Below are 56,005 nucleotides of genomic sequence, written 5' to 3'. Positions count from 1 at the left end.
ACGCTCACGTCGGCCGTGGACGGGGTCGAGGTCTGCGTGGAGAAGGCCGTCGACGACAAGCAGTCGAAGCTGAAACTGCCCGCCGGCGAGTCGAAGGTGGAGGGCGAGCGGGCCCTCGCCTTCGTGCGCACCCGGCACGCCTTCGGCAACTCCGGCGACCTGGACCGGATCAAGGTGCAGCAGCAGTTCCTCGGCTCGCTGATGCGGAAGATGACCTCCGGCGACACCCTCACCAGCCCGGCCAAGCTGCTGAAGCTGGCGGAGGCCGCGACGGAGGCGCTCACCGTCGACAAGGCGATCGGCAGCGTCGGCACGCTCAAGGACATCGCCCTGGAGCTGAAGAAGGTGCCGACGAAGAACATCAGCTTCATGACAGTCCCGGTGAAGGACAACCCCGCCGAGACGGTCAAGGCGACGGTCGTCGTCGACGAGGCACAGGCCCCCGCGATCTTCGATGCGATCAAGAACGACGTCTCGTTCACCGAGGTCAAGACGGAGCAGAAGAAGGAGAAGGCGGAGATCGCCGCCCGGCTCAAGGGCACCAGGTCGGCCGCCTCCGACGTCCGGGTCAGCATCCTCAACGGCGGCGCGCCGGCCGGAAGCGCGCAGCAGCAGCTCGCCTACCTCCAGACCGAGGCGGGTGTGACCAAGTCCGACAACGCGGGCAACGCCGAGGCGCCGCTGGCGAAAACGACCCTGGAGTACGACCCCGGCCAGGCCGACCAGGCCCGCCGGCTCGCGGACATCATGGGTCTGTCCGGCTCGGCGCTGAAGCCCGGCAAGAGCGTCACCAACGCCCAGGGTCTGCCGGCCATGACCCTCACCCTGGGCAAGGACTTCAAGGGCGCCGGGGTGAAGCTGAACGCGGCCACGACCGCCCCGGTGAACGTGGCGGGCAAGTCCACCGCCGACAAGGTGCAGTGCGCGAGTTGAGGGTTCCGGGGTCTCGCACAGCTCCGTAACAGGTTCGTAGGGCAACCTCACGGGCCCGTCGTATGTCTAAGGACGTGCGGCGGGCCCGCGGTGTGATGTGCGGGTCCGGTGGGGTGGGTGGGAGGACAGGAACGTTGACAACGCAATACAGCGTGCAGGAAGCGGTGCCGGCGACCGAGGCGGAGGGCGGGGCGGGCAGCCGTCGGGCGCCGCGCAAGCACCGGCTGCTCAGATGGTCCGCGACCACGCTCTCGGTGCTGATACTCGCGGTGGCCGGGACCGGCTACGTGTACTACCGGCACCTGAACTCCCAGATCCAGCACGACGATCTGAACCTCGGGGACAACAAGGTCGCCGGCCCGACGCCGAACGCCGCCGGCCAGACCCCGCTGAACATCCTGGTCATCGGCTCCGACGCGCGGGACAGCGAGGAGAACCAGAAGCTCGGCGGCGCCCGGGAGACCTTCGGCTCCACTCCCCTCGCCGATGTGCAGATGCTGCTGCACGTGTCCGCCGACCGCAGCAACATGTCGGTCGTCAGCATGCCGCGCGACACCCTCGTGAAGATCCCCAAGTGCACGGATCCCGACGACGGCAAGGTCTACGCGGCGAGCGAGGGCCGGGTGATGACCAACCAGAGCCTCGGCCACGGCGGCCCCGGCTGCACGGTGGCCACCTGGCAGGAGCTCACCGGCATCCACATCGACCACTTCATGATGGTCGACTTCTCCGGTGTGGTGTCCATGGCGGACGCCATCGGCGGCGTCCCGGTCTGCGTGGACGCCAACATCCTCTCCCGGGACAGCCAGGGCCACGGCTCCGGACTGAAGCTGGAGAAGGGCACCCACCCCGTCAAGGGCGTGCAGGCCCTCCAGTGGCTGCGCACCCGCTACGGCTTCGAGGACGGCAGCGACCTCGCCCGCGCCAAGGCCCAGCACATGTACATGAACTCGATGGTCCGCCAACTGCGTGAGAACGCGACCCTGAGCAGCCCCAACAAGCTGCGCAAGCTCGCCGAGAAGGCCACCGAGGCGATCACCGTCGACCCGGACCTCGGCAGCGTCAAGGAGCTCTACGACCTCAGCAACGAGCTGCGCAAGGTCGAGCCCGCGCGGATCACCATGACCACCATGCCGAACCGGTACGTCGGCGCCCGCGTGGAGCCCACCGAGGACGCCGAGCAGCTGTTCCGGCTGGTGCGCGAGGACATCGCGCTGGACGGCAAGGACGCGAAGAAGGCGACCGCGGAGAAGTCCGAGGAGACCTCGGCCGACCCGGCCGCCGCGAAGGACGAGATCGGGATCCTCGTCCAGAACGGCACCCGTACCGACACCCTGGCCGCGGCGAGCGGACGCGCGAGCACGGTGGCCGCACTGCTGACCGGGAAGGGCTACACCAAGGCGTCCTCCGACCGGACCGCCTCTCTCAGCGAGGCGAGGACACTGGTGCGCTACCCGAGCGCCGAACTGGAGGGCGACGCCCGGGCGGTCGCCAAGTCCCTGGGAATCCCGATGAGTTCGGTGAAGAAGTCCACCGACGTCTCCGGGGTCACGCTCGTCGTCGGCGCGGACTGGCGCGAGGGCACGACGTACAAGGCACCCAAGCAGGACGACACCACCCCGAAGACGGCGGAAGCCCTCAACGGGGCGGACGAGTCGGCCTGCATGCACGTGAACCCGGGGTTCACCTGGTGAGAGGACTCACCCCTGTCGAACCCCGGGGTCATCCGGTGAGGTGACTCAGACCTCGTTCAGCACGGCGGGCCGTCGGGAGGCGATGACCCGCCGCGCGAGCGACCGCGGGCTCGTCAGGAAGCCGTACCCCCAGCACATGTGCATGGTGGCGAGGGCCACGGGGATCTGGAGCCGCGCCTTCAGCGGCAGCCCCTTGCCCGCGGGCAGCGAGCCCAGGACGATCGCCGCGAGGTAGCCGCCCGGGATCACGAAACCGAGCGGGGTCAGCGCGGCGCCGACCACGATCCCGGCCGCGATCGCGCACACCGCGGTCGGCGGGGCGAGGTAGCGCAGGTTGATGGAGCCCTCGTGGTAGCGGGCGACGACGTGCCGCCAGCGGCCGTAGTCCTTGTACTGCTTGGCGAGGGCCTTCACGCTCGGCCTCGGGCGGTACGACACCCTCAGCTCGGGCGAGAACCAGATCAGCCCGCCCGCCTCACGGATCCGGAAGTTGAGCTCCCAGTCCTGCGCGCGGATGAACTCCTCGTTGTAGCCGCCCTGTTGCTCCAGCGCCTCGCGCCGGAACACCCCCAGGTACACGGTCTCGGCGGACTGTGCCTCGCCGCCCGTGTGGAAGGCCGCGTTGCCGACGCCGATCTTCGAGGTCATCGCGGCGGCGACCGCGCGCTCCCAGTCGTTCTCGCCCTCGGCGTGCATGATGCCGCCGACGTTCTGCGCGCCGGTCTCCTCCAGGAGCCGTACCGCGGTCGCGATGTAGTTCGGCGAGAGCATGCCGTGCCCGTCGACGCGGACGACGATCGGGTGCCGGGAGGCCTTGATCGCGGCGTTGAGGGCGGCCGGCGTGCGGCCGGTCGGGTTCGGGACGGTGTGCACGCGCGGGTCGTCCGCCACGAGCTGGGCCGCGATCTCGTCCGTGCGGTCCGTGGACGGACCCAGGGCGATCACGACCTCCATCTCGCCGGCGTACTCCTGCGCGAGGATCGCTTGGACGGCTCCGCGCAGATGCCGCTCCTCGTTGAGGACGGGCATGATCACAGAAACGGCGGGGAGTCGCACGTCGGGCTTGGCGTTCATAGGGGGCTCACGTTACCGCGAACGGGGGACACCGATGCGCCCCGCCCGGGGCGGTGCCCCTCGTCGCAGATCGTATCGGCCTACGGTGCTCACGATCCCTCGTTCGGCTGCCCTCGCGGAGGTGTTCCCGCATGCCCACCACGCCGCCCCGCCCCTCCGCCGCCCGCCCACGCCCCCCGCAGCGCCGCCCCGCCCGGCCCCCGGTACGCCGCAAGCGGCCGCGCTGGGCACTGCGGGCGGCGACCACGCTCTCCGTCGTCGTGCTCGCCTCCGCCGGGATCGGGCACGCGGTGATGACCAGTCTCGACGCGGACATCGCGCGCGTGGACCCCTTCAAGGACATGAAGAACCGGCCGCGCGCCGGACACGGCATGAACGTGCTCCTGGTCGGCACCGACGGCCGCGACAAGATCACCGAGGAGGAGCGGCAGAAGTACCGGCTGGGCGGCGCGCCCTGCCACTGCACCGACACGATCATGATCGTGCACATCTCGGAGGACCGGGAGCGGGCGAGCGTGGTGAGCCTGCCGCGCGACTCCTACGCGATGACGCCCTCGCACGTCGACGCCACCACCGGGGAACGCCACCAGGGGCACCCCATCAAGATCAACGCGGCGTACGCGGAGGGCGGGCCCCAGCTGACGGTCCGGACCGTGGAGTCCATGACGCACGTGAAGATCGACCACTACCTGGAGGTCGACTTCACCAGCTTCATGAAGACGGTGGACGTCCTCGGCGGCGTCGAGATCTGCAACGCCGACCCGCTGAAGGACGCGTACACCGGCCTCGACCTGGCGCCCGGCCGGCACCGGCTGATGGGCGGCGAGGCACTCCAGTACGTCCGCTCACGGCACGCCGACGGCTCCTCCGACCTCGGCCGGATGAAACGCCAGCAACGCTTCCTCGCGGCGCTGATCGACCGGGCGACGTCCTCCGGGATCCTGCTGAACCCGATGAGGTTCCGTGACGTGACCCGGGCCGTCCTCGGCTCCGTGCGCGCCGACAAGGGCTTCGGCACGGACGAACTGCTCGACCTGGGACGGGCGATGCGGAACTTCTCCCCCTCCTCCTCGGAGTTCACGACCGTGCCGATCGGCCAGATGGGATACCTCGTCAAGGGCGTCGGCTCGACCCTGAAGTGGGACCCCGCGAAGTCGGCGCAGCTCTTCAAGGCCCTGCGCGAGGACCAGCCGCTCGCCGCGCACAAGCCGCGCAGCAAGGCGCTGCTGGTCCCGGTCTCCCCGCAGCAGATCCGCGTCCAGGTCGAGAACGGCACGGCAGAGGCGGGCCTCGGCAAACGCGTCGACGCGGCGCTGGCGACCACGGGCTTCCGCACGACGGGCACCCCGACGAACTCGGCCGTCCCCGCCACCAAGCGCACCCTCATCACCTACGACCCCCGCTGGGACCGCTCGGCCCGCTCCCTGGCCGCGGCCCTGCCCGGCAGCGAACTGCGCGCGGTGCCCGGGCAGGGTGCCGTCCTGAAGGTGGTCGCGGGGACGGACTTCGAGCGCGTACGGAAGGTACGGGCCGAGGACGAGCTGCAGGGGGAGTTCGGCGTGGTCACGGGGGACGAGGTGGGGTGTGTGTAGTGAGGTGGGACCCCCGGAGGGTGTTCTAGTGGCTTTTGTCATGTCGTGGATGGTGCGTTTCGGGGCGGATTGATGCCGTCCGCCCGATGGCGCCCGGCGTGGCAGGGGCGTAGGACGGAAGGGCACGGGGCCCGCCCCGGGCTCCCGCGTCCCGAGGAGGAGCCATGACCCAGGCCGAGAGCATGTCCGCGATGAGCAAGGAGATGCAGGACTGCGTGGCGGCGTGCATGGAGTGCCACAGCGTCTGCGAGGAGACCATGAGCGCCTGCATGCAGCGGGGTGGCCAGGCCCAGATGCAGATCATGCGCGCGCTCATGGACTGCGCCGACATGACCCGCATGTGCGCGGACATGATGATGCGCCGCTCGTCCATGTCGGCGGAGATGTGCGCGATGTGCGCCACGGCGTGCGAGACGTGCGCGGAGGCGTGTATGTCCATGCCGGACGATCCCCAGCTGATGCGGTGCGCGCAGGCGTGTCGCCGCTGTGCGGAGACCTGTCGGGCGATGGCGGGCATGGCGATGTGACGTCGTCGGCCGCTCAGGGCCGGAGGCCCCCGCCGGGTGCCTCCGGCCCCGTCTGCGGCAGGCTGGCGCCATGACGAGTGCGACAGAGGCCTTCGACGCGGCCGAGCGGACGATGTGGTCGGGGCGGACGGAGGCGTACGCGGGCAGCTTCGCGCGGCTGTGCGCGCACCCGGTTCCCGCGCTGCTGGACGCGGCCGGGATCGGGGCGGGCACGCGTGTGCTGGACGTCGGCACCGGCACCGGTACGGCGGCGCTGGCCGCGGTGGCGCGCGGGGCGCGGGTGAGCGCGGTGGACGCCGACGCCGGGATGGTCGCGGCGGCCCGGACCGCCGGAGTCGACGCACAGATCGGCGTACTGCCCGAACTCCCTTACCCGGATGCGGAGTTCGACGCCGTCGTCGGGAACTTCGTCCTCAACCACGTCGGCCGCCCCCGCACCGCGCTGGCGGAGCTGCGGAGAGTGTTGCGTCCGGGTGGCAGCGCGGCCCTGACCATCTGGGCCGGCGGCCGCCAGAGCGGGATGGAGCTGCTCGGGCGGGCCTGCGAGGCGGCGGGGGCGGTACCGCCGGACCAGCTGCCCCGCCTCGACCCGGACGAGGACTTCGGCCGTACGGCGGAGGGGTTCGCGGCTCTGCTCGCGGAGGCCGGCCTCGTCGACGCGCGGTGCGCGGAGGTGGTGTGGGAGCACCGCCCCACCGCCGAGGAGTGGTGGAGCGGGGCCGCCGCCGGCATCGGCACCATCGGGCTGGTCGTCACCTCGCAGAGCCCCGGGACCGTCGTACGGATCAGGCGGGAGTTCGACCGTCTCGCGGCCGAATTCGCCGACGGGGAGGGCCGGTTGGTGCTGCCGTACACCGCGCTGCTGGGCTGGGCCCGGCGGGCGTAGGGCTCAGTTGCCCGTGACCGTGACCTTCTCGTCGTTGTTCAGCTCCTGGACCAGCTGCTTCACCTTCGCCTTGTCCCAGACGAGGTTGCCGCCGGTGGAACCGGAGATCGGCATGTTCAGCGAGGTGCCGTCGCCGCCGTTGACGCCCTTCATCGCGAAGAACATCGAGCCCAGGTCGTACAGGCCCATGTCCTTGTCGACGATGAGCGAGTCCAGGCCCGCGCCGAGCGTCGGGTAGAGCTTGAACGGGTTCAGGACCGTGCCGGGGGTCGCCACCTGGTGGGCGAGGGCCGCGAGGAACTTCTGCTGGTTCTTGGTGCGTTGCAGGTCGGACGCGGCGAACGCGTGCCGGGTGCGGACGAAGGCGAGCGCCTGGTCGCCGTTCAGCGTCTGCTTGCCCGCCTTGAAGTCGGCGCCGGAGTACTTGTCCTTGAAGCCCTTGTCGATGTCGATCTCGACACCGCCGACCGCGTCCACGATGCTCGCGAAGCCGGCGAAGCCGATCTCGACGTAGTGGTCGATGCGCAGCCCGGTGTTGAACTCGACCGTACGCACCAGCAGTTCGGGGCCGTCCTCGGCGTACGCGGCGTTCAGCTTCACGTGCCGGCCGGTGCCCTTGTACGTCTTGCCGGACTCGGAGCCGACGAAGGTCGGGATCTCCACGTCCGAGTCACGCGGCAGCGAGATCAGCGTGTCGCCGCTGCTGCCGGTGTGCAGGATCATCATCGAGTCGGTGCGCTTGCCCTCGGCGGAGCCGGTGTGCAGCTGCTTCTTCTGCTCGGAGGAGAGCCCGGCGCGGCTGTCGGAGCCGACGATCAGGTAGTTGGTGCCGTCGCCCTGCTCCGGCCGGTCGATGACCTTGGACAGGTCGACCTCGCGGTTGAGCTTGGAGTCGGCCCAGAAGTAGGTGCCGACGGTCGTAACGACCAGCCCGGTGATCACCACGATCGCGGTCCACTTGATCCGCTTGCGCCAGTTCGGCGCGGGACGCGGACCCCGGCCGCCGCTCGTGTCGCCGGGGCCGTCGTAGCCACCGCCGCCGGGGCTGCCGTACACCTGGCCGGTGTTGTAGCCGCTGTCGTACCCGTCGTAGTCACCGCCATGGCCCTGGCCGTTGACGTACCCCTGCTGCGGGGGCACGCCGGCGTTGTACGGCGGCGCCTGGCCGCGGCGCACCTGCCGCATCACGCGGGCGCTCTCGGGCTGTGCGCTCGCGCTGCCGCGTCCGTACCGGTCTCCGCGGTTGTCGCCGGACCATCCCTCGGGCCAATCGTTCATGGGGCCCAGTGTGCCGGTACTCGCCCGGCCCTATACAAGGGCCGTCGGAAAATCAGGTCACCGCTGTAGCCAAGCTGACACAAATTCCCGAATTGTCATCACGGCATAGGGTGGGGGCCATGACAGACCAGGCCACCACCGCCGCCGGGCCGGAGGCTCCGGAGAGCCAGGAGACCCCGGAGGCTCCGGAGATCCCGGGCAAGCCCACCTCGGCGTCCCGCACCACGCTGAGCCACATCATGACCCAGGCCGACACCAACCTCCTCGGTACGGTGCACGGCGGCGTGATCATGAAACTGGTGGACGACGCGGCGGGCGCGGTGGCCGGCCGGCACAGCGGCGGCCCCGCGGTCACCGCCTCCATGGACGAGATGGCGTTCCTGGAGCCGGTCCGGGTCGGCGACCTCGTCCATGTGAAGGCCCAGGTCAACTGGACCGGCCGGACCTCGATGGAGGTCGGTGTACGGGTCCTCGCCGAGCGCTGGAACGAGTCGACCCCGGCCACCCAGGTCGGCTCGGCCTATCTGGTCTTCGCGGCCGTGGACGCCGACGGCAGGCCCCGCCGGGTCCCTCCGGTGCTCCCGGAGACGGAGCGCGACGAGCGCCGCTACCAGGAGGCCCAGATCCGCCGCACGCACCGCCTGGCGAGGCGCCGGGCGATCAAGGAACTGCGGGAGAAGCGGGCGGCGGAGGGCTTCGACGACTGACCACACGGACCTCCGACGATCCGTTGGACCTGGTTGGCACCATCGTGGATTTCCCGTTCCGTCAACAGTGATAGCTCGCCCCTCGGGGAACCCCGACCATGAAGGTCACCAAGCTGGTCAGCACGTGCGACATCAAGAACAGCCCGACGATCTACGCGACGGATCGCGGCACGTTCATGTTTCAGGGGGAGACTCCGACCGACCCCGGGCTTCAGATTCCCGCTTACGAAAGTCCTGGACCTCATCCGGATCAACGAAGGCGGCAAGCATCTCCGTGGCTTTGTCAGTCAGTTCACCACCCGCCTTACCTGCGACGGTGGTCAAGTAACCCTCTCGCCGGGCTCGCTTGAGATGATCCTTCACCGTCTCGGGCCGGCGATCGATGAGGCGGGCCAGCCAAGGAACGGGGGCCGGAGCGCCCATGTCGGCCATGGTCTTGTAGGTCGCGGCCAGCATGGCCAAGTACGGCTCTGACACACCTTCGTCGGCCAGCAGCACGCCGGCCGCCTCCCCCGCCTTCTCCACCTTCGCCGTGACCTCCTCCCTGCCCTGCTGAAGTTCGGGTGCCTTCTCCGCCACCTTCATGGCCGCCGCCATGTCGAGTCGCCGCAGCACGGTCGTGGAGACCCCACGCGCCACGTCACGGGCGGTGGCACCTTCCGCTGCCTCGACAGTGATCCGCTGCGGCCCTCCGGTGATCGGTCCGGTCGGCCACCACATGCGGATCACCCAGGCCCCTTGCGCCTGGGTGACCTCGAACCCGCCCTCATTCGCCACCACGGTCGCGAACGTATCACACGGTGCAGTCCACCCTGTGTTGACAACCCAGGGTGGACCATGCGCAGACTGGGGCACGCCGGACTACCGGCACGACGCCGGGCCGTCCGTGCCGTGCGGCATCGACGGGAGGGGGGCTGCCTCAGTGGCAAGGGCATGGGTCGCACGGTCCAAGAACGACCCGGAGAAGTGGACGACGTTTTGGTATGACCCGGATGGCAAGCGACGACAGAAGACGTTTGAGACCAGGAAGCGGGCAGACGACCAGCGCAAGGAGCAGGAACTCGACGCCGGGACCTACCTGGACGATCGCTTGGGCAAACAGCCCGTGACGGCCGTGTGGGAGCAGTGGACGAATCAAAGGAAGCTGGAGAACAGCACCAAGAAGCAGTACCGGTCCATCCTCAACACGACCATTGAGCCGTTCTTCAAGGCCCGTTCCATCACATCCTTGAAGGTCGCTGACGTTGAGCAGTGGCTCTTGTGGATGGAGCAGGATCGGAAGCTGTCCGCCCGCACTCGGCGTCAGCGGTTCTCGTTCTTCTCCGGGATGATGGACTGGGCTGTCGTCAACGAGATCGTCGGCCAGAACCCATGCAAGAAGGTCAAGGGCGCCGGCAGCCGCGCCAAGGAGTTGCGGGAGCAGAAGAGCACCGCTAGGCGGCTCACGACGCGAGAAGTTCTGGCGATGCTGGATGCCGCTCCTCCGCGCTACCGCGCGATGCTGTGGCTCATGGCCGGGTGCGGCCTGCGGCTGGGTGAGGCCATGGCGATGTCCCGCGATCAGATCGACTTCAAGGCCGAGACGGTACGCGTCGACTTCCAGATTGCGGAGGACGGAGACACCAAGTCGGGAAAGAACAGCGCGATCCAGCGTCGGCACGTCAAGGCACGCGACAAGGGCGAGCCAGGGCGTACCGTCCCCCTCCCTCCGAACGTCGCCTTCGAGCTTCGACGGCACATCAAGAACCACGGCGTATGGGGGCCGGAACGACTTCTCTTCCCCAACGCGACGCGGACCGGCTACCTCTACGCGTCGTACTTCTACCCGAAGATCTGGATGGAGGCTCTGGGCAAGGGACAGGTGAAGTACTGCAAGGCTCACTCGCTCCGGCACTACTACGGATCGCGACTGCTGTACGCCGGAGTCCCCGAGAACGACGTGGCCGACTGGATGGGCCACAGCAGTACGGACGTACTGAGGGAGCACTACCACTACGTCTTCGAAGGGGCCGAGCAGCGCGGCCGGGCCGCCATCGCGACCATGCTGACGCCCGGCGCCGACGACCCCACAGAGGCGTCCGTGGTCGCCTGATCCACTTACGACAACAGCCCCCGGCATGACACCGGGGGCTGCTTGTTGATGCAGGTCCATTTCTGCCCGGCATCCGCTCAGGAATCCCCCAGCATGACGCCCAGGAACCCTTGAAACAGCCTGTGACCTGCAAAAACCCTGCTAGGGAAGGTTCCTTGCCATCACGATCCGCTGGACCTGGTTGGTTCCTTCGTATATTTGTGTGATCTTGGCGTCGCGCATCATCCGCTCCACCGGGTAGTCCCGCGTGTACCCGTACCCGCCGAGCAGCTGGACCGCGTCCGTGGTGACCTCCATGGCCACGTCGGAGGCGAAGCACTTCGCCGCCGCGCCCTGGAAGGTGAGGTTCTTGTCGCCGCGCTCCGAGGCGGCCGCGGCCTGGTAGGTCAGGGCGCGGGCGGCCTCGATCTTCATGGCCATGTCGGCGAGCATGAACTGGATGCCCTGGAAGTCGGCGATGGCCTTGCCGAACTGCTTGCGCTCCTGGACGTAGCCCTTGGCGTAGTCGAGGGCGCCCTGGGCGACGCCGAGGGCCTGGGCGGCGATGGTGATGCGGGTGTGGTCCAGGGTCTTCATCGCGGTGGCGAAGCCGGTGCCCTCCTCGCCGATCATGCGGTCGGCGGGGATGCGGACGTTGTCCAGGTAGACCTCGCGGGTGGGCGAGCCCTTGATGCCGAGCTTCTTCTCCGGGGCGCCGAAGGAGACGCCCTCGTCGGACTTCTCGACGACGAAGGCCGAGATGCCCTTGGAGCGCTTGGTGGGGTCGGTGACGGCCATCACCGTGTAGTACTCGGACTCGCCGGCGTTGGTGATCCAGCGCTTGACGCCGTTGAGGATCCAGTGGTCGCCGTCGCGGACGGCCTTGGTCTTCATGCCGGCCGCGTCGGAGCCGGCGTCGGGCTCGGAGAGGGCGTAGGAGAACATCGCCTCGCCCTTGGCGAGCGGGGCCATGTACTTCTTCTTCAGCTCCTCCGAGCCGGAGAGGATCACCGGGAGCGAGCCCAGCTTGTTCACCGCGGGGATCAGGGAGGAGCTCACGCAGACGCGGGCCACCTCCTCGATCACGATGACGGTGGCCAGCGCGTCGGCGCCGGCGCCGCCGTACTCCTCGGGGACGTGCACGGCGTGCAGGTCGTTGGCGACCAGTGCTTCCAGGGCCTCGCGCGGGAAGCGGGCCTCCTCGTCGACCGCGGCGGCGTGGGGTGCGATCTTCGCCTCCGCCAGCGAGCGGATGGCGTCCCGGAGCATGTCGTGCTCCTCGGACGGGCGGTACAGGTCGAAGTCAGCCGATCCGGCCAAGGTCTCTCACGCTCCAAGGACGCTGCGATGCCTGTGCTAATTACCGTTAAGTAACTCAAATTTTAGGGGCCCGCCCACGGGAGTGATACGTGAGCTTGGCGACAGGGTGGTGGGGCAGGGGGAAAAATGCCCGGTGCAGGCCCCGACTATGCTCGGGCACCGCACGACCGCAGCCCTCCCTGGAGACCCCATGAGCCTCAAGATCACCGTGATCGGCACCGGCTACCTCGGCGCGACGCACGCCGCGGCCATGGCCGAACTCGGCTTCGAGGTGTTGGGGCTCGATGTGGTGCCCGAGAAGATCGAGATGCTCCAGCGGGGCGAGGTCCCGATGTTCGAGCCCGGTCTCGAGGATCTGCTGCGCAAGCATGTCGCCGGGATCGAGGGCTCCACGGGCCGGCTCCGCTTCACCATGTCCTGGGAAGAGGTCGGCGCCTTCGGTGATGTGCACTTCGTCTGTGTGAACACGCCTCAGCGGCACGGCGAGTACGCCTGTGACATGTCGTACGTCGACTCCGCGATCGCCTCCCTCGCCCCGCACCTGACCCGCCCGGCCCTCGTGGTCGGCAAGTCGACGGTGCCGGTCGGTTCGGCCGACCGGCTGGCCCGCTATCTGGCCGACCACTCCCCCGCGGGCGCGGACGCCGAGCTGGCCTGGAACCCGGAGTTCCTGCGCGAGGGCTTCGCGGTGAACGACACGCTGCACCCGGACCGGATCGTGGTCGGGGTGCGCAGCGAGCGTGCGGAGCAGCTGCTGCGCGAGGTGTACGCCACGCCGCTGGCCGAGAGCACGCCGTTCGTGGTGACGGACTTCCCGACCGCGGAGCTGGTGAAGACGTCGGCGAACTCCTTCCTGGCGACGAAGATCTCCTTCATCAACGCGATGGCGGAGGTCTGCGAGGCCGCCGACGGCGATGTCGCCAAGCTGGCCGAGGCGATCGGGTACGACGACCGGATCGGGAAGAAGTTCCTGCGGGCCGGGATCGGCTTCGGGGGCGGCTGTCTGCCCAAGGACATCCGTGCCTTCATGGCCCGCGCGGGTGAGCTCGGGGCCGACCAGGCGCTGACCTTCCTGCGCGAGATCGACTCGATCAACATGCGCCAGCGGGGGCAGATGGTGGAGCTGGCCCGGCAGATACTGGGCGGCGGGCCGTTCCTCGGCAAGCGGGTCGCGGTGCTCGGGGCCACCTTCAAGCCCGACTCGGACGACGTGCGCGACTCCCCCGCGCTGAACGTGGCCGGCCAGATCCACCTCCAGGGCGGCCAGGTCACGGTGTACGACCCGAAGGGCATGGACAACGCCCGCCGTCTCTTCCCGACCCTCGGTTACGCCGACACGGCCGTGGACGCGGTCCGGGGCGCCGACGTGGTGCTCCACCTCACGGAGTGGCGGGAGTTCCGCGAGCTGGACCCGGCGGCCCTCGGCGAGGTCGCGGCATCGAAGACCGTCCTGGACGGCCGCAACGCCCTGGACCCGGCCCTGTGGCGCAAGGCGGGCTGGACGTACCGGGCGATGGGGCGACCTACCGCCTGAGCGGGGGCGTCGCGGTCAACGCGTACGCGCGTGAGCGGCGGTTGCTGACAGCGGCCGACCTCGGTCTGAGCGCGGACCGGATCGGCGCGGTCCGGATCGGCGCGGTCCGGATCGGGGTGGGCCTGACGGCGGTCGTGTCGGTCAAGCTGGACCGGCCCGAGTATCTCGGCGCCTGCATCGCGGAACAGCCGGAGCAGGCCGGTGCTCTCGTCGGCCGGTTGCTCTGAGGCGTCCCGCCGGGGTGCCGCGACGGGATACGCCGTCGTCCCCGACCGGGTGGCCTTCGGCGGCGGTACGACGCCCACGCATGGGTGAACGCCGCTCCGGCCGAGGCTCAGTCGGCCGGAGCGGCGCTCGCGCCTATTCTCCACATCCCTGCCACCTTTCGGGAACCGCTTTCCATGGAGTTCGGGGATGACAACCGTCACTCTGCCCCCTGTTCCCCCACCGCGCCGCCTTTCCGTGTCCCCCGGGCCGCCCGCTCGCCGAACTCACCGCCTGGCAGGGCCCGTTGGCCGTACGGCGAGTTCGAGGACCGCGAGCTACGGGCGGTCCTCATTTCCCTGAGGGCCCACTCGGCACCGGCTCCTGGCGAACCTGGTGGCCGGAACGGCCCCTGCACGCACTCATCCCTTCGCCCGGTACCGCCGCATCTTCGCCCGGGCCCCGCACACCTGCATCGAGCACCACCGCCCTCGCCCCGCCGGACTGCGGTCGTAGTACGCCCAGTGGCAGTCCACGGCCTCGCAGGCCTTCAGCCGGGTCCACGTGCCCGCGACCAGCGACTCGGCGACGGCGGCGGCGACGCGGGAGAGCAGGGGCCCGGTGTCGGCGGGGGCGAGGGCGGCCGAGCCGTCGGACGGGGACACCGTCACCAGCAGGGGCGCGGCCCCGAGCAGCTCCCCCAACGGCGTCACGGAGCGGTGTGCCGGATGCCCCGCGTGGGCCAGCAGGGCGACCCGCAGCGACTCCCGCAGCTCGCGGGCCCCGGCCGCCTCGCCCTCGGCGATCCCGAACCGCTCCCGCCCCTCCGCCGTGTCCAGCGCATCCGCCCCCGACTCCAGGTCGAGCGTGTTGACCAGGGACTGGACCAGGGTCAGGCCCCCGGGCGCGGGCGATCGCTCACTCATGGCTGCACGCTACCTATCTCGCGAATCCCCTTGCGACGTTACCGCCATTACGAGAGCATGCGGTAACCGTTACTGGTTACCCGCTTCTATAGGTAACCGCGCCCCAAGGAGGAAGCCATGGCCGTCGCCGAACTCGGAGCCGTCGTACTGGACTGTCCCGACCCCCGCGCGCTCGCCGGTTTCTACGCCGGTGTCCTCGGCGGCACCGTCGAGGGCGAGGACGACTGGGTGGACCTGAAGGCCCCCGGCGGACAGACGCTGTCCTTCCAGGCAGCGCCCGGGTTCGTACCGCCCAAGTGGCCCGCACCCGACGCCTCGCAGCAGTTCCACCTCGACCTGAGCGTCCCGGACCTGGACGCGGCCGAGAAGGAGGTGCTGGCGCTCGGGGCCACGCCGCTGGACACCGAGGACCGCTCCCGGAGCTTCCGGGTGTACGCGGACCCGGCTGGGCACCCGTTCTGCCTCTGTGCCTGCTGAGACGACCGCCGACCAGGAGGAACCCTCGTGACCGTCGCCCGCTTCCGTTCCGTCGTGCTCGACTGCCCCGATCCCCGCGCGCTGGCCCGCTTCTACGCGGGCATCGTGGGCGGCACCCCGGAGGACGACGACCCCGACTGGGTGGTCCTGCGGGTCCCCGCCGGGCCCCGCCTCGCCTTCCAGAGCGCCCCGGGGTTCACCCCGCCGGAATGGCCGCGCACCGACCGCAACTCCCAGCAGTTCCACCTCGACCTGGACGCCGGCAGCACCTGGGAGGAGATCGAGGCGGCGCAGGCGAGGGTGCTGGAGCTGGGGGCGCGGCTGCTGCACGCGGAGGACAAGGAGGACTTCCGGGTGTACGCGGATCCGGCCGGGCATCCGTTCTGCCTGTGCCGGATCGACCCTGTGTGAGGCCTGCCGGTCCTCTGTGCGAGGCGGCGGCCGGTCAGCCGTCCAGGTCGGCGATCTTCGCCGTGGACGGCTCCCGGCGCTGCTGGGCCGCCCGCGCGGTGAAGTCGGACTCGCGCAGCACCCGCTGGACGTTCCCCCAGGTCAGCAGGGCGAGGTCGGCCTCCGCCCAGCCGCGGCGCAGCAGCTCGGCAACGAGGTGCGGGTAGCAGGAGGCGTCGCCGAGTTCCTGCGGGTGCGCGGTCCCGGCGTCATAGGTGCCGGACAGGCCCACACAGTCGACGCCGGCGACCTCGCGCACATGGTCGAGGTGGTCGGCGACGTCCCGGACCGTGGGCCCGGTCTGCTCGGCGGTCAGCGGCACCATGCACAGCCCCTTGGCGGCGCCCAGCTCGGTGAGCAGGTCGTCGGGGAGGTTGACGGGGTGCGGGCGCAGGGCGCGGGCGGCGGAGCGGGTGAACAGCACGGGCGCCTTGGAGACCGCGAGGACCCGCCGGATGGTGTCCCCGGAGGCCCCGGAGAGATCGGCGAGGACACCGAGCCGGTTCATCTCGCGCAGCACCTCCTCGCCGAACCGGGTCAGCCCCGCCTCGCTCGCCCAGGACACCCCGGACAGGGTGAGGGCGCGCAGGCCGAGGGCGTGCAGGGAGCGCAGGATGCCGAGCGAGTCGCCGAGGGCGGCGGCACCGGCGGGGCCGAGCAGGACGGCGACGCGGCCGCAGTGGTGGGCGTCGGTGGTCTGTCCCGCCGTACGGGCCAGCCGCAGGCCCTCGGGGTGGTTCCGTACGACCGTCTTGACCAGGTCGAGCTGCTCCAGCGTGGCCCCCACCGCACGGTCCCCGTCGAGGCCCTCGGGCAGGTGCAGCGACCACAGCAGGGCGCCCACATGGCCCTCCCTGAGCCGGGGCACGTCCGTGTCCACGGCGCTCTCGCCGAGTTCCAGGTCGAACCAGGGCAGGTGCCGCAGCGCCCAGGGCAGCCCGCTGTAGCCGTCGGCTACGGGGTGCGCGGCGAGGAGGGCGCGGGCGCGTTCCAGGGGTTCGGCGTCCGGGTCGGACACGGGGGTGTACAGCTCCGGCACGGCCCCGAAGAGCTGGGGCAGCTCTCCCAGCTCGGCCGGGGGGTGCAGTTCGTCCTGGAGGTCTGCCATGACGGGCTCCGTACGTCGTGATCTTCCTGATCGCCGTACGGTCACCGTCGCACGGGGTGCGAGGGGCTTCCTGGTGGACGGGGCGTTCGGGGGTACGGCCCGGATCCACGCGGGGCCCAGCCTCCACATGTCGGCTCACGGGGCGCCCGACGGCCTCCGACCTCGTCTTTCGTCATTTGCCCTCGACCGCTGTCCGGGGGCCTTGGGCGGGGCGGACGGCTGCACCGACCGCCCCGTCCCGGACGCTCAGCCGTCGAGTGCGGCGAGGGTCGCGTTCGACGGACCCCGCGTGGCCTGGAGGTCGCGGGACACGTCCTCGGCCGCGCCCAGCACCCGGACCGCGTTCTGCCAGGTCAGCTTGGCCAGGTCCGGCCTGGACCAGCCGCGGGCGAGGAGTTCCGCGACGAGGTTCGGGTAGCCGGAGACGTCGTCGAGGCCGTCCGGGGTGAAGGCGGTGCCGTCGTAGTCGCCGCCGATGCCGATGTGGTCGACGCCCGCCACCTCGCGCATGTGGTCGAGGTGGTCGGCGACCGTCGCGACCGTGGCGACGGGGCGCGGGGTGCGCTCCTCGAAGGCGCGGTGCACCTTCATCGCCTCCGGGGTGGTGTCGAGGTGGTGGAAGCCGTGCTCGCGCATGTTCTCGTCGGCGGCGGCCGTCCAGTCGACGGCGGCCTGGAGGACGAACTTCGGCACGAAGGTCACCATCGCCATGCCGCCGTTGGCGGGAAGGCGTTCCAGGACGTCGTCCGGGACGTTGCGCGGGTGGTCGCACACGGCTCGCGCGGAGGAGTGCGAGAAGATCACCGGCGCGCTCGTCGCGTCCAGCGCGTCCCGCATGGTCGTCGCCGCCACGTGCGAGAGGTCCACGAGCATGCCCTCGCGGTTCATCTCCCGCACCACCGCACGGCCGAACGCCGACAGGCCCCCGACACCGGGCTCGTCGGTCGCCGAGTCCGCCCAGTCCACGTTGTCGTTGTGGGTGAGGGTCATGTAGCGCACGCCGAGCGTGTACAACGCGCGTAGCGTCGCCAGGGAGTTGGCGATGGAGTGACCGCCCTCGGCGCCCATGAGGGAGGCGATACGGCCTTCCCGGCGGGCCGCCTCCATGTCCGCGGCGGTGAGCGCGGGCCGCAGCGTGTCGGCGTACCGCGCCTGGAGCTGCCGTACGCAGTCGATCTGTTCCAGGGTCGCCGGCACCGCGTCGGGCAGGTCCGAGCGGACGTACACCGACCAGTACTGGGCGCCGACCCCGCCGGCCCGCAGCCGGGCCAGGTCGGTGTGCAGGTGGGCCGACTGGTCGGTGGCGATGTCCCGGGCGTCGAGGTCGTAGCGGACCTGTTCGCGCAGGGCCCAGGGCAGGTCGTTGTGGCCGTCGACGACCGGGAACTCGCTCAGGAGTTCCCGGGCCGCCGCCAGCTCTGCCGCGGCCGTCACTTGCCGAAGCCGAAGCCGTTGGAGCCCTCGACCTTGGCCCTGAGGCGCTTGCCCTTGTCGGTGGCCTGGTCGTTGAGCTCCTGCTGGAACTCCCGCATCCGGCCGAGGAGTTCCTCGTCGTGGGCGGCGAGGATGCGGGTCGCGAGCAGACCGGCGTTGCGGGCGCCCGCGACGGAGACGGTCGCGACCGGGACACCGGCCGGCATCTGCACGATCGACAGCAGCGAGTCCATGCCGTCGAGGTACTTCAGGGGCACCGGCACACCGATGACGGGGAGCGGGGTGACGGAGGCGAGCATGCCCGGCAGGTGGGCGGCTCCTCCGGCACCCGCGATGATCACCTTCAGGCCCCGCTCGGCCGCCTGCTCGCCGTACGCGATCATCTCGCGCGGCATCCGGTGCGCGGAGACGACGTCGACCTCGTACTCGACCTCGAACTCGTCGAGGGCCTGGGCGGCGGCCTCCATGACGGGCCAGTCGGAGTCCGACCCCATGACGATGCCTACAACGGGGCTCATTCGGTGATCGTGCCTCTCAGGTAGCCGGCAGCGTGACGTGCGCGTTCGAGAACGTCGTCCAGGTCGTCGCCGTAGGTGTTGACGTGGCCGACCTTGCGGCCGGGCTTCACGTCCTTGCCGTACATGTGGATCTTCAGCTGGGGGTCGCGGGCCATGCAGTGCAGGTACGCGGAGTACATGTCGGGGAAGTCGCCGCCGAGGACGTTGACCATGACGGTCCACGGCGCGCGGGGGCGCGGGTCGCCGAGCGGGAGGTCCAGGACGGCCCGGACGTGGTTGGCGAACTGGCTGGTGATCGCGCCGTCCATCGACCAGTGGCCGGAGTTGTGCGGGCGCATCGCGAGCTCGTTGACGAGGATGCGGCCGTCGCGGGTCTGGAACAGCTCGACGGCGAGGTGGCCGACGACGTCCAGTTCCTTGGCGATGGTGAGGGCCATCTCCTCGGCCCGCAGAGCCAGGGACTCGTCCAGGTCGGGCGCGGGGGCGATCACCGTGTCGCAGACGCCGTTGACCTGCTGGGACTCGACGACCGGGTAGGCGACGGCCTGGCCGTGCGGCGACCGTACGACGTTGGCGGCGAGCTCGCGGACGTAGTCGACCTTCTCCTCGGCGAGGACGGGGACACCGGCCCGGAAGGGGTCGGCGGCCTCCTCGACGGAGTCCACGACCCACACGCCCTTGCCGTCGTAGCCGCCGCGGACGGTCTTGAGGACGACGGGGAAGCCGTCGCCCTCGGCCGCGAAGGCCGCCACGTCCTGGGGATCGCTGACGATCCGGTGCCGGGGGCACGGCACGCCGATCTCGGTGAGCCTCGCGCGCATCACCCCCTTGTCCTGGGCGTGCACGAGCGCGTCGGGGCCGGGGCGTACGGGGATGCCGTCCGCCTCCAGGGCTCTGAGGTGCTCGGTGGGTACGTGTTCGTGATCGAAAGTGATCACGTCGCAGCCCTTCGCGAACTCGCGGAGCGTGTCGAGGTCGCGATAGTCGCCGATGACGACGTCGCTGACCACCTGCGCCGCGGAATCCTGAGGGGTGTCACTGAGGAGCTTGAACCTGATGCCGAGCGGGATGCCCGCCTCGTGTGTCATACGAGCGAGCTGCCCCCCGCCGACCATGCCGACTACCGGGAACGTCACGCCCTTAGGGTATCGGTCGCGCCACGGCGGCCGGATTCCGCGCCTCTTCCGGTCCTCTTACCAGCTTGTTTCCCTGTGTGTGAGTTCATCCACAGGCAACCGGCAGGGGGGATGGTTAGCATGGCTGAGTTGACGAAATCACTCGACTGACCGACCCGACTGGGGGACTGTACAACCATGGGACATGGTTCCTCAGGGCTGCGGAGGGTCGTACGCGAGGTCGCCAAGTTCGGCGCGGTCGGCGGCGCGGGCCTCCTGGTCAACCTCGCCGTCTTCAACCTCGTCCGGCATCTCACCGACCTTCCGGTGGTCCGCGCGAGCGTCGTCGCCACGGTGGTGGCCATCGTCTTCAACTACATCGGGTTCCGGTACTTCACCTACCGTGACCGCGACAAGAGCGGCCGCACCAAGGAACTGACCCTGTTCCTGCTGTTCAGCGCGGTCGGCCTGGTCATCGAGAACGGCATCCTGTACGCCGCGACCTACGGCTTCGGCTGGGACAGCCCGCTCCAGAGCAACATCTTCAAGTTCCTCGGCATCGGCATCGCGACGCTGTTCCGCTTCTGGTCCTACCGCAGCTGGGTCTTCAAGACCCTGCCGGCCCGCGAGGCCGTGGCCAGCGCGGAATCCTTCCTGGAGGAAGCGGAGCAGACAGCGGCCAGGAAACTCCGCCCACGCCAGCGAGCGCTCTGACCGGGGTTTTCAGGGGGCGCGGGGGGTCTTTTCAGGGGCGCGGGGAACTGCGCAGAACGCCCGCCCCCACCGGACCCGCACCGAACAACCACCGCAGCGCAGCTCACCGCACCATCGGCTCGTCGTCGTCCACCAGCGACGACTTCAGCGGCGTCCGGGACAGGAACAACCCGAACACCGGCGGCTGGGCCTGGAGCATCTCCAGACGGCCCCCGTCCGCCTCCGCGAGGTCCCGGGCGACCGCGAGGCCGATCCCCGTGGAGTTGCGGCCGCTGATCGTGCGCTCGAAGATCCGCGCCCCGAGGTCCGCGGGGACGCCGGGACCCTCGTCGGTGACCTCGATGACCGCCTGGTTGCCGGTGACCCGCGTGCGCAGCGCCACCGTGCCACCCCCGTGCATGAGGGAGTTCTCGATCAGCGCGGCCAGGACCTGCGCGACCGCGCCCGGCGTACCGACCGCCGTGAGGTGCCGTTTGCCCGAGCTGACGATCGCCCGGCCCGCGCTGCGGTAGGCGGGCCGCCACTCCGCGAGCTGCTGCTGGATGACCTCGTCGAGGTCGAAGGTGACGGCGTTGCCGGCGCGCGGGTCGCGGGAGTTGGTGAGCAGCCGCTCGACCACGTCCGTCAGCCGCTCCACCTGCGTGAGCGCGACGTTCGCCTCCTCCTTCACCGTGTCCGGGTCGTCGGTGAGGGTGATCTCCTCCAGCCGCATCGACAGCGCGGTCAGCGGCGTACGGAGCTGGTGCGAGGCGTCCGCGGCCAGCCGCCGTTCCGCCGTGAGCATGCGGGCGATGCGCTCGGCGGAGGAGTCCAGGACGTCGGCGACCCGGTCCAGCTCGGGGACGCCGTAGCGCTTGTGACGGGGGCGCGGGTCGCCGGAGCCGAGGCGTTCGGCGGTCTCGGCGAGGTCGGTGAGCGGCGAGGCGAGCTTGTTGGCCTGGCGGATCGCGAGGAGGACGGCGGCGATCACCGCGAGCAGGGCCACCAGGCCGATGATCAGGAGGGTGCGGCCGACCTCGCGGGTCACCGAGGAGCGCGGCTCCTGCACGGTGACGGTCTCGCCCTCCTCGCCCTCCTGCGTGGAGCTGATGACCTCACCGGAGGGCCTGGTGCCGACCTCGATCGGGTCCTTACCGGGGATCCGGATCACGGCGTACCGTTCCTGCGCGACCTGGTCGCGCAGGATCTCCGCGTTCACGTCCTCCGCGGCGAACAGCCGGCTGTCCACGATCCCGGCCAGCCGGATCGCCTCGGAATCCACCCGCTCCTGAGCGCTGTTGCTGATGGTGCGGGTCTCGACGATGACGAGGGACACGCCGAAGACGGCGATCACCACGAGCACCACGGCGAGCGTGGACTGGATCAGTCGACGGCGCATGTCCTCTTACCTGCTAGCCGGATGGCCGGGGTTCAGCTCTTCTCGAAGCGGAAGCCCACGCCTCGTACCGTCGCGATGTACCGCGGGTTCGCCGCGTCGTCGCCGAGCTTCTTGCGCAGCCACGAGATGTGCATGTCCAGCGTCTTGGTCGACGACCACCATGTGGTGTCCCAGACCTCGCGCATCAGCTGGTCCCGGGTCACCACCCGGCCCGCGTCCCGCACCAGCACCCGCAGCAGGTCGAACTCCTTGGCGGTGAGCTGGAGTTCCTCGTCGCCCATCCAGGCGCGGTGCGACTCGACGTCGATGCGCACGCCGTGCGTGGCGGGCGGCTGGGCCGGCTCCGCGGCGCCGCGCCGCAGCAGCGCCCGGACCCGGGCGAGCAGCTCGGCGAGGCGGAAGGGCTTGGTGACGTAGTCGTCGGCGCCCGCGTCCAGGCCGACGACGGTGTCCACCTCGTCGGCGCGTGCGGTCAGGATGAGGATGGGTACGGCGTGGCCCTCGGCGCGCAGTCGGCGGGCCACCTCGAGGCCGTCCATGCCGGGCAGACCCAGGTCGAGGACGACCAGGTCGATGCCGCCCTGCATTCCGGCGTCGAGTGCGGTGGGGCCGTCCTCGCGCACCTCGACCTCGTACCCTTCCCGGCGCAGGGCGCGGGCCAGCGGCTCCGAAATGGACGCATCGTCCTCGGCGAGCAGTACACGGGTCATGAGCTGATGGTAGACCGCTCTTGACAGATGCTGCGGTGTGATCGCAACCCCGTGATTCTTACCTTTCACGATTGTGGGGCGAACCTGTGAGTGTGGGATGGCAATCGTGTAGGGACCTTAGAAACCGGGTGTACGGTTCCATCTGCACCTGTGATTCAAGTCTCAAGTCCTTCCATTTCCGGCACTGTCCTGCCGTATGGTGACTTGAAGCCTGTCGCAACGTGGGGACCTTTGGCGCGCATCCGTCGCCAAAGGTCTCTTTTGTGTGCGGTAATCCCCACCAGCAAGGAACGACCATGGCGTCCAGCCTGACGAAGGACTCGGTGACTCCGGGCACCCCCGGTTCCGACAAGACCTTCTTCGGCCACCCCCGCGGACTGGCCACTCTCTTCATGACCGAGATGTGGGAGAGGTTCTCCTACTACGGCATGAAGGCCCTGCTCACCGTCTACCTGCTCTCCGGCGGCCCCGACGCCGGCAAGGGCAGCATGGGCGGCGGCCTCGCGATGGACCTGGCGACCACCACCGTGATCGTCTCCGTCTACTCGGCGATGGTCTACCTGCTCGCCATGCCCGGCGGCTGGCTCGGCGACCGCGTCTGGGGCCCCCGCAAGACGGTGGCCATCGCCGCCGTCACGATCATGGCCGGTCACATCACCCTGGCGCTGCCCGGCGGCCAGGCGCCGTTCTTCGCGGGCCTGGCGCTGGTCGCGGCCGGTTCCGGTCTGCTCAAGGCCAACATCTCCACGATGGTCGGCCACCTCTACGACGGCCCGGACGACCCGCGCCGCGACGGCGGCTTCACGATCTTCTACATGGGCATCAACGCCGGCGCCTTCTTCGCCCCGCTGGCCATCGGCACCGTCGGCCAGGAGGTCAGCTGGCACCTCGGCTTCGGCATGGCCGCGGTCGGCATGGCGATCGGCCTGGCCGCGTTCCTGCTCGGCACCCGCAACCTGAGCCCGGTCAGCAGCGTCGTCCCCAAGCCGCTGGCGGCCGAGGAGCGCGCGGCCTGGCTGCGCAAGGGCCTGTACTGGGTGATCGCCGCGGCCGTCTTCTACGGCGTCGTCGGCTTCACCGGCCACTTCACCCTGAACTGGGCGATGATCCCGCTCACCGTCATCGGTCTGGTCGTCCCGGCGGGTGTGCTGCTGCGCATCAAGCGGGACAAGGAGCTGACCAACGACGAGCAGTCGAAGATGTCCGGCTACATCTGGTTCTTCGTCGCGGCCGCCGTGTTCTGGATGATCTACGACCAGGGCGCGTCCACGGTCCAGGCGTTCGGCTCGAACGACCAGAAGACGGCCGACTCCCTGCTCGGCTTCGACTTCCCGACCTCCTGGTACCAGTCGCTGAACCCGCTGTTCATCATGGCGCTGGCCCCGGTCTTCGCCTGGCTGTGGGTGTGGCTGAACCGCAAGGGCAAGGAGCCCAGCACCATCGTGAAGTTCTCGATGGGCCTGGTCCTGATCGGCGTCTCGTTCTTCTTCTTCCTGATCCCGATCGCCATGGCCGCGAACGGCACCGCGGTCAGCCCGATGTGGCTGGTGGGCATCTACTTCATCCAGACCGTGGGTGAGCTGTGCCTCTCACCGGTGGGTCTGTCGGTGACCACGAAGATGGCCCCCGCGAAGTACGCCTCGCAGATGATGGGCGTCTGGTTCCTCGCGGTGACCGCGGGCGACTCGATCACCGGCCTGCTGTCCAACCCGGCGATCGCCGGGGTCGACCTCAGCGGGACCGCGGCGGTCTTCGGCGAGGCGACGCTCGCGGCTCTCGCCGGGTTCGCCGTGTGGATGTACCGGCGGAAGGTGAAGTCCCTCATGGGGGACGTGCGCTAGTACTCCGGCCTGAACCGACGGGGCCGCCGCGATCCGGGTGGATTGCGGCGGCCCCGTCGGTTTCACGTACCGTGCGCGGTTCCCCGCGCCCCTGCCGTGCCCTTCTCCCGGGCATGAAGGTGAAGACCGCGCCGCCCAGCAGCACGGCCGTGCCGGCCACCAGGCCCAGCGCCTTCAGGGCCCCGTGGTCGTCCGCGCCCGTCGCCGCGAGGCCGCCGCTCGTGGAGGAACCGCCGGTGCCTGACGTGCCGCCCGAGCCTGAAGTCCCGCCGGCCGCGCCGCCCTCCTGCTTCTCCGTGGTGAGGGTGAGGGAGACCTCGGTCTTGTCGGGCTTGCAGGTGGTCGTCGTACCCAGGGCCTTGATCGTCAGGACGCCCGGGGACAGGGTCGACTCCCCCGTCGCCCCCGGCTTGTAGGTGCCCGTCATGTCGGGGATCGCGATCGGGTCGCCGGACTTGATGGGCGCGGAGTTGGTGGGCCCCTCGACGGAGACCGAGCCGGTGTCGGCACCGCCCAGGGTGACCTCCATGGAGGGCTTCACCGAGTCCGCGGGGATGTCGGCCGGGCTGTCCATCGGGGAGTTCTTGAACTGCACCGTGATGCCGTAACTGCCGCCGTCCTTCTTGGCGTTGATCTGGATCTCGGAGGTCGCCTTCTTCTCCCCGAGGGGCGACTGGCAGGTGTAGGGGATGGAGACCGCCTTGCCGGTGAAGTCGGTCTGACCGCCGCCCGAGGACTCCGTGGCGCTCGGGGTCGGGCTGGGACTCCCGGTGTCCGTGGGTGTCGGGGTCGGGGTCGGGGTGTCCGTCGGGTCCGGCGTCGACGTCCCGTTGCCCTGCGCCACGGTGACCGTCGCCGCCTTCGGGACCGTCTCCGTCGGCGTGCACACCGTGTTGGTGCCCATCGCGTTCACCGTGTAGGCGCCCGGCGTCAGCGTCAGCTCCCCGGCCGCCGTCAGCTTCAGGGTGCCCTTCATGTCGGACAGCACCATGTCGCCGCCCTTGGGGATGGCGGGGTTCTCGCGCGGCCCGGTCATCGCGATGTCGGCGCTCTGCGCACCGGCGGCCTTCAAGGTGCCGGTCGGCTGCACCGAGTTGGCGGGCAGGTCGATGATGTTCGGGTTCTTGGACGCGGCCTGGGTGAACTTCCACACCACGGTGATCTCGTCGCCGACCTTCGCCGTGGCGGGGGCGGTGACCTCGACCTTGGTGGTGCCGTCGACGGGGTCGAGGCCGACGCCCGCGGGCGGCACACAGCGGGTCGCGAACGACACCTCGGCGGCCTGGGCGGGCCCGGCCGCCAGGCCCAGCACCACGCCCGCCCCGACCAGCGCGAGCGCCGCGCCCGCCGCGCCCGCTCTCCCCGGCACGGCGGCCGGTGTGACTCTCCTTCGCATGCTCACGTGGATCCCTCTCTGGTGGGAGTCGCAGGACTCGTGGGAGCCGGAGGGCTCGGGGGAGTCGCAGGACTCGTCGGGCTGTCGTCGTGCGGTGCGGAGAGCCGGCCACCGGCCGTGCCCGGATCGGCGTCCGGGGTGAACCACGGCAGGGTGGAGGTGGCGGTCGGGGTGGCCGCGTGCGCGGCCGTGGAGGGCTTGAAACCCGGCAGGCGCAGGGCGAGTTCGGGGAGCCGCACACCGCGGTGCCGGACCCCGCCGGCGGGCCGCGGCCGCACCCGGTCCACGACGGCCATGCCGATGCGGAACAGCGCCGCCGGCACGACCAGGCAGACCAGGATCCAGAACAGCGTCACGCCCCAGGGCCGGCCCACGCCCCAGGGCTGCTCGGCGAGCACCTTGCCGCCGTACTTCAGGGACACCGTGTAGTCGCCGTGTGCTCCGGCCGAGAGCTCGACGGGCAGTTCGATCCGTGCCCTGCCGCCGGGCCTGATGGTGCCGCGCCACTGCTGCTCGTCCCACTGCGGGGCGAACACGCCGTGGGCGGTGCCGACTTGGAAGACCGGGTTCCTGACGTCGGAGGTGCCGACGTTGCCGACGGTGAAGACCAGGGTGCGGGCGGGAGGTGCTCCGAACCAGGTCAGCAGGCCACTGGAGCCGTTCAGGGCGGTGTCGGTGAGGACGGACAACCGGCCGCCGGAGGTGTCCGCGGGCAGCGGCTCCACGGCGTGCCCGGCCACCTGGAAGACCGCGTCGGCCTCGGCCTTCGCGCCGGTCACCGTGGCCACGTGCACCACACAGGGACAGGGCACCGGCGGTTCGGAGACCGGCAGTTTCCTGCTGAAACCGCCCTTGGCGTCGGTGGTGACGGCCCGGCCGTCCGCGTTGGCACAGGAGTTGGTGCCACCCGGCACCCCGCGCGAGGGCACGGCCTGTCCGCAGATCAGGATCATCAGCAGCGTCCGCTGCCGCCAGCCACTGCCGCTCACGGTGATGGAACCCCCGGTGCCCGCCTGGGACTTGGACAGCTGCACGCTCGGCCGGTCGGCCGCGGCCGCGGTTCCGGCGAGGGGGGCGAGCAGCAGCGCGAGCACCGCCACCAGCACCATGGCCCGAAGCTTCCGGTTCACCTCGTCGCTCCCGTCAACTCGGCTTCCGTGCACGGCGCGTCGGAGGGCACCCGGTCGGTCGTACGGCTCCTTCGACGGCGTACGACGAAGCAGGCGCCCCCAGCCGCCAGCGCCGCCGCGGCTCCCGCCACCCCGCGCCAGGGCACGAACCGTGCGGACGCGCCTGCGGTGTCGTGGGCGCCTCCTGCCGCGGTGACCGTGAGCCGGACGGAGACCGCGTCCAGAGCGGGCGGGTCCGCCCAGGGCTCGGTGAGGTGCAGGCGGGAGCCCGGCGGGAGGCGCACGGGGAGGGTGCGTGGGGGCCGGTCGAGGAGGAGGCCGAGGACGCCGTCCGCCCGTACGGCGACACGCGGGCTGAGGGGCGTCGTACCGCGGTTGACGACGTCGTAGGTGATGCGGCCGGCGCGCACCGCGACGTGTTCGACGGTCAGCGCGGACAGCTCCGGGACGGTCGAGCGCAGGTGGACCGGGAGGCTCCGGGTGCCGCCGGTGTCGTCGCGCGCGACGATCCGGGCGCTGCGGTCGCGGTCGGCGACGGTCACCGTGAAGGGGACGTCGGCGCGGGTGCGGGCCGGGACCCGGACGGAACCGCGGGCGAACGTGGCGCCGGACAGCCGTACGGTGACCGGCCGGCTGCCCCGGTTGGTCACGGACACCGTGTCCTGGACGACCGTCCCGGGCGCGCCCTCGGCGTAGAAGGCGGGCCGGCCGCCGCCCGCGGGCGCGAGGGACCATCCGTCGGCGGCGCGGGCCGCGGGGACGGGCCCCAGCAGGAGCAGCAGGGGCAGGGAGAGGGCCAGGGGCAGCGTGCGGGCGGCGGACGGCATGGGCGGCTCCAGCTGTCGTACGGACTGTCGTACGGATTCAGCGGCGCACGCGGGCCGTCGGGTGGCGCCGGGTGAGCCAGAGGGTGCCCGCGGCCCCCGCGAGCAGCACGGTGCCGCCGAGGGTGCCCAGCGCGATCGCCGAGTCCTCGGGGCCGGTCTGCGGGAGGGCGGCGCCGGTGCCGCTGTCGCTCTGGGTGCCGCCGGAGGACCCGCTGCCGCCGGTGGAGCCACTGCCGCCGGAGGAGCCCGAGGCGGCGGTGACGTCCAGGGTGAGGGAGGCGCCGGGGCTGTTGGTCGGCGTGCACGTGGTGGTCGTGCCGAGCGCCTTGATGGTGAGCACGCCCGCGGTGAAGGTGACCTTGCCGGACTTCTTCGGGGTGTACGTCCCGGTCAGGTCGTTGATCTTGATGGGGGTGTTGGCGGGGACGACGGCCTGGTTGGCGGGGCCGGTCACGTTCATCGTGCCGCTGTCCGCGCCGCCCAGCTCGATGGTGGCGCTCGGGTTCATCGCACCCTTGCCGAGGTCGACGGGGCTGGACGAGACGCCCTTCTGCCAGGACATGGTGATCTTGTATCCGCCGCCGCTCTTGACGCCCTTGATGTCGATGGGCGAGACGGCGCTCTTGTCACCGATCGGGGTCTTGCACTGGTAGTTGACGTTCACGACCTCGGCGTGGGCAGCGGGGGCGGTCATCAGCACCGCCGAGCCGGCCAGGGCCGCGACGGACGCGAGCGCGGCGGTTCGTTTCGGGTACGACACGGTTCCGCTCCCCTTACTCGTTCCTGACGGCACATCAGATCGGCCGTCAAGGTACGCCGGGGCACCGGAGGAAGGAAGAGAAAGGAAGTGCCGGAACTGTGGGGGCGCTCCTCGGGACAGGGCGGGGCACGGCAGCAGAGGGCAGCCCGGAACGGGCACCGCTCGAGCTCGGCGCGCCCGACGGGACGAAGAGCCCCGAGACCGGGACGCACCCCTCGCCACGGCGTCCCCGCAGGGTCAGGCCGGAGCGCCCAGTTCCGCCCACACCGTCTTGCCGGTCTCGCCGGGGTTGCGGACGACTCCCCAGTCGAGGCAGAGCCGCTGCACGATGAACATCCCGTGGCCGCCGGGCCGCCCGGCCCGGTGCGGCGAGCGGGGAGCCGGCTGGCCCGCGCCCCTGTCGGAGACCTCGAGCCGGATGACCTTGCGGTCGCAGGAGATCCGCAGCTGGTCCGGCCCCTCCGCGTGCAGGCACGCGTTGGTGACCAGCTCCGACACCACGAGCAGAACGTCCTCCGCGGCGGCCCGCTGGTCCGCGCCCGCGGCCGGGAGCCAGCCCCACGCGTACAGCGCCTGCCGGGTGAAGTCGCGCGCGAGCGGAACGACCGCACTCTCGCCGTCGAAGCTCAGCCGGCGGACCTGCCGTCCTTGCGGCACCTCGGCGGCAGCCTCGGGCTCCGGGTCACGGTCGCCCGGCGGGTAGGGCCGGGTGGTGCTCATCAGCGCTTCACCTCACCGATTCACCGGTTCACGATTCAACGTCACTGCATGGTCGTTCACCGAAACAGTCAGTACGGATGTCTCCTGCCCGAGCGGACCGGTGGAACACCCCTCTATTCGGGACGTATGTCCCGCACGCCGGGTGTGACACCCGATGAGTGCCGGTCGGAGGAGACGAACGGGCACGAGCGGAGGCCCTGGGGACGCCGCCCGGCTCGGGTCTCAGTCGCCGGTCCCGTCGGCCAGGGCCTCTTCCAGCGTGTCGTGCACGGTGAAGACCGCGTCGGCCCCCGTGATCTCGAAGACCCGCGCCACGACGGGCAGCATGCCCGCAAGATGTACGCCACCCCCCGCCGCCTCGGCCTTCAGCCGTGCCCCCAGCAGCACATTCAGTCCGGTGGAGTCACAGAACTCCAGCCGTGTGCAGTCGACGACAAGCCGGCTCTTCCCCTTGGCGAGGCAGTCCTCGAGTGGCTCACGCAACAAATCGGCCGTGTGGTGATCCAACTCACCTGCCGGAGTCACGACGGCACTGGAGCCCTCTTGCCGCACCTCAACCAGAAGCCGGCCAGACTGTGCGCTGCCGACCGTCCCGCGGTCCATGCCGTCTCTCTCTCCCGACGTCGTGGCTGCTGATGACGCCCTCGAACACTACGCCTTCTCCACACCCTCCGACACCCGAACAATCACACGCAAACGGACATAACCGCACAGAACACACTTGCGGTTGTGTCGGGAAACCGGGTAGGGCTTGTAGACACACGTACTCGACACGGCCGGCTTTGGAGGCGCCGCACACCGCAGTGCACGAACTGGCTTCGGCAGCCTTATGCCGAGAACGATGGAGGACATCATGTCACCCCGGCTCGACGCCTCGCATACCCATCAGGCGACGTCGACATCCCCCCCGGAACATCTGAATCCCATCGAGCAGGACAGCGAAGACGACGTGCTCGCCGGGCTTCCGGAGATCCCGCCGTTCGAAGAGGTGGGAGCGATGGACGCGCGAGCCCTCTCCAAGACCCTCTTCGCGCGGCTGGAGTCGCTGGAGGAGGGCACGCACGAGTATTCGTACGTCCGCAACACGCTCGTCGAACTGAACCTCGCCCTGGTCAAGTTCGCCGCCTCCCGGTTCCGCTCCCGCAGTGAACCGATGGAGGACATCATCCAGGTCGGCACCATCGGCCTGATCAAGGCGATCGACCGCTTCGAACTGAGTCGCGGAGTGGAGTTCCCCACGTTCGCGATGCCAACCATCGTGGGCGAGATCAAGCGGTTCTTCCGGGACACGTCCTGGTCGGTGCGGGTGCCGCGCCGCCTTCAGGAGCTCCGGCTCGACCTGGCCAAGGCCGGCGACGAACTGGCCCAGCGGCTCGACCGCGCCCCCACCGTGGCCGAGCTCGCCGAGCGCCTGGGACTGTCGAGGGAGGAGGTCGTCGAAGGCATGGCGGCGTCCAACGCCTACACCGCCGCCTCCCTGGACGCCCAGGCCGAGGAGGACGACTCCGAGGGCACGCTGGTCGACCGGATCGGCTACGAGGACCACGGGCTCGAGGGCATCGAGTACGTCGAGTCCCTGAAGCCGCTGATCGCCGAGCTGCCGTCCCGGGACCGCACGATCCTCTCGCTGCGCTTCGTCGCGGGCATGACCCAGTCGGAGATCGGCGACGAGCTCGGGATCTCCCAGATGCACGTGTCGCGGCTGCTGTCGCGGACGCTGGTGAAGCTCCGCAAGGGCCTGACCGTCGAGGAGTGACGGGTCGGCACCACTGACCTGCACGTGTGCCCGGTGTCCGGTGGGACACCGGGCACACGTGCGTTCCGGACGCTGTTTCGGCACATTCCGGACACCCCATAGTTACTTGGAGTAACCCTTTCCCCCAGGGTGCACTTCCCTCACTATGGTCGCTCACAGACTGGCCGGTACGTCAGGAGGAGGGGCGCATGGCGCGGGCCGAGGGGGCGGGGGACGGCGTACGCGCCGGGGGGCACGACGGCGCGTCCGACGCCCGTCTCACCGAGCTGCTGCGCGCCGACACGACCACGGCGTACACGGCCCTGCTGGAGCTGCGCGCCCGCCACCAGCCCGCGGTCCTGGCCTACGCCCGCCTGTGCACGGCCGGTGAGAGCGCGGCCCGGCAGCTGGCCGCGCAGACCTTCACGCTCGCGGCCCGGGAGACGGCCCGCGGGACCGACCCCGGCCTCCCCTGGCGGCACCGGCTCCTGCTGCTCACGGCCCGCTCGGCCGCGCAGTGGGCCGGGGACCAGCGGTCGGCGGGCCTGGACGCGAGCGTCCTGCTGCTCCTGAACACCGCCGGACCCGACGGCCCCGTACCCCCGGTGCTCACCGCCTTCGAGTCCCTTCCGGCCCGGGCCCAGGGCCTTGTCTGGTACGCCCTGGTGGAGGCCGAGCCGGAGGAGCGGACGGCCGTCCACCTGGGCCTCACCCGCGAGGACGTGGTCTACGGCACCGAGGGCGCCCTGAACGCGCTCGCCCAGGCCTGTCTGCGGTCCCGCCTGGCGGCCTCGGACGATCCCCGCTGCGCGGACTTCCGCCGGCTCATCGAGGAGTCCGTCCGTCCGGACAACCCCCGGGACAGCGCCGATCTGCGCGCCCACATGATCCACTGTCCGCACTGCGCGGCCGCCCACGAGGAACAGCGCGCACTGCGCGACACCCCGCGGACGGCAGTGGCGGAGGGTCTGCTGCCGTGGGGCGGGGCTGCGTATGTGCGGGCGGAGCGGGACGCGGGGGCGGGAGCGCGGCCGTCGGAGGCGGGACCGCCGTCGCAGGGGCCAGGGGCGGGCGGGTCCCGGTCGCGGGAGTCCAGGGCGGGCAGGTCCCGCTCGGGCCGGCGGGCGATGCCGAGGGCGGTTGCGGGGACATGGCCGCGGCAGCGGCGGCTCGTGCTGGCGTCGGCTGCGCTGGGGGTGGCGTTGGCGCCGCTGCTGCTGTTCCTGGGGACGCGGGACGGTGATCCGGCCTCGGAAGCGGCAGGCACCGCGCTGCCGGGCCCCTCGCAGGTGACGGTGACCACGACGGTCCCACCGACCCTCGCGCCCTCCCCCTCCCCCTCTTCGTCCCCGTCCTCGTCCCCGTCCCCGTCCCTCTCCTCGTCGAGCAGACCGCCTTCCGCGTCCCCGAGCCCGTCCCCGCCCCGCAGAACGAGCCCACCCCCGTTCCGCGCGCCCGACGGCTCCTACGCCCAGGTGGTGAATCTCGACACGGCCCGCTGCCTGGACGTCTCCGGCGACTTCGACAACGGCACGGACGTCGTCACCGCGCCCTGCACCTCGGCCGCCTCCCAGCGCTGGCGTGCCGACACCGCCCGGGGTGTCCTCCAGTCCGCCGCCGATCCCGACTTCTGCCTGGACAGCCGCGGGGACGTCGACAAGGGCCTCGGCATCTGGTCCTGCGACTCCGTGGAGGGCAGCCACGGCGACAACCTCCGCTTCACGGTGGACTCAGACGGCGTGATCCGCCCGGCGATCGCGATCGAGACGGGAGTGACCCCGGGCGGCGGGAACGGGGTCTCACTGGAGCCGCTGACCGGGGGCGCGGAGCAGCGGTGGCGGGCGGGGGCGTCGTAACGGCGATGTGTGCCGGGGCGGCCAGGCCACGCGTACACCCTTGCGCTCCTCCCGTCAGGCCACGCGTACGCCCCGCCGCCACATCCCGCTCACCAGCGGCACCCCCGGCCGGTAGGCCAGGTGCACATGGCTGGGGGCGTCCAGGAGGATCAGGTCGGCGTACGCGCCCGGGGTCAGCCGCCCGATGTCCTCGCGCCGCAGCGCCGCCGCCCCGCCCGCCGTGGCCGACCAGACCGCCTCGTCCGGGGTCATCCCCATGTCGCGTACCGCGAGGGCCACGCAGAAGGGGACGGAGGAGGTGAAGGAGGAGCCCGGGTTGCAGTCCGTCGACAGGGCCACGGTCACCCCCGCGTCCAGGAGGCGGCGGGCGTCCGGCCACTCGGCGCGCGTGGAGAACTCCGCGCCGGGCAGCAGCGTGGCGACCGTACGGCTGTTCGCCAGGGCGTCCACGTCGTCGTCGGTGAGGTGGGTGCAGTGGTCGGCGCTGGCGGCGTCGAGTTCGACGGCGAGCTGCACGCCGGGGCCGTAGGTGAGCTGGTTGGCGTGGATGCGGGGGTGCAGTCCCTTCGCCTTGCCGGCCGTGAGGATCGCGCGGGCCTGGTCGCCGTCGAAGGCGCCCTTCTCGCAGAAGACGTCGATCCAGCGGGCGTACGGGGCGCAGGCGTCCAGCATCTCGCCGGTGACCAGGGCCACGTAGGCCGCCGGGTCGTCGGCGTGGTCGGGCGGGACGATGTGGGCGCCGAGGTAGGTGACCTCGTCGGTGTGCGCGGCGGCGATCCGCAGGGCCCTCGCCTCGTCCTCGACGGTCAGTCCGTAGCCCGACTTGGTCTCGAAGGTCGTGGTGCCCTGGCGCAGGGCCTCGGCGAGGTGGTGGGTGAGGTTGCGTTCGAGTGCGTCGTCGCTCGCCGCCCGGGTCGCCGCCACCGTCGTGCGGATGCCGCCCGCGGTGTAGGGGCGGCCGGACATGCGGGCGTTGAACTCCTCGGTGCGGTCGCCCGCGAAGACGAGGTGGCTGTGGGAGTCGACGAAGCCGGGCAGGACCGCCCGTCCACCTGCGTCGACCCGATTGTCAGTGGCGGGTGCTTTGCTTTGATCACCGGTCCACACGACGCGGTCGCCCTCGATGGCGACGGCTGCGTGCTGGACCAGTCCGAGGGGGGATCCGTCACCGGAGGAGGGGTCGTTGGTGACCAGGGCGGCGATGTTGGTGATGAGTGTGCTGGCGGTGCTCGCCGAGTGGGCGGGGCTGACGGTCGTCGCGTTGTTCATGGCGTCCTCGGTGGCCTGGTCGGCGGTGGGGGCGGGTTCGCTGCCGGGGTTCCGCGGTCTCATCCGCGCAGGGCGGCGACGGCTTCCGCGAGGGCTCGGGGCACATCCGGCACGAGGGCGTGCACCCCGTCCCGTACGACGTGCCGGCCTGCCACGACCGTGTGCGACACGTCCGCTGCCGACGCGGCGAATACGGCCGTCTCGGCCCCGAGCCGCGGAAGCGGCCCTGCCGTCCTGACCGAGTCGAGGGCGACGGTGGTGAAGTCGGCGAGCGCGCCCGGCTCCAGGGTTCCGGCCTCGTCCCAGCCGAGGGCCGCGTGGCCGTCGGCGGAGGCCGCCCGCAGAAGGGCCGCCGCCGTCCAGTGACCGCGGGTGCGGGTGCGCAGGCGCTCGTTCAGCTCCATCGCGCGGGCCTCCTCCAGGAGGTCGATCACTGCGTGGCTGTCGGAGCCGAGGGAGAGCGGTGAGCCCTCGTTCTGGAGGGCGACGGCCGGGCCGATGCCGTCCGCGAGGTCCCGCTCGGTGGTCGGGCACATGCAGGTGCCGGTGCCGCTGCCGCCGAGGAGGGAGATGTCCTCGGCGGTGAGGTGGGTGTTGTGGACGCCGGTGGTGCGGGGGCCGAGAACCCCGTGCAGGGCGAGGAGCTGGGTCGGGGTGCAGCCGTGGACCTCGTGGCAGGCCTCGTTCTCGGCGGTCTGCTCGGAGAGATGGACGTGCAGCGGCGCCCCGCGCTCCCCGGCCCAGCCCGCCACGGTCGCCAACTGTTCGGCGGGCACGGCCCGTACGGAGTGGATCGCGGCCCCGATCCGTGCGTGATCCCGGTCCTTGAGAACTGAACAGCGTGCGGCCCATGCCTCCGCGTCGCCGTCGGAGAAGCGGAGCTGGTGGCTGTTGGGGGGCTGTCCGAAGCCGGAGGAGAGGTAGGCGGTGTCGAGGAGGGTGATGCGGATGCCGGCTTCGGCGGCGGCCTCGATCAGCGCCTCGCCCATGGCGTTGAGGTCGGCGTAGCGGGTGCCGCCGGGGGCGTGGTGGACGTAGTGGAACTCCCCGACACTCGTGATCCCGGCCAGCGCCATCTCGGCGTACACGGCGCGGGCGAGCGCGTGGTACGTCTCGGGGGTCAGCCTGTCGGCGACCGCGTACATGACCTCGCGCCAGGTCCAGAAGGTCCCGGAGCCGACCTGGACGGTGCCGCGCAGGGCCCGGTGGAAGGCGTGCGAGTGGGCGTTGGCCAGGCCCGGCAGGGTCAGTCCGCGCAGGATCTCGGCGCCGGGGGGCGGGGTGGCGGTGTCCGTGCGGACGGCGGCGATGCGGCCGTCCCGCACGTCCAGGGCGACGCCCGGCTCGACGTGGGTGTCGAGCCAGGCGTGCTCCAGCCAGTAGGTCTTCGGGGTCGTCACCGGCAGGCCAGCCCTTCCAGTACGTCGGCGAGCGCGAGGACCCCGGCCAGGCAGTCGTCCTCGGCGGCGGACTCCGCCGGGGAGTGCGAGACGCCCGTGGGGTTGCGCACGAACAGCATGGCGGTCGGAATGCTCCCGGACAGGATTCCCGCGTCGTGTCCGGCACCGGTCCCGAGGACGGGCACCTTGAGGTCGGTGTCGGTGCCGAGGATACGGGCGAGTTCGTCGCGCAGGGCGTGGTCGAACTCGACGACGGGGGTGAACGACTCCCGGACGATGTCGAGGTCGACGCCGTGCGCCCGCGCGTACTCCCCGGCCGCCTTCTCGATGCCGCCGACCACCTGGTCGAGGCTGTCCTGGTCGGCGGCGCGGGAGTCGAGCCAGCCGCGCACCAGGGAGGGGATGGCGTTGACGCCGTTCGGCTCGACGGAGATCTTGCCGAAGGTGGCGACGGCACCGGCGAGTTCGGCCTCCCGGCGGGCGGCGAGCACCGTCTCGGCGTACGACAGCATGGGGTCGCGCCGGTCCGTGAGGCGGGTGGTGCCGGCGTGGTTGGCCTCGCCCCGGAAGTCGAACCGCCAGCGCCCGTGCGGCCAGATCGCGCTGGCGATGCCGACCCGGTCGCCGCTGAGGTCCAGTGCCCGCCCCTGTTCGACGTGCAGCTCGACGAAGGCGCCGATGCGGGCGAGCCGCTCCGGGTCGGCTCCGATGCCGTCGGGGTCGTAGCCGGCCGCCTCCATGGCCCGCGGCAGCGTGACCCCGTCCCCGTCGGTGAGCCGGTGCGCCTGCTCGACGGTGAGCTGCCCGGCGGTGAGCCGGGAGCCGACGCAGGCGAGCCCGAACCGGGCGCCCTCCTCGTCACCGAAGTTGACGAGGGCGAGGGGCCGCGTGAACTCGGCGCGCCGGGACCGGAGTTCGTCGAGCGCGGCGAAGGCGGACACGACGCCGAGGGGGCCGTCGAAGGCGCCGCCGTCGGGCACCGAGTCCAGGTGCGACCCGGTGACGACGGCGTCCCCGGCGGCGGGGTCGCCGAGCCAGGCCCACTGGTTGCCGTTCCGGTCGACCTCGTAGGTCAGTCCCCTGGTCTCGGCCTGCTCCTTGAACCAGGCCCGGCATTCGGTGTCGGCCCCGGTCCAGGCGTAGCGCCGGTAGCCGTGGGAGTCGGGGTGCCGCCCGATGGGGAGCAGCTCCCTCCACATGCTGTGGAACGAGCTGCCATGGGACGTCTGCGTCACGCCGAGTCACCCTCGCGCATCGGGATCCGCACACCGCGCTCGTCGGCGACGGACTCCGCGATGTCGTAGCCCGCGTCGACGTGCCGGATGACGCCCATGCCGGGGTCGTTGGTCAGGACCCGGCGGACCTTCTCGCCGCCGAGCCTGGTGCCGTCGGCGACCGTGACCTGGCCGGCGTGGATCGAGCGGCCCATGCCCACACCGCCGCCGTGGTGCAGGGAGACCCAGGAGGCGCCGGAGGCCACGTTGACCATCGCGTTCAGCAGCGGCCAGTCGGCGATGGCGTCGGACCCGTCGAGCATGGCCTCGGTCTCGCGGTACGGGGAGGCCACCGACCCGGCGTCCAGGTGGTCGCGTCCGATCGCCAGCGGCGCGGCCAGCTCGCCGCTCGCCACCATGTCGTTGAAGCGCTCGCCGGCCTTGTCGCGCTCGCCGTAGCCGAGCCAGCAGATGCGGGCGGGCAGGCCCTGGAAGTGGACGCGCTCGCCGGCCATCTTGATCCAGCGGGCGAGGGACTCGTTCTCCGGGAAGAGCTCCAGGATCGCCTTGTCGGTCTTGGCGATGTCGGAGGCCTCGCCCGACAGGGCGGCCCAGCGGAAGGGGCCCTTGCCCTCGCAGAACAGCGGGCGGATGTAGGCGGGGACGAAGCCGGGGAAGTCGAACGCCCGGCTGTATCCGGCGAGTTGGGCCTCGCCACGGATCGAGTTGCCGTAGTCGAAGACCTCGGCGCCGGCGTCCATGAAGCCGACCATGGCCTCGACGTGCCGGGCCATCGACTCCCGGGCGCGGGTGGTGAAGCCCGCCGGGTCCTTCGCCGCCGCGTCCGCCATGTCCTCGAAGGCGAGGCCGGTGGGCAGGTAGGCCAGCGGGTCGTGGGCCGAGGTCTGGTCGGTGACGATGTCGATGGGCGCGCCCTCGGCGAGCATGCGCGGGACGAGGTCGGCGGCGTTGCCGAGGAGGCCGATGGAGAGCGGGCGGCGGGCGTCGCGGGCCTCCACGGCCAGCTGGAGGGCGTGCTCCAGGGAGTCGGCCTGCACGTCCAGGTACCGGTGCTCGATGCGGCGCTCGATGGCCCGGGGGTCGCAGTCGATGCAGATCGCGACGCCGTCGTTCATGGTGACGGCGAGCGGCTGGGCGCCGCCCATGCCGCCGAGTCCTGCGGTGAGGGTGATGGTCCCGGCGAGGGTGCCGCCGAACTTCTTGGCGGCGACGGCGGCGAAGGTCTCGTAGGTGCCCTGGAGGATGCCCTGGGTGCCGATGTAGATCCAGGAACCGGCGGTCATCTGGCCGTACATGGTGAGGCCGAGGGCCTCCAGGCGGCGGAACTCCTCCCAGTTGGCCCAGTCGCCGACCAGGTTGGAGTTGGCGATCAGGACGCGCGGGGCCCACTCGTGGGTCTGCATGACGCCGACCGGGCGGCCGGACTGGACCAGCATGGTCTCGTCCTGCTTGAGGGTGCGCAGCGTGCGGACCATGGCGTCGAAGGAGCGCCAGTCACGGGCCGCCTTGCCGGTGCCGCCGTAGACGACGAGCTTGTCGGGGTGTTCGGCGACCTCGGGGTCAAGGTTGTTCTGGAGCATCCGCAGGGCGGCCTCCTGCTGCCATCCCAGGGCGCTCAGTTCCGTACCGCGCGGCGCTCGGACGGGGCGGGGTCCTGACATGGTCTGCCTCCTGGGGGCTGTGCTGCGGATGGCCGCGTACCGGTGAGTGCTGTCGATATTCACATCCTGGCCGCCTGAATAGAACTAGTCAATACGTTCTGGCGTCTGCCTCAGGAGGGAAGGGATGTTTCCTGGACATGCGCACCCTCGAAGCACAGGCGAGGACGGGAGTCGTGGTGGACGAGTACGGCAACACCGGCGAAGAAGGGGCGGCCCGCCGGGACGAGGCGGTGCGCGGGGCCGTGGAGCGGGGCCTGCTGGGGCCGGACGCCCCCGTCGTCGGGCTTCTCGACGTCACCGGCATCCGGGAGTCGGCGCGGGAACTGCGGGCGGCCTTCGACGCCGTCACGGCACCCGGCACCCCGGTGCTGCACGCCTTCGCGGTGAAGGCGACCCCGCTGGTGCCGGTGCTGCGGCTGCTGCGCGAGGAGGGGATCGGCGCGGAGGTGGCGAGCCCGGGCGAGCTGGCCCTGGCACGGGCGGCGGGGCTGTCGCCGGCCCGGACCGTGCTGGACTCGCCCGCGAAGACGGCGGCCGAGCTGCGGGAGGCGTTGGCCCTGGGGATCGCGGTCAACGCGGACAACCCGCAGGAGCTGGACCGCATCGACGGCCTGATGCGGTCGGCGGTCAGCCGCTCACCGCTCGGGATCCGGGTCAACCCGCAGGTCGGCGGCGGTTCCATCGGGGCCACCTCGACGGCCACCGAGACCTCGAAGTTCGGGGTGGCGCTGCGGGACGAGGGGGCGCGCGAGTGGGTTGTGCGCGCCTACCTCGACCGGCCCTGGCTGAGCCGGCTGCACGCGCACACCGGCTCGCAGGGCATCCCGCTCTCCCTGATGGTGCGGGGCGTCGAGGAGACGTACGCGCTCGCCGAGGAGATCAACGGGCGGATCGGGCGGCCGCAGATCGACACGATCGACATCGGCGGCGGGCTGCCGGTGAACTTCGCCTCGGAGGCGACGGCACCGACGTACACGGAGTACGCGCGGGCGCTGAGGGCGGGGGTGCCGGGGCTGTTCGACGGGCGGTACGGGCTGGTCACCGAGTTCGGGCGGTCGCTGCTGGCCAAGCACGGCACCATCGTGGCGCGGGTGGAGTACGCCAAGAGCGCGGGCGGGCGGCCGGTCGCGGTGACGCACGCGGGCGTGCAGGTGGCGACGCGGACGGTGTACGTGCCGGGGTCGTGGCCGCTCAGGATCGCGGCGTACGACGGCAAGGGGCGGCCGAAGAGCGGGCCCGAGGTGGTGCAGGACGTGGCGGGTCCGGCCTGTTTCGCGGGCGACCTGCTGGCCGAGGGGCGTGCGCTGCCGCTGCTGGACCAGGGGGACCACGCGGCGGCGCTGGACACGGGCGCGTACTACTTCGCGCACCACTACGCCTACAACTCGCTGGCCCGGCCGGGCATCTACGGCTTCGTGCCCGACCCGCAGACGGGCGGTGTCCGCTTCGCGACCGTGCGGGACCCGCAGACCCTCGCCTCGATCGTGGCCGAATCCGGAGGGGCGCACGTCGGGGCGCTCACCACCCTGCACACCCCCGGGAGCCGTTGACATGCGCCCCAGAGGTCGCTGATCAAATAGCCGGTGAAACAAGGCAAGTCGACCCACTCTAGTCACCCCGAGCATGTTCCACCGGAAAATGCCAGATCCCTCACCCCTGGCGCACACGTTGCGTAGTTTCGGCGTCACTCAGCCGAACCCCAGGCGGGAGGGGAGCCACGGTGCAGGGAATCGACGAGTGCCTGCTGGAAGCCATGCGACTGCCGGGTGCGCGGGGCGCCGCGCTGGTCGACTGGACGAGCGGGCTGGCCCTGGGCGCCGTGGGGGAATTCCCCGGCGGTGACCAGGAGGCGGCTGCGGCGGAGGCCGCCGAACTCGCCCGGCTCGCCGCGGAACAGCGCGCCTTCACCTCCGGTACCGACGACACCGGCGCGACCGCCGAGCAGGAGGGGGCCCCGCCGGTCGAGGACCTCATCCTCAGCAACCGGGACAGCTACCACGTGCTCCGTTTCGTGGCGACGTCCTTCGACAGCAGCGTCTTCCTGCACCTGTGGCTGGCCCGCGCGGAGGGCAACCTCGCGCTGGCCCGGATCCGGCTGGGCGAGATGGCCGGACGGCTGGTGCTCGGATGACGACGGTGAAGACCACGGCGTCCACCCCGCCGCCCCGGCTGCCGGTCCGCGACAAGGCGGCCGCCCTCGGCCGCGGCTGGGGCGGGCTCTCGCCGATGCTGACCCGGCTGGCCGCCGAGCGCGCCACCGGCGTCCTGGTGCGCGAGCGCGGCGCCCTGCACCTCGCCGACGGCAAGGTGGTGCACGCCGAGAGCCCGGCCGCCCCCGGCGCCCACGACCTGCTCGCGGCCCACGGCACCCTCGACGCGGACGCCTGGGCCCGGGCGCTGGCCGAGAGCGCGGCGCACGCCGAGGGCCCCGAGCACACCGGCGCCGGGACCGGCACCCGCCGCCGCACCGGCGCGGAGGTGGTGCACCACGCGGGCCGCCGGCTCGTCGAGGACGGGCTGCTCACCCCGGGCGCCCTGGAGCTGTGCCGGCTGACCGCGCTGTACGACGCGGCGTACTTCGCGCTGGCCCCGAGCAGCGCCCCGGGCCGCTTCCGCTACGGCTCCGAGGACGGCCTCGGCACCCCCGGGCTCGGTGCCCCCGGCACCGGCTCCGCGGGCACCCCCGGCCTCACGGGCACTCCCGGCACCGACTCCCCCGGCGCCTCCCCCTCCACAAGCACCCTGGGCGCTCCCGCCGCCCTGGTGGTCCCGGACGGCCCCGGCTCCCGCGGAAGCGCGCTGACCGGCCCCGGAGTCCCGCACCCGATCCCGGTCGCCGACCTGGAGCGGGAGACGCTGCGGCGGCGGGACCTCCTGCACCGCATCTGGCCGGACGCACTGGTCGACGAGGCCCCGCTGACCCGCGAGTACCACCCCGCACCGGCCCCGATCCCGGCCCGCAGACAGGCCGTGCTGGCCCTGGTGAACGGCGTCCGCACGGCCTCCGACATCGCCCGCGAGCTGGGCCGCCCGGCGTTCCACACCCTGGTGGACATACGGCGGCTGGTGGCCGCCGGAGCCGTGTCCCCGCGCCCGGTGACGCTCCCGGGCGACCCGCTCTCCGTCCCGCTGCCCGGGCCCGTCGGCACCGGCCCGCCCATGGATCTCACCGGCACCACCGCGCCCGTCGATCCCCACATCACGCTGCTGAAGAGGCTCAGGGATGCGCTGGAGGCCCTTTGAGCGGCAACGGATCCGCGCCGAGAGGAGAGATCTGATGGCGGCTGCGCAGGACAGCATCCTTGAGGAGCTGCGCAGGCTCCGGGCACGGGTACCGCAGCTCACCGGCGCCCTCGCGGCCGACTCCGACGGACTCGTCCTCGCCCAGGACACCCCGGGCGTCGATCCGGAGACGGTGGCCGCGCTCGCCGGGGCCACCCGGGCGCTCGCCGCCCAGCTCACCGACGAGACCGGCCAGGGCGACCTGCGCGAACTGCTGGTGCGGGGCCTGTACGGCTACGTCGCCTCGTACGCGGCGGGCGCCGGTGCCGTCGTCACGCTGCTCGCCCAGGACCGCGTCAACGTCGGCCGGCTCCATCTGGAGGGCCGCAGGGCGGGGGCCAGGATCGGCGAACTCGTCGACGCCGTGGCCGCCGCCGAACCCACCGAGACCCCTGTGAAGGCGCCCGCGAAACCCGCTCCGGCCCGTGCCAGAGCGGCCCGCCCGTCCCGGGCCAAGCCCGCGGACACACGCGCCACGGTCGTCGCACCGACGTCGGCCCGTACCACCACCGAAAGTTGAGAGAACCGAGGAGACACAGTCATGGCCAACACCGAAACCGCACTGAAGGAGGCCCTCGCCTCCATCGAGGGCGCGACCGGCGTAGCGCTCGTCGACTACACCAGCGGCATGGCGCTCGGCACCATGGGCGGCAGCAAGGGCTTCGACCTGAACGTGGCCGCCGCAGGCAACACCGACGTGATCCGCGCCAAGATGCGCACGATGGAGCACCTGGGGCTCAAGGGCCAGATCGAGGACATCCTGATCACCCTGTCCGACCAGTACCACCTGATCCGCCTGATCAGCGGGCGCGGTGGCAACGGACTCTTCCTCTACCTGGTCCTGGACGCGAAGCGGGCCAACCTCGCGATGGCCCGCCACCAGCTGCGGTCCATCGAGAACGACCTGGAGGTGTGATCCCGTACCGAGGCCTGTTCTAGACGAGTGCCGCGGTGCGGCGGCGTGCCCCTCCCGGGGCCGCGTCGCCCGCCGCGATACCCGTGCTGCGGTACGCCCTGACCGCCTTGCCGGCCGGGCGGCCGCCGTTCGCGGCGAGCCAGTCGACCCGCACCCACAGCAGCGCGTCCTCGTCCCGCTCGCGCCGCCCGAGCCAGGCGGCCTTGAGCCGGAGGCCGGTACCGCATCCGGCGAGCAGCAGACCGCCCGCGACGGGCACGGCGAAGTTGCAGCCCAGGGCGAGCAGCCAGGCCAGCAGCAGCCACCAGCGGTGCCCGCGGCGCCAGTTGCGCACCCCGACGGCACGGTCCTGGAGCACGTCGTGCTTCCCGGCCCGGACGGCGGCCCGCCCGAGTGCCGTGTACCGCCTGCGGCGGCCGTACGACACCACGGCGGCGGCCACGATGAACAGCGCGGCTCCGGCCATGACGCCGATCCGCCGTCCCGTGACGCCCGGCACCAGCAGCCCGACTGCCGCCGCGAACACTCCGGCCCACCACAGGGGTGCGGCTCCGGCCCGTACGACGACGGCCACCCGTACCAGTCCCTGACCTCCGCGTGCCACGTCCGTCCTCCCGTCTCCCGTGTGCGGAATCCGCGGGGCAGGCTAGCGAGGGAACGTGAGACGAGTCTGAAAAAGCGCCCCGGGCCCTGCTACTCGGGGGTCCGGCTACTCCACGAACAGCCCCCGCGCCGCGGCCCGCGCGTCGAACTCCTCCAGGCGGGCCTGGGCGTCCGGCAGGTCGTCGCACATCGCCTCCAGCAGGACCCGGCCCAGCAGCATCGGCGCGCAGGCCGTGTCGAAGGCGAGGCCGGTGCCGACGGCGGCGGGCAGGAGCAGGTCGGAGACCTTGGCGACGGGGGCGAAGGCGGAGTCGGCGACGGTGACGACGGTGAGCCCCGCCTCCTTGGCGTAGGCGAGGGTGTCGACGACCTCGCGCGGGTGCCGGGGCAGGGCGAAGCAGAGCAGGGTCGAGGCGCCCGCGCGCACGGCGGCGTCGATCCGGTCCTGGATCATGGTGCCGCCCTCGTGGAGCAGCCGTACGTCCGGGTGGACCTTGGCCGCGAAGTACGCGAAGCCGTACGCCTGGGAGGCGGCGGCCCGCAGGCCGAGGACCGGCAGCGGGCGGGAGGCGGCCAGCAGCCGTCCCGCCTTCTGCACCGGCCGGGGGTCGGCGAGGATCTCCGCGAGGTGCCTGAGGTTCTCGATCTCGGCCTGGACCGCCTGCTGGTACTCGTTGGACGACTCCGAGGCAGCCGTCTGCTCGGCGGGCGCGACCTCGCGGAGATGGCGGCGCAGGGCGGGGTAGCCGTCGAAGCCGAGCGCGACGGCGAAGCGGGTCACGGAGGGCTGGCTGACCCCGGCCAGTTCGGCCAGCTCGACGCTGGACAGGAACGGCACGTCGGCGGCGCTGCGCACCATGCTGTGCGCGATGCGCCGCTGGGTCGGCGTGAGCCGGTGCCCCTCGAACAGCGCCTGAAGCCGTCCCGCGGGTGTGTCCGCCACACCCGCCGTGCTCATCTCGCTCATGACTCGTTCCCCCTCCAGATGTCCGTGAACCGGTCGAGCAGTGCGGCCGCCGCCGTCACGTCGCCCGTGAGCGGCCGGTCGGCCGGGTCCTCCGCCAGCACCGCCTCGGCAAGCTCCAGCGCGCGACCCGCCGGGAGCCCCGGCTCGGGCCTCAGGTCACGCTGGCGCAGCGCCCGTACGGCGGCCACGAGTTCGCAGCCGACCACGAGACGGTACGCGCCGCACGCGCGCAAGGTCTGACGGGCGGCGAGCGAGGCGAAGCTGGCCTGTTCCTCGACGCCCCGGGAGAGTACAGCGTGGCCGAGCGAGGCGGGCGCGGAGAAGGCCCGCAGGTCGCCGAGGGCCGCTCCGGCGGCGTACTCCAGGATCATCACGCCGGACGAGGCGGGTTCCTGGTCGGCGAGGAAGGGCCTGAGGCGGGTGAAGGCCGGCTCGTTGAGGGTGGAGAGCCGGGACGTGGACAGCCGGGCGACCTGGGTCAGGGCGAGCCTGAAGTGGTCCAGCGCGAGGGCGAGTTGGGCCTGGTAGAAGCCGCCGTGGTGGTAGGCGGCCATGTCCTCGGGGGAGATGAGGGGGTTCTCGGCGGCCGCGTTGATCTCGATCGTGAGGACCTCCTCCAGCGCGTCGGCCGCGTCGTGGGCGGGGCCGTGGATCTGGGGCAGGCAGCGGAAGCCGTACGGGTCCTGGATCCGGCCGAGCGGCGGGGTGGGCCGGTCCTCGGCGCCGATCAACTCCCGCATCCGCCGGGCCACTTCGGCGGAGCCCCGGTGCCGGCGGGCGGCGTGCACGGGGGCGGCGTAGGCCTCGTGGGAGCCGTCCACGGCGAGCAGGGACAGTGCCGCGACGACCTGGGTGGCCTCGACGAGCCCGCGCAGTTCGTGCAGCGCGAGGGCGGCCTGGCCGAGGGTGAGGGCGTTGCTGCTGATGAAGGCGAGGGCGTCGTTGTTGTCCAGCGGCTGGGGCTCGGGGGCGCCGGACGCCGACCGCCAGGGCTCGGGGTGTCGGGCTGCCGAGGGCGAGGCGCCCACGACTGCCGCGCCCCGGCCGTCGACGCCCGCCCATTCCCCAGGCTGCCCGCCGACGCCCGTGCCGCCGCTCCCCGTCTCCCGCCAAGGGTGTTCCCCGGCCAACGCCAGCCCCGCCTGGGCGAGCGCCGCGATGTCCCCGGTGCCGACCGAGCCGAACTCGTTGACGACCGGGTACGCCCCGTTCTCCAGCGCCTCGCACAGGGCCGTCACCACCGTCGGCCGGAGTCCGGCACCGCCCGCGAGCAGCTGGTTGGCGCGGACCGCGAGCATCGCGCGGACCTGCCTCGCGGGGAGCTCCTCGCCGATCGCGCCGGCGTGACTGCGCAGCAGCCGCAGACCGTGCTCGGCGGCCGCGTCGGTGGGCACGTCCTCGTTCCGGTTGGCACCCACGCCGGTCGAGCGGCCGTAGACGCGGCCGGTCGCGGCGATCTGCCGGGCGGCGTCCCAGGACGCGGCGACCCGCTTCATCGCGTCGGTCCCGGGCACCGGCCGGGCGCTCCCGTCGGCGAGGCGGACGACGTCCGCGACCCCGAGCCCGATCCCGTCGAGGACCACCAGACCGGTGTGCGCGACGACGGCAGGATCCGGTGCGTCCACGATACGAGACGACATAGAGCCCAAACCCCTCTCAATGCGGACACTTGATCTTGCCTGCCGGTCATCCGTTACCTCGGATTAACACCGAACCGTTGACAACCTATTCAGATACCGAGAACTCTGCATGACGTTATACAGCCGGGCAAGGGACATCTCATGATCCAGTTCGACGCGGTCCACAAGCGCTTCCCCAACGGCACGACAGCAGTGCACGATCTCACCCTCGACATGCCGGAAGGCGGCGTCACGGTCCTCGTCGGATCTTCCGGTTGCGGCAAGACGACCACCCTCAGGATGATCAATCGTATGGTCGAGCCGACCTCCGGCACGATCAAGGTCGGCGGCAAGGACGTCACCGACCAGGACGCGGCCGAACTGCGCCGCTCCATCGGCTACGTCATCCAGCAGTCCGGCCTCTTCCCGCACCGCACGGTGCTGGACAACATCGCAACCGTCCCGCTTCTGCTCGGCCACGGCCGCCGAAAGGCCCGGGCCCGCGCCGCCGAACTCCTGGAGACCGTCGGCCTGACCGCCGAGGCCAGCAAGCGCTACCCGCACCAGCTCTCCGGCGGCCAGCAGCAGCGCGTCGGGGTCGCCCGCGCCCTCGCCGCCGACCCGCCGGTGCTGCTCATGGACGAGCCGTTCGGCGCGGTCGACCCGGTGGTGCGCACCCAGCTCCAGGACGAACTGCTCCGGCTCCAGAAGGAGTTGAGCAAGACCATCGTCTTCGTCACCCACGACATCGACGAGGCCGTCCGGCTCGGCGACCGCATCGCGATCTTCCGCACCGGCGGCCACCTCGTCCAGTGCGCCCCGCCCGCCGAACTCCTCGCCCGCCCCGCCGACGACTTCGTGGCCGACTTCCTCGGCGCCGAACGCGGCCTGAAGCTGCTGTCGCTGAAGACCCTCGCGGCCGTCCCCCAGGGCCCGGCACCGGAAGGAGACACCTGGAGCCTCGTCTGCGACGAGACGGGCAGGCCGCTGCACTGGGCCTCGCAGCAGACGGAGCTGCCCGTACGACCGCTGCGGGACGGCGACTCGCTGCTCGCCGCCCTCGACGAGTCCCTCGCCTCCCCCACCGGCCTGGTCGCCCGGGTCGACGCGGCCGGCGTCCTCACCGGCGTCAGCTCCCGCGACGACATCCACGCGCACGCCGGACAGGCGCACGCGGAAGCCCGGGTGGCCGCATGAGCATCGACTGGTCGTGGATCTCCGGCCACACCGACGACCTGACCTCGCTCACGGTCTCCCACCTCCAGGCCGCCCTCAGCGCGGTCTTCTTCGGCCTGCTGATCAGCCTCCCGCTCGCCGTGGTCGCCCACCGGATCCGCCCCCTGCGCGGCTTCCTGCTCGGCTTCTCGAACGTCCTGTTCACGATCCCCTCGATCGCGATCTTCGTGCTCCTGCTGCCGGTCAGCGGCCTGACCCGGACCACGACCGTGATCGGCCTGACCGTCTACACCCTGGTCGTCCTGCTGCGGAACACGGTCGAAGGGCTCGACTCGGTCCCCGCGAAGACCAAGGAAGCGGCGAAGGCGATGGGCACGCGCCCCCTGCGCACGCTCCTGACCGTCGAACTCCCCCTCGCGCTCCCCGTGATCATGGCGGGCGTCCGGATCGCGACCGTCATGTCGATCTCCCTGGTGTCGGTCGCCACCTACATCGGCGACGGCGGCCTCGGCCAGCTCTTCACCGACGGCTTCCAGCGCGACTTCCCGACCCCGGTGATCGTGGGCGTGGGCCTCACGCTCCTGCTCGCCGTGGTCGCGGACGCCCTGCTGGTGGCCCTCCAGTACGTCCTGACCCCGTGGCGCCGGAAGCGAGCCTGAGCGATGTACGAACTCCTCAAGAACCTCGGCACCTGGCTGACCAGCGGCTCCCAGTGGACCGGCACCGACGGCATCGCCCACCGGCTCGCCGAGCACCTCCAGTACTCGCTCCTCGCGACCCTCGTCGCCGCCGCGATCGGCCTCCCCCTCGGCCTGCTGATCGGCCACACCGGCAAGGGCGCCTTCCTCGCCATCAACCTCGCCTCGTTCGGCCGCGCCCTGCCCACCGTCGGCCTGGTCGTGCTGGTCTTCCTGGCCGGCGGGCTGTCCATGCTCCCGGTCTACGTCGCGCTCGTCGCCCTCGCGGTCCCGGCGATCGTCACCAACACCTACGCCGGCATGACGGCCGTCGATCCTGACGTGCGCGATGCCGCCCGCGGCCAGGGCATGCGCGGCCACCAGGTCCTGTTCCAGGTCGAACTGCCCCTGGCGCTCCCCCTGATCATGACCGGCCTGCGCCTGGCACTGATCCAGGTCGTCGCCACCGCGACCATCGCGGCCTACGTCTCCTTCGGGGGCCTCGGCCGCTACGTCTTCGACGGCCTCGCCCAGCGCGATCTTGTGCAGGTGCTCGGCGGGGCGGTGCTGGTCGCCGTGGTCGCCGTAGCCCTCGACCTGCTGCTCTCCGGCCTCCAGCGCTTCCTCTTCCGTCACCGCACCGCGTAAGGACCCCTGAGATGAACCGACGCACCCTCCTCGGCGGCCTCTTCGCGGCGGCCTCCGTGCCCGCCCTCTCCGCCTGCTCCAGCGGCATCACCTCCCTCGACGGCGGCGGCACCACCTCCGGCGGGAGCGGCTCCAGCAAGAGCGGCATCACCATCGGCACCGCCAACTTCACCGAGAACCAGGTGCTGGGCTACCTCTACGCGGCCGTGCTCAAGAAGGCCGGCGTCAAGGTCAAGGTCCGCCCCAACCTCGGCACCCGCGAGATCGTGATCCCCGCGCTCAAGGCGGGCGACATCGACCTGCTGCCCGAGTACCAGGGCGCCCTCCTCAACTACCTGGCCCCCAAGGACGCCTCCGCCGAGCCCGGCACCATGCAGAACGCCCTCACCCTGGCCCTGCCCGCCGGCCTCCAGGTGCTGCCCTACAGCCAGGCCGCCGACTCCGACTGCTTCGCCGTCACCCGGGCGACCGCGCGGAAGTACGGCCTGGTCACCCTCGCCGACCTCGCCAAGCAGAACGGCAAGCTGGTGATCGGCGCGGCCCCCGAGGTGAAGAAGCGCCGGGTCGGCGCGGTCGGGCTGAAGGACGTGTACGGCGTCGAGTTCAAGGAGTTCAAGTCGCTGGACTCCGACGGACCCCTGGTCAAGGGGGCCCTGAAGAAGGGCGACGTCGACGTGGCGAACCTCTTCACCACCGACACCGACATCGCGGCCAACGGCTGGGTGATCCTCACCGACCCGAAGAACCTCATCCCCAGCCAGCACATCGTCCCCCTCATCGCCGACCGCAAGGCCGACGACACTGTCCGCAAGGCCCTCGCCCGCCTCGGCAACACCCTGACGACCGCCCAGCTCACCGAGCTCAACAGCCAGGTCGACAACGACAAGAAGGATCCGGAGGACGTGGCCGACGCCTACGCGAAGCAGCACGGGCTGGCCTAGGACGATCCCCCGCCGCAACAGGGGGGCTAACCCCAGTGCAGCGGCCGTCGGGGCTGCCTACCGTGGTGCCCATGACCGGAATGGACGCGCGGGACCCCGAACTCAAGAAGGAACTCAACGCCACCCTGCAGGCCCGCAGGGAGCTGGGCGAGGAGTACGAGTCCGCGCTGGTCGACTCGTTCCTGGAGAAGGTCGACCAGCGGATCGACGGCGCGGTGGACCGCCGCCTGCGCCGTCAGCTCGCCGAGCAGCAGATGGTGACGGCCCGGGGCGCCCGGTCGCCCAGGCCCACCGACTCCTTCGGCGAACGCTTCGGCTTCGGCATCGTCTCGCTGGTCCTCGCGATCCCGCTGTCCGGGATCGGCGGCGGGGTGGCCCACCTGCCGGGCCTCCTGGTGACCTGGGCCGGCATCGTCGGCGTCAACGCCTTCCAGGCCCTGCGCACCAACCCGGACCTGTTCCGAGGCCGCCGCCACAGGAACAAGTCCGACTGGGAGGACTGAGAGGGGACGCGCCGCAGGCGCTTCAGGGGCGCGGGGAACTGCGCGACCAGCCCCCACCCGCCACACAACAGCCGCGCCCCAAAACCTCAGGCGAACCCCTCACACCTGACGCGTGGGCAGCACCATCACCTGCCGCAGATTCACATGCGCCGGCCGACTGGCAACGTAAGCCACCACATCCGCCAGCTCGTACGGCGACAGCGCCCCGAACGCCTCCACCAGCCCCCCGATCGCCTCCTGTCCCTCCGCATCGAGACGCGAGGTGATCTCCGTCTGCGTCACCCCCGGCTCGACGTTGGTCACCCGCACCCCCCGCGGCGAGAACTCGCCCCGCAGCAGCGCCGAGAGATGGGTGACCGCGGCCTTCGTCGCCCCGTACACGGCGAAGCCCGGAAAGCCGGTCAGATGCGCGGCGACGGACGAGATGTTCACGAGGTCCGCGCTCCCGCCCCCTGCCGCCGCCTCGCCCAGGTCCCCGGCGAAGGCCCCGGTGATGCGCAGCACCCCGGTGAGATTGGTGTCGATCATCGCCTGCCACTCGTCGACGGGCGCCTGCTCGATCGGGTTCGGCAGCATGACACCGGCGTTGTTGACGACCAGGTCGACGGTCCCGTACGCCTCGTGGATCCGCGCCACCGCGGCCTGAACCGACGCGTCGTCCGTGATGTCGGCGACCACGGCCAGCGCCTGCCCGCCGTCGGCCACGATCTTCTCCACGACGGCGTCGAGCCGCTCCGCGCGCCGCGCCAGCAGCGCGACCCTCGCCCCCTCCGCGGCCAGCGTCACGGCGACCGCCTCACCGATCCCGCTCGCGGCCCCGGTGACGACAGCGGTGCGTCCGGCCAGATTCTCGTACGACATGAAAGTGCTCCTCGGAAGGCGGAAACCGGAAGGCGGAAAGCCGAAGGAATGTCAGCCGGGGCCTCTCCCCGGCTCGTCCACGACTCTCCGCCGCCCGGGCCGCCGTACCCAGGGATGAGCTCTTCCTGGGTCTGCCAGTACCAGGTTCCGCCACCACTGCTCCCCTACGATCGAACCCATGGACGGGGATCTCGGAGACTTTCTGCGCTCGCGTCGGGCCCGCATCCGGCCCGAGGACGTGGGCCTGCCCTCGTACGGCCGGCGCCGGGTGCCCGGCCTGCGCCGCGAGGAGGTGGCGCAGCTGGCCGGGGTGAGCGTCGACTACTACATCCGCCTGGAGCAGGGCCGCGGACCGAGCGTTTCGGACGCCGTCCTGGACTCCATCGCCCGGGTGCTCCGGCTGGACGAGACCGAGCGGACCTATCTGCACACGGTGGCCCGGCCGCCGAAGAAGGAGAGGGACGGCCGCCGCCGCAGCGCACGGCCGGGCATCCGCGCCGGCATCCGGCTGCTGCTCGACAGCATGGACCGCACCCCGGCGTTCGTCCTCGGCCCCGCGATGGAGGCGCTGGCCTGGAACGACCTCGGCGACGCCCTGCACGGGTTCAGCCGGCTGCCCGCGGACCGGCGCAACATCGTCCGGCACCTCTTCCTGGAGCCCGAGGCCCGGGACCTCTACCCCGACTGGGCCACGGTCGCCGCCCAGTGCGTGGCCACCCTGCGGCTGAGCGCGGGCACCCACGCCGACCACCGCGAACTGCGCGACCTCGTCGGCGAACTCTCCCTCAAGAGCGAGGACTTCCGGCGGCTGTGGGCCGACCACCAGGTCAGGGCGTGCATGTACGGCACGAAACGCCTTCTGCACCCGGTGGCGGGCCCGCTGACGCTGTCCTACGAATCGCTGACGCTCCCGGAGACACCGGAGCACACCTTGGTGGTCTACACACCGGAGCCGGGATCGGAGACCGCGGAGAGGCTGGCGCTGCTGGGCAGTTGGGCCGGTACGAGCGCCGAGAACGTACGAGCGCCCGGAAAGTAATGCGCGGGGACCGCCGCACCCCCGTTGACGGGGGGCGGGACGACGGCGGTCCCCGCGAGGGACGTCGACCGGGTCAGGCCAGGTCCACGTCCGGCGTCCATGGAGGTCCGGGAGCCGCTCCGGAGGTCCTTGGACGTTCGGCGCCGGCCGGGGCGGGGAGCCGCTCCCGCCCTGCCGACACCCACTAATCTGCCGGACCCGTGTTAAGCGTGTGCTGCGCGGACGTGACGCCCTCGTACCACTTCCACGAAGTCCACCCTTTGGGTGGGAAACCGGAAGTTCGCCTCCGGCACCCGGCGTTCACCGGACGTTTCCCGCTACTTGCCGCCCTTGGCGAGGAAGGCCAGCAGGTCCTGGCGGCTGACGACACCGGTGGGCTTGCCCTCCACGAGGACGATCGCCGCGTCCGCCGCGCCGAGGACCGACATCAGGTCCCCGACCGGTTCGCCGGAGCCGACCTGGGGCAGCGGCGCCGACATGTGCTTCTCCAGCGGGTCCTGGAGCGAGGCCCGCTGGGTGAACAGCGCGTCGAGCAGTTCGCGTTCGACGACGGAGCCGATGACCTCGGCGGCCATCACGTCGGGGTGGCCGGCGCCGGGCTTGACGATCGGCATCTGCGAGACGCCGTACTCGCGCAGCACCTCGATGGCCTCGCCGACCGTCTCGTCGGGGTGCATGTGCACGAGGGACGGGATGGCGCCGTGCACCTTGTCGTTGAGGACGTCGGCCACGCGGGCGCTGGGGCCCTCGTCCTCCAGGAAGCCGTAGTCGGCCATCCACTCGTCGTTGAAGATCTTCGAGAGGTAGCCGCGCCCGCTGTCCGGGAGCAGGACCACCACGACGCCGTTCTCGTCGAGGCGTTCGGCGACCCGCAGGGCCGCGACGACGGCCATGCCGCAGGAGCCGCCCACCAGGAGGCCCTCCTCCTTGGCGAGGCGGCGGGTCATCTGGAAGGAGTCCTTGTCGGAGACCGGGACGATCTCGTCGGCGACGGTCCGGTCGTAGGCGGTGGGCCAGAAGTCCTCACCGACACCCTCGACGAGGTACGGCCGCCCGGAACCGCCGGAGTACACCGAGCCCTCGGGGTCGGCGCCGATCACCTGGACCGTGCCGTCGCTGGCGTCCTTCAGGTAGCGGCCGGTGCCGGAGATGGTGCCGCCGGTGCCGACGCCCGCCACGAAGTGGGTGATCTTCCCCTCCGTCTGCTCCCACAGCTCGGGGCCGGTGGAGTGGTAGTGGGAGAGCGGGTTGTTGGGGTTGGAGTACTGGTCGGGCTTCCACGCGCCGGGCGTCTCACGGACCAGCCGGTCGGAGACGTTGTAGTAGGAGTCCGGGTGCTCCGGGTCCACGGCGGTCGGGCAGACGACGACCTCGGCGCCGTACGCGCGAAGGACGTTGATCTTGTCGGTCGAGACCTTGTCGGGGCACACGAAGATGCACTTGTACCCCTTCTGCTGCGCCACGATGGCGAGCCCGACTCCGGTGTTGCCGCTGGTCGGCTCGACGATGGTGCCCCCGGGCTTCAGCGCGCCGCTCTCCTCCGCCGCCTCGATCATGCGCAGGGCGATGCGGTCCTTCACGGAGCCGCCGGGGTTGAAGTACTCGACCTTGGCCAGGACGGTCGCCTTGATGCCCTTGGTCACGCTGTTGAGCTTCACCAGCGGGGTGTCGCCGACGAGGCTGATCATCGAGTCGTGGAATTGCACCGTTGTCTCCGGATGCTTGCAAAGAAAGTGGTCCTAGTGGTCCAGCCAGCCTATGGCCTGTTCGGGCGCCATGACGGCTGTTCACTCGCTGTGGGGATTGGGCCACGGTCCGTGCGGGGCAAGGAGTGGGTGTAGCGGGTACGACGGAGGTGGCGGCGACGTATGACGAGCATGTCGAGGGCGAGGGTGGCCCGCCGGATCGCGGCCGGCGCCGCCTACGGCGGTGGTGGGATCGGACTGGTCGGGGCGGCGGCGATGGGTCTGCTGCTGGCGGAGGTGCGGCTGGCCAGACGCCAGGTGGGCAACGGCACGACGCCGCACGTCCCGCAGGCCGAGGGCCGGTACGGCCATGTGTACACGGTGGTCGGTGAACCTCCCCTGCGTCTGGTGATGCTGGGCGACTCCACGGCCGCGGGCCAGGGCGTGCACCGGGCGGGCCAGACGCCGGGCGCGCTGCTGGCGTCGGGCCTGGCGGCGGTGGCGGAGCGGCCGGTGGAGCTGCGCAACGTCGCCCTGCCCGGGGCCACCTCGGACGACCTGGACCGCCAGGTGGCGCTGACCCTGTCGGATCCGGCGCGGGTCCCGGACGTGTGCGTGATCATGATCGGCGCGAACGACGTCACGCACCGGATGCCGGCCACGCGCTCGGTGCGCCATCTGTCGTCGGCGGTACGGCGGCTGCGCACGGCCGGTGCCGAGGTGGTGGTCGGCACCTGTCCCGACCTGGGCACGATCGAGCCGGTGCAGCAGCCGTTGCGCTGGCTGGCGCGCCGGGCCTCACGGCAGCTGGCGGCGGCGCAGACGATCGGCGCGGTCGAGCAGGGCGGGCGCACGGTGTCGCTGGGCGATCTGCTGGGTCCGGAGTTCGAGGCGAATCCCCGTGAGCTGTTCGGGCCGGACAACTACCACCCCTCGGCGGAGGGTTACGCGACGGCGGCGATGGCCGTGCTGCCGACGGTCTGTGCGGCGCTGAGCCTGTGGCCGGCCGACGAGGACCGCCCGGACGCGTCCCGCCGCGAGGGCTTCCTGCCGGTCGCCAGGGCCGCGGCGGAGGCCGCGTCGGAGGCAGGTACGGAGGTCGCGGCGGCGCTGCCGACGGGACCGACCGGGCCGTGGGCGCTGCTCAAGCGCCGGCGCAGGCGGCGGGTGTCCGCTGCGGAGCCCGAGACCCAAGCAAGCGCTTAGACATAGGTCACACCGCCACCCCCGTGACCCAGGCCATACGGACGGGTAACTTCCCAAGCAGCCCCGTCCGGAAGTACACCCGCACGCCAATGGAGCCCGTGATGCCCGAAGCCGTGATCGTCTCGACCGCCCGCTCCCCGATCGGCCGCGCCGTCAAGGGCTCGCTCAAGGACCTGCGCCCCGACGACCTCACCGCCACGATCATCCAGGCCGCCCTCGCCAAGGTCCCCGAGCTGGACCCGCGCGACATCGACGACCTGATGCTCGGCTGCGGTCTGCCCGGCGGGGAGCAGGGCTACAACCTGGGCCGGATCGTCGCCGTGCAGATGGGCATGGACCACCTGCCGGGCTGCACGATCACGCGTTACTGTTCCTCCTCGCTGCAGACGAGCCGCATGGCCCTGCACGCCATCAAGGCCGGCGAGGGCGACGTCTTCATCTCGGCCGGTGTCGAGATGGTCTCCCGCTACGCCAAGGGCAGCTCGGACGGTCTCCCGGGCACCACCAACCCGCTCTTCGACGAGGCCCAGGCCCGCACCGCGGCCACCGCCGCCTCCGAGGGCTCCACCTGGCACGACCCGCGCGAGGACGGCCTGCTCCCCGACCCGTACATCGCGATGGGCCAGACCGCGGAGAACCTGGCCCGCATCAAGGGCGTCACCCGTCAGGACATGGACGAGTTCGGCGTCCGCTCGCAGAACCTCGCCGAGGAAGCCATCAAGAACGGCTTCTGGGAGCGCGAGATCACCCCGGTCACGCTGCCCGACGGCACGGTCGTCAGCAAGGACGACGGCCCCCGCGCCGGCGTCACCCTGGAGGGCGTCCAGGGCCTGAAGCCGGTCTTCCGCCCCGACGGCCTGGTCACGGCCGGCAACTGCTGCCCGCTGAACGACGGTGCCGCCGCGGTCGTGATCATGTCCGACACCAAGGCGCGCGAGCTGGGCCTGACCCCGCTGGCCCGGATCGTCTCGACCGGCGTCTCGGGTCTGTCCCCCGAGATCATGGGCCTCGGTCCGGTCGACGCGAGCAACCAGGCGCTGCGCCGTGCCGGTCTCACCATCGACGACATCGACCTGGTCGAGATCAACGAGGCGTTCGCCGCCCAGGTGATCCCCTCCTACCGCGACCTGAACATCCCGCTGGAGAAGCTGAACGTGAACGGTGGCGCGATCGCCGTCGGCCACCCCTTCGGCATGACCGGCGCCCGCATCACCGGCACGCTCATCAACTCCCTCCAGTTCCACGACAAGCAGTTCGGTCTGGAGACGATGTGCGTGGGCGGCGGCCAGGGCATGGCCATGGTCATCGAGCGCCTCAGCTGACGGAACGCGCCCAACCGGGCACCCAGCGCCACCCTTTGGCCCAGAACCGTGGAAACTCCAGGGTTCTGGGCCGATTTGTG

Annotated in this window: 54 protein-coding genes (1 of these 54 only partly in view); 28 read left to right on the top strand and 26 right to left on the bottom strand. The window is 71.4% G+C overall.

Annotation, left to right across the window (positions count from 1 at the left end; all coding sequences use genetic code 11):
- A protein-coding gene (locus tag H295_RS0124140) for an LCP family protein (RefSeq protein WP_028809688.1) crosses the window boundary here: on the top strand, positions 1-933 show its 3' portion. The gene continues 795 nt to the left of window position 1, outside the view; only the last 933 of its 1,728 coding nucleotides appear in the window; its start codon lies beyond the left edge, outside the window; the stop codon is at positions 931-933.
- Positions 934-1,028: 95 nt separating this feature from the next.
- Positions 1,029-2,627 (top strand): LCP family protein, encoded by a 1,599-nt coding sequence (locus H295_RS0124135; protein ID WP_199788615.1) that lies wholly within the window; start codon positions 1,029-1,031, stop codon positions 2,625-2,627.
- 45 nt (positions 2,628-2,672) lie between these two features.
- Here the strand turns inward: H295_RS0124135 and H295_RS0124130 are convergent, their stop codons facing one another.
- Positions 2,673-3,701 (bottom strand): glycosyltransferase family 2 protein, encoded by a 1,029-nt coding sequence (locus tag H295_RS0124130; RefSeq protein ID WP_020137928.1) that lies wholly within the window; start codon positions 3,699-3,701, stop codon positions 2,673-2,675.
- 131 nt (positions 3,702-3,832) lie between these two features.
- Here H295_RS0124130 and H295_RS0124125 point away from each other — a divergent pair, with 131 nt between their 5' ends.
- The 3 genes from H295_RS0124125 (at position 3,833) to H295_RS0124115 (ending at position 6,706) form a co-directional block, all read left to right on the top strand.
- A complete protein-coding gene (locus H295_RS0124125) occupies positions 3,833-5,293 on the top strand; it encodes an LCP family protein (protein WP_020137927.1) in 1,461 nt (486 codons plus the stop codon).
- Positions 5,294-5,457: 164 nt separating this feature from the next.
- Positions 5,458-5,820: a four-helix bundle copper-binding protein gene (locus tag H295_RS0124120; protein WP_020137926.1), complete on the top strand. Its 363-nt coding sequence runs from the start codon at positions 5,458-5,460 to the stop codon at positions 5,818-5,820.
- Positions 5,821-5,890: 70 nt separating this feature from the next.
- Complete coding sequence (locus H295_RS0124115; protein ID WP_020137925.1) at positions 5,891-6,706, top strand: class I SAM-dependent methyltransferase; 816 nt, start codon at positions 5,891-5,893, stop codon at positions 6,704-6,706.
- Positions 6,707-6,709: 3 nt separating this feature from the next.
- Here the strand turns inward: H295_RS0124115 and H295_RS0124110 are convergent, their stop codons facing one another.
- Positions 6,710-7,984 (bottom strand): LCP family protein, encoded by a 1,275-nt coding sequence (locus tag H295_RS0124110; protein WP_020137924.1) that lies wholly within the window; start codon positions 7,982-7,984, stop codon positions 6,710-6,712.
- Positions 7,985-8,103: 119 nt separating this feature from the next.
- Here H295_RS0124110 and H295_RS0124105 point away from each other — a divergent pair, with 119 nt between their 5' ends.
- Positions 8,104-8,691: an acyl-CoA thioesterase gene (locus H295_RS0124105; protein ID WP_020137923.1), complete on the top strand. Its 588-nt coding sequence runs from the start codon at positions 8,104-8,106 to the stop codon at positions 8,689-8,691.
- Between the two features lie 174 nt (positions 8,692-8,865).
- Here the strand turns inward: H295_RS0124105 and H295_RS43520 are convergent, their stop codons facing one another.
- Positions 8,866-9,471, bottom strand: a complete 606-nt coding sequence (locus H295_RS43520; RefSeq protein WP_234021667.1) for a hypothetical protein — start codon at positions 9,469-9,471, stop codon at positions 8,866-8,868.
- A 142-nt stretch (positions 9,472-9,613) separates the two neighbouring features.
- Between H295_RS43520 and H295_RS0124095 the strand changes: the two genes are divergently transcribed.
- Complete coding sequence (locus H295_RS0124095) at positions 9,614-10,783, top strand: tyrosine-type recombinase/integrase (protein ID WP_028809687.1); 1,170 nt, start codon at positions 9,614-9,616, stop codon at positions 10,781-10,783.
- A gap of 141 nt (positions 10,784-10,924) precedes the next feature.
- Here the strand turns inward: H295_RS0124095 and H295_RS0124090 are convergent, their stop codons facing one another.
- Positions 10,925-12,082, bottom strand: a complete 1,158-nt coding sequence (locus H295_RS0124090) for an acyl-CoA dehydrogenase (RefSeq protein ID WP_020137920.1) — start codon at positions 12,080-12,082, stop codon at positions 10,925-10,927.
- Between the two features lie 190 nt (positions 12,083-12,272).
- On the opposite strand from H295_RS0124090, the gene H295_RS0124085 reads away from it, so the two are divergent.
- Together H295_RS0124085 and H295_RS0124080 are read left to right on the top strand one after the other, a co-directional pair.
- Positions 12,273-13,616, top strand: coding sequence for a UDP-glucose dehydrogenase family protein (locus H295_RS0124085; protein WP_020137919.1), 1,344 nt, complete (start codon positions 12,273-12,275; stop codon positions 13,614-13,616).
- A complete protein-coding gene (locus tag H295_RS0124080; RefSeq protein WP_020137918.1) occupies positions 13,565-13,843 on the top strand; it encodes a hypothetical protein in 279 nt (92 codons plus the stop codon). The genes H295_RS0124085 and H295_RS0124080 overlap by 52 nt, the downstream gene beginning before the upstream one ends.
- 399 nt (positions 13,844-14,242) lie before the next feature.
- Here the strand turns inward: H295_RS0124080 and H295_RS0124075 are convergent, their stop codons facing one another.
- The gene (locus H295_RS0124075; RefSeq protein WP_020137917.1) at positions 14,243-14,746 is read right to left on the bottom strand and encodes a CGNR zinc finger domain-containing protein; all 504 of its coding nucleotides are present in this window, start codon (positions 14,744-14,746) and stop codon (positions 14,243-14,245) included.
- Between the two features lie 117 nt (positions 14,747-14,863).
- On the opposite strand from H295_RS0124075, the gene H295_RS0124070 reads away from it, so the two are divergent.
- Positions 14,864-15,223: a VOC family protein gene (locus H295_RS0124070; protein ID WP_020137916.1), complete on the top strand. Its 360-nt coding sequence runs from the start codon at positions 14,864-14,866 to the stop codon at positions 15,221-15,223.
- Between the two features lie 27 nt (positions 15,224-15,250).
- Positions 15,251-15,634, top strand: a complete 384-nt coding sequence (locus H295_RS0124065) for a VOC family protein (protein ID WP_020137915.1) — start codon at positions 15,251-15,253, stop codon at positions 15,632-15,634.
- Between the two features lie 34 nt (positions 15,635-15,668).
- Here H295_RS0124065 and H295_RS0124060 read toward each other — a convergent pair whose 3' ends face one another.
- From H295_RS0124060 to H295_RS0124045, 4 genes are all read right to left on the bottom strand, one after another.
- Positions 15,669-16,781: a dipeptidase gene (locus tag H295_RS0124060; protein ID WP_020137914.1), complete on the bottom strand. Its 1,113-nt coding sequence runs from the start codon at positions 16,779-16,781 to the stop codon at positions 15,669-15,671.
- A gap of 246 nt (positions 16,782-17,027) precedes the next feature.
- Positions 17,028-18,215: a dipeptidase gene (locus tag H295_RS0124055; RefSeq protein ID WP_020137913.1), complete on the bottom strand. Its 1,188-nt coding sequence runs from the start codon at positions 18,213-18,215 to the stop codon at positions 17,028-17,030.
- Entirely contained in the window at positions 18,212-18,709 is a 498-nt protein-coding gene (purE, locus tag H295_RS0124050; RefSeq protein ID WP_020137912.1) for a 5-(carboxyamino)imidazole ribonucleotide mutase, read from the bottom strand. Before purE ends, H295_RS0124055 begins: the two co-directional genes overlap by 4 nt.
- Before the next feature lie 20 nt (positions 18,710-18,729).
- On the bottom strand, positions 18,730-19,869 hold the full coding sequence (locus H295_RS0124045; protein WP_028809686.1) for a 5-(carboxyamino)imidazole ribonucleotide synthase: 1,140 nt from the start codon (positions 19,867-19,869) through the stop codon (positions 18,730-18,732).
- 177 nt (positions 19,870-20,046) lie between these two features.
- Between H295_RS0124045 and H295_RS0124040 the strand changes: the two genes are divergently transcribed.
- Positions 20,047-20,562: a GtrA family protein gene (locus H295_RS0124040; RefSeq protein ID WP_020137910.1), complete on the top strand. Its 516-nt coding sequence runs from the start codon at positions 20,047-20,049 to the stop codon at positions 20,560-20,562.
- A 103-nt stretch (positions 20,563-20,665) separates the two neighbouring features.
- On the opposite strand, the gene H295_RS0124035 is transcribed toward H295_RS0124040, so the two are convergent.
- Positions 20,666-21,940, bottom strand: a complete 1,275-nt coding sequence (locus H295_RS0124035) for an ATP-binding protein (protein WP_020137909.1) — start codon at positions 21,938-21,940, stop codon at positions 20,666-20,668.
- A gap of 32 nt (positions 21,941-21,972) precedes the next feature.
- A complete protein-coding gene (locus H295_RS0124030) occupies positions 21,973-22,650 on the bottom strand; it encodes a response regulator transcription factor (protein ID WP_007382513.1) in 678 nt (225 codons plus the stop codon).
- A gap of 296 nt (positions 22,651-22,946) precedes the next feature.
- On the opposite strand from H295_RS0124030, the gene H295_RS0124025 reads away from it, so the two are divergent.
- The gene (locus H295_RS0124025; protein WP_020137908.1) at positions 22,947-24,491 is read left to right on the top strand and encodes a peptide MFS transporter; all 1,545 of its coding nucleotides are present in this window, start codon (positions 22,947-22,949) and stop codon (positions 24,489-24,491) included.
- Here the strand turns inward: H295_RS0124025 and H295_RS43515 are convergent.
- From H295_RS43515 to H295_RS0123995, 6 genes are all read right to left on the bottom strand, one after another.
- On the bottom strand, positions 24,472-25,887 hold the full coding sequence (locus H295_RS43515; protein ID WP_234021665.1) for a hypothetical protein: 1,416 nt from the start codon (positions 25,885-25,887) through the stop codon (positions 24,472-24,474). The genes H295_RS0124025 and H295_RS43515 overlap by 20 nt on opposite strands.
- Positions 25,888-25,889: 2 nt before the next feature.
- On the bottom strand, positions 25,890-26,996 hold the full coding sequence (locus H295_RS0124015) for a hypothetical protein (RefSeq protein ID WP_043217844.1): 1,107 nt from the start codon (positions 26,994-26,996) through the stop codon (positions 25,890-25,892).
- A 17-nt stretch (positions 26,997-27,013) separates the two neighbouring features.
- A complete protein-coding gene (locus tag H295_RS0124010) occupies positions 27,014-27,844 on the bottom strand; it encodes a hypothetical protein (protein WP_020137905.1) in 831 nt (276 codons plus the stop codon).
- 37 nt (positions 27,845-27,881) lie between these two features.
- On the bottom strand, positions 27,882-28,604 hold the full coding sequence (locus H295_RS0124005) for an LPXTG cell wall anchor domain-containing protein (protein ID WP_020137904.1): 723 nt from the start codon (positions 28,602-28,604) through the stop codon (positions 27,882-27,884).
- A 237-nt stretch (positions 28,605-28,841) separates the two neighbouring features.
- The gene (locus H295_RS0124000; protein WP_020137903.1) at positions 28,842-29,324 is read right to left on the bottom strand and encodes an ATP-binding protein; all 483 of its coding nucleotides are present in this window, start codon (positions 29,322-29,324) and stop codon (positions 28,842-28,844) included.
- Between the two features lie 222 nt (positions 29,325-29,546).
- Positions 29,547-29,927: an STAS domain-containing protein gene (locus H295_RS0123995; protein WP_020137902.1), complete on the bottom strand. Its 381-nt coding sequence runs from the start codon at positions 29,925-29,927 to the stop codon at positions 29,547-29,549.
- Positions 29,928-30,177: 250 nt separating this feature from the next.
- Between H295_RS0123995 and H295_RS0123990 the strand changes: the two genes are divergently transcribed.
- Both H295_RS0123990 and H295_RS0123985 read left to right on the top strand, forming a co-directional pair.
- The gene (locus tag H295_RS0123990; RefSeq protein ID WP_106960931.1) at positions 30,178-31,080 is read left to right on the top strand and encodes an RNA polymerase sigma factor SigF; all 903 of its coding nucleotides are present in this window, start codon (positions 30,178-30,180) and stop codon (positions 31,078-31,080) included.
- A 188-nt stretch (positions 31,081-31,268) separates the two neighbouring features.
- Complete coding sequence (locus H295_RS0123985; protein ID WP_020137900.1) at positions 31,269-32,915, top strand: RICIN domain-containing protein; 1,647 nt, start codon at positions 31,269-31,271, stop codon at positions 32,913-32,915.
- Between the two features lie 54 nt (positions 32,916-32,969).
- Here the strand turns inward: H295_RS0123985 and hutI are convergent, their stop codons facing one another.
- The 4 genes from hutI to hutU are packed head-to-tail and all read right to left on the bottom strand — an operon-like array spanning position 32,970 to position 38,480.
- Positions 32,970-34,247 carry an imidazolonepropionase gene (gene hutI / locus H295_RS0123980; RefSeq protein ID WP_020137899.1) on the bottom strand — a complete coding sequence of 426 codons (1,278 nt, stop codon included), beginning with the start codon at positions 34,245-34,247 and terminating at the stop codon, positions 32,970-32,972.
- Positions 34,244-35,584, bottom strand: a complete 1,341-nt coding sequence (locus tag H295_RS0123975) for a formimidoylglutamate deiminase (RefSeq protein ID WP_020137898.1) — start codon at positions 35,582-35,584, stop codon at positions 34,244-34,246. Before H295_RS0123975 ends, hutI begins: the two co-directional genes overlap by 4 nt.
- A complete protein-coding gene (locus H295_RS0123970; protein WP_043217875.1) occupies positions 35,581-36,783 on the bottom strand; it encodes an allantoate amidohydrolase in 1,203 nt (400 codons plus the stop codon). Before H295_RS0123970 ends, H295_RS0123975 begins: the two co-directional genes overlap by 4 nt.
- A 32-nt stretch (positions 36,784-36,815) precedes the next feature.
- Positions 36,816-38,480, bottom strand: coding sequence for a urocanate hydratase (gene hutU / locus H295_RS0123965; RefSeq protein WP_028809683.1), 1,665 nt, complete (start codon positions 38,478-38,480; stop codon positions 36,816-36,818).
- 137 nt (positions 38,481-38,617) lie between these two features.
- Here hutU and H295_RS0123960 point away from each other — a divergent pair, with 137 nt between their 5' ends.
- From H295_RS0123960 to H295_RS0123940, 5 genes are all read left to right on the top strand, one after another.
- The gene (locus tag H295_RS0123960; RefSeq protein ID WP_020137895.1) at positions 38,618-40,030 is read left to right on the top strand and encodes a diaminopimelate decarboxylase; all 1,413 of its coding nucleotides are present in this window, start codon (positions 38,618-38,620) and stop codon (positions 40,028-40,030) included.
- A 170-nt stretch (positions 40,031-40,200) separates the two neighbouring features.
- Positions 40,201-40,611 carry a hypothetical protein gene (locus H295_RS0123955; protein WP_020137894.1) on the top strand — a complete coding sequence of 137 codons (411 nt, stop codon included), beginning with the start codon at positions 40,201-40,203 and terminating at the stop codon, positions 40,609-40,611.
- The gene (locus H295_RS0123950) at positions 40,608-41,723 is read left to right on the top strand and encodes a hypothetical protein (protein WP_020137893.1); all 1,116 of its coding nucleotides are present in this window, start codon (positions 40,608-40,610) and stop codon (positions 41,721-41,723) included. The genes H295_RS0123955 and H295_RS0123950 overlap by 4 nt, the downstream gene beginning before the upstream one ends.
- Before the next feature lie 34 nt (positions 41,724-41,757).
- Positions 41,758-42,282: a roadblock/LC7 domain-containing protein gene (locus tag H295_RS0123945; RefSeq protein WP_020137892.1), complete on the top strand. Its 525-nt coding sequence runs from the start codon at positions 41,758-41,760 to the stop codon at positions 42,280-42,282.
- 21 nt (positions 42,283-42,303) lie between these two features.
- Entirely contained in the window at positions 42,304-42,678 is a 375-nt protein-coding gene (locus H295_RS0123940) for a hypothetical protein (RefSeq protein ID WP_020137891.1), read from the top strand.
- Positions 42,679-42,697: 19 nt separating this feature from the next.
- On the opposite strand, the gene H295_RS0123935 is transcribed toward H295_RS0123940, so the two are convergent.
- The 3 genes from H295_RS0123935 to H295_RS0123925 form a co-directional block, all read right to left on the bottom strand.
- Positions 42,698-43,282, bottom strand: coding sequence for a hypothetical protein (locus H295_RS0123935; protein WP_028809682.1), 585 nt, complete (start codon positions 43,280-43,282; stop codon positions 42,698-42,700).
- A 105-nt stretch (positions 43,283-43,387) separates the two neighbouring features.
- Positions 43,388-44,239, bottom strand: coding sequence for a MurR/RpiR family transcriptional regulator (locus tag H295_RS0123930; protein ID WP_028809681.1), 852 nt, complete (start codon positions 44,237-44,239; stop codon positions 43,388-43,390).
- 5 nt (positions 44,240-44,244) lie between these two features.
- On the bottom strand, positions 44,245-45,888 hold the full coding sequence (locus tag H295_RS0123925; protein WP_028809680.1) for an aromatic amino acid ammonia-lyase: 1,644 nt from the start codon (positions 45,886-45,888) through the stop codon (positions 44,245-44,247).
- A gap of 141 nt (positions 45,889-46,029) precedes the next feature.
- On the opposite strand from H295_RS0123925, the gene H295_RS0123920 reads away from it, so the two are divergent.
- The 5 genes from H295_RS0123920 to H295_RS0123900 all read left to right on the top strand — a co-directional run bounded on the left by H295_RS0123920 (position 46,030) and on the right by H295_RS0123900 (position 49,812).
- Positions 46,030-47,064 carry an ABC transporter ATP-binding protein gene (locus tag H295_RS0123920; protein WP_020137887.1) on the top strand — a complete coding sequence of 345 codons (1,035 nt, stop codon included), beginning with the start codon at positions 46,030-46,032 and terminating at the stop codon, positions 47,062-47,064.
- Entirely contained in the window at positions 47,061-47,702 is a 642-nt protein-coding gene (locus H295_RS0123915) for an ABC transporter permease (RefSeq protein WP_020137886.1), read from the top strand. The genes H295_RS0123920 and H295_RS0123915 overlap by 4 nt, the downstream gene beginning before the upstream one ends.
- Positions 47,703-47,705: 3 nt before the next feature.
- The gene (locus H295_RS0123910; protein WP_020137885.1) at positions 47,706-48,368 is read left to right on the top strand and encodes an ABC transporter permease; all 663 of its coding nucleotides are present in this window, start codon (positions 47,706-47,708) and stop codon (positions 48,366-48,368) included.
- 11 nt (positions 48,369-48,379) lie between these two features.
- Entirely contained in the window at positions 48,380-49,309 is a 930-nt protein-coding gene (locus H295_RS0123905; protein ID WP_020137884.1) for an ABC transporter substrate-binding protein, read from the top strand.
- A 71-nt stretch (positions 49,310-49,380) separates the two neighbouring features.
- Positions 49,381-49,812, top strand: coding sequence for a hypothetical protein (locus H295_RS0123900; protein WP_106960923.1), 432 nt, complete (start codon positions 49,381-49,383; stop codon positions 49,810-49,812).
- A gap of 99 nt (positions 49,813-49,911) precedes the next feature.
- Here the strand turns inward: H295_RS0123900 and H295_RS0123895 are convergent, their stop codons facing one another.
- Positions 49,912-50,673, bottom strand: a complete 762-nt coding sequence (locus H295_RS0123895) for an SDR family oxidoreductase (protein ID WP_020137882.1) — start codon at positions 50,671-50,673, stop codon at positions 49,912-49,914.
- 178 nt (positions 50,674-50,851) lie between these two features.
- Between H295_RS0123895 and H295_RS0123890 the strand changes: the two genes are divergently transcribed.
- Positions 50,852-51,712: a helix-turn-helix transcriptional regulator gene (locus tag H295_RS0123890; RefSeq protein WP_020137881.1), complete on the top strand. Its 861-nt coding sequence runs from the start codon at positions 50,852-50,854 to the stop codon at positions 51,710-51,712.
- A 317-nt stretch (positions 51,713-52,029) separates the two neighbouring features.
- Here the strand turns inward: H295_RS0123890 and H295_RS0123885 are convergent, their stop codons facing one another.
- A complete protein-coding gene (locus H295_RS0123885) occupies positions 52,030-53,418 on the bottom strand; it encodes a cystathionine beta-synthase (RefSeq protein WP_020137880.1) in 1,389 nt (462 codons plus the stop codon).
- Between the two features lie 162 nt (positions 53,419-53,580).
- On the opposite strand from H295_RS0123885, the gene H295_RS0123880 reads away from it, so the two are divergent.
- Both H295_RS0123880 and H295_RS0123875 read left to right on the top strand, forming a co-directional pair.
- Positions 53,581-54,603, top strand: a complete 1,023-nt coding sequence (locus tag H295_RS0123880; RefSeq protein WP_078616734.1) for an SGNH/GDSL hydrolase family protein — start codon at positions 53,581-53,583, stop codon at positions 54,601-54,603.
- A 101-nt stretch (positions 54,604-54,704) separates the two neighbouring features.
- The gene (locus H295_RS0123875; protein WP_020137878.1) at positions 54,705-55,925 is read left to right on the top strand and encodes an acetyl-CoA C-acetyltransferase; all 1,221 of its coding nucleotides are present in this window, start codon (positions 54,705-54,707) and stop codon (positions 55,923-55,925) included.
- Positions 55,926-56,005: the final 80 nt, after the last annotated feature.

The sequence above is a fragment of the Streptomyces sp. 351MFTsu5.1 genome (assembly GCF_000383655.1).
Classification (GTDB): Bacteria; Actinomycetota; Actinomycetes; order Streptomycetales; family Streptomycetaceae; genus Streptomyces; species Streptomyces griseorubiginosus.
The sequence above is the reverse complement of the archived record's forward strand: the minus strand, read 5'-3'. Positions and strand labels throughout refer to the sequence as shown.

Bases quoted from the DNA above. Each gene is read 5' to 3' on its own strand.
- H295_RS0124135 (WP_199788615.1), top strand. From the start codon at position 1,029: ATGTGCGGGTCCGGTGGGGTGGGTGGGAGGACAGGAACGTTGACAACG.
- H295_RS0124130 (WP_020137928.1), bottom strand. From the start codon at position 3,701: ATGAACGCCAAGCCCGACGTGCGACTCCCCGCCGTTTCTGTGATCATG.
- H295_RS0124125 (WP_020137927.1), top strand. From the start codon at position 3,833: ATGCCCACCACGCCGCCCCGCCCCTCCGCCGCCCGCCCACGCCCCCCG.
- H295_RS0124120 (WP_020137926.1), top strand. From the start codon at position 5,458: ATGACCCAGGCCGAGAGCATGTCCGCGATGAGCAAGGAGATGCAGGAC.
- H295_RS0124115 (WP_020137925.1), top strand. From the start codon at position 5,891: ATGACGAGTGCGACAGAGGCCTTCGACGCGGCCGAGCGGACGATGTGG.
- H295_RS0124110 (WP_020137924.1), bottom strand. From the start codon at position 7,984: ATGAACGATTGGCCCGAGGGATGGTCCGGCGACAACCGCGGAGACCGG.
- H295_RS0124105 (WP_020137923.1), top strand. From the start codon at position 8,104: ATGACAGACCAGGCCACCACCGCCGCCGGGCCGGAGGCTCCGGAGAGC.
- H295_RS0124085 (WP_020137919.1), top strand. From the start codon at position 12,273: ATGAGCCTCAAGATCACCGTGATCGGCACCGGCTACCTCGGCGCGACG.
- H295_RS0124075 (WP_020137917.1), bottom strand. From the start codon at position 14,746: ATGAGTGAGCGATCGCCCGCGCCCGGGGGCCTGACCCTGGTCCAGTCC.
- H295_RS0124070 (WP_020137916.1), top strand. From the start codon at position 14,864: ATGGCCGTCGCCGAACTCGGAGCCGTCGTACTGGACTGTCCCGACCCC.
- H295_RS0124060 (WP_020137914.1), bottom strand. From the start codon at position 16,781: ATGGCAGACCTCCAGGACGAACTGCACCCCCCGGCCGAGCTGGGAGAG.
- purE (WP_020137912.1), bottom strand. From the start codon at position 18,709: ATGGGGTCGGACTCCGACTGGCCCGTCATGGAGGCCGCCGCCCAGGCC.
- H295_RS0124040 (WP_020137910.1), top strand. From the start codon at position 20,047: ATGGGACATGGTTCCTCAGGGCTGCGGAGGGTCGTACGCGAGGTCGCC.
- H295_RS0124035 (WP_020137909.1), bottom strand. From the start codon at position 21,940: ATGCGCCGTCGACTGATCCAGTCCACGCTCGCCGTGGTGCTCGTGGTG.
- H295_RS0124030 (WP_007382513.1), bottom strand. From the start codon at position 22,650: ATGACCCGTGTACTGCTCGCCGAGGACGATGCGTCCATTTCGGAGCCG.
- H295_RS0124025 (WP_020137908.1), top strand. From the start codon at position 22,947: ATGGCGTCCAGCCTGACGAAGGACTCGGTGACTCCGGGCACCCCCGGT.
- H295_RS43515 (WP_234021665.1), bottom strand. From the start codon at position 25,887: ATGCGAAGGAGAGTCACACCGGCCGCCGTGCCGGGGAGAGCGGGCGCG.
- H295_RS0124015 (WP_043217844.1), bottom strand. From the start codon at position 26,996: ATGGTGCTGGTGGCGGTGCTCGCGCTGCTGCTCGCCCCCCTCGCCGGA.
- H295_RS0124010 (WP_020137905.1), bottom strand. From the start codon at position 27,844: ATGCCGTCCGCCGCCCGCACGCTGCCCCTGGCCCTCTCCCTGCCCCTG.
- H295_RS0124000 (WP_020137903.1), bottom strand. From the start codon at position 29,324: ATGAGCACCACCCGGCCCTACCCGCCGGGCGACCGTGACCCGGAGCCC.
- H295_RS0123995 (WP_020137902.1), bottom strand. From the start codon at position 29,927: ATGGACCGCGGGACGGTCGGCAGCGCACAGTCTGGCCGGCTTCTGGTT.
- H295_RS0123990 (WP_106960931.1), top strand. From the start codon at position 30,178: ATGTCACCCCGGCTCGACGCCTCGCATACCCATCAGGCGACGTCGACA.
- H295_RS0123985 (WP_020137900.1), top strand. From the start codon at position 31,269: ATGGCGCGGGCCGAGGGGGCGGGGGACGGCGTACGCGCCGGGGGGCAC.
- hutI (WP_020137899.1), bottom strand. From the start codon at position 34,247: ATGAGACCGCGGAACCCCGGCAGCGAACCCGCCCCCACCGCCGACCAG.
- H295_RS0123970 (WP_043217875.1), bottom strand. From the start codon at position 36,783: ATGTGGAGGGAGCTGCTCCCCATCGGGCGGCACCCCGACTCCCACGGC.
- hutU (WP_028809683.1), bottom strand. From the start codon at position 38,480: ATGTCAGGACCCCGCCCCGTCCGAGCGCCGCGCGGTACGGAACTGAGC.
- H295_RS0123960 (WP_020137895.1), top strand. From the start codon at position 38,618: ATGCGCACCCTCGAAGCACAGGCGAGGACGGGAGTCGTGGTGGACGAG.
- H295_RS0123950 (WP_020137893.1), top strand. From the start codon at position 40,608: ATGACGACGGTGAAGACCACGGCGTCCACCCCGCCGCCCCGGCTGCCG.
- H295_RS0123945 (WP_020137892.1), top strand. From the start codon at position 41,758: ATGGCGGCTGCGCAGGACAGCATCCTTGAGGAGCTGCGCAGGCTCCGG.
- H295_RS0123940 (WP_020137891.1), top strand. From the start codon at position 42,304: ATGGCCAACACCGAAACCGCACTGAAGGAGGCCCTCGCCTCCATCGAG.
- H295_RS0123930 (WP_028809681.1), bottom strand. From the start codon at position 44,239: ATGAGCACGGCGGGTGTGGCGGACACACCCGCGGGACGGCTTCAGGCG.
- H295_RS0123925 (WP_028809680.1), bottom strand. From the start codon at position 45,888: ATGTCGTCTCGTATCGTGGACGCACCGGATCCTGCCGTCGTCGCGCAC.
- H295_RS0123920 (WP_020137887.1), top strand. From the start codon at position 46,030: ATGATCCAGTTCGACGCGGTCCACAAGCGCTTCCCCAACGGCACGACA.
- H295_RS0123915 (WP_020137886.1), top strand. From the start codon at position 47,061: ATGAGCATCGACTGGTCGTGGATCTCCGGCCACACCGACGACCTGACC.
- H295_RS0123910 (WP_020137885.1), top strand. From the start codon at position 47,706: ATGTACGAACTCCTCAAGAACCTCGGCACCTGGCTGACCAGCGGCTCC.
- H295_RS0123905 (WP_020137884.1), top strand. From the start codon at position 48,380: ATGAACCGACGCACCCTCCTCGGCGGCCTCTTCGCGGCGGCCTCCGTG.
- H295_RS0123900 (WP_106960923.1), top strand. From the start codon at position 49,381: ATGACCGGAATGGACGCGCGGGACCCCGAACTCAAGAAGGAACTCAAC.
- H295_RS0123895 (WP_020137882.1), bottom strand. From the start codon at position 50,673: ATGTCGTACGAGAATCTGGCCGGACGCACCGCTGTCGTCACCGGGGCC.
- H295_RS0123890 (WP_020137881.1), top strand. From the start codon at position 50,852: ATGGACGGGGATCTCGGAGACTTTCTGCGCTCGCGTCGGGCCCGCATC.
- H295_RS0123880 (WP_078616734.1), top strand. From the start codon at position 53,581: ATGACGAGCATGTCGAGGGCGAGGGTGGCCCGCCGGATCGCGGCCGGC.
- H295_RS0123875 (WP_020137878.1), top strand. From the start codon at position 54,705: ATGCCCGAAGCCGTGATCGTCTCGACCGCCCGCTCCCCGATCGGCCGC.